The sequence below is a fragment of the Shewanella sp. 10N.7 genome, from assembly GCF_020806285.1.
Taxonomy (GTDB): domain Bacteria; phylum Pseudomonadota; class Gammaproteobacteria; order Enterobacterales; family Shewanellaceae; genus Shewanella; species Shewanella electrodiphila.
Map to the genome: position 1 here is coordinate 1 of NZ_JAJGZS010000013.1, position 57,671 is coordinate 57,671.

Here is a 57,671-nt window from a genome sequence, read left to right on the forward strand (position 1 = left end):
TGTTTAATCACAAGATTAGCCGCATCAATTTTAAATTCTGTTGAGTAAGTAGGTTTAGTTGTCATCATTTTTACACCAATTTATCTTAAGGGGAGTTTACCCCATATCGGTGTACAGATTCATTAAGCCACAATAATATGCCCATGTGCCCTTACAAGGATAGTAAAAAATAGGTCATCGTAAAGCGCCCCATATCTTTAAAATTAGTGCCTCTTATTTGAGAGCAGATAGCCCGTTGCTCACGTAACGGGCTATTTTATGTATGGAATTATGATATTTAAACTAAGATCTATGGGGAATTGTTAGTGTGCAAAAGATGAATTAACGAAGTTGTTAGTTGTACTTCTAGTCGAGTGTTGACATAAATCTTGTTGATTAGGTTGAAACAACTCAAATGACGAACTTAATTAGCTATCAACTCCAAAAGTTTATCAATTATTGGTTGGTTAGCTTTTGGGAAATCATAATTTTTAAGTTCCGAACAAGGAATCCATTTAATTTGTTGTCCTTCGATACCTTCTGCATTGCCTTGGAAGTCTTTTACTAGGTGTATGTCTAGCAATACATGCTTATCAGGATAATCATGTGATATTTCCATAAATGAAGTTGTAGCGTGAATATCTAAATTTACTTCTTCTTTAAGCTCTCTAATTAGAGCCTGGGAGACACTTTCTTTATTTTCCACCTTACCACCTGGAAATTCCCATTTTCCACCTTGGTGAAGGTGCTGGTGTCTTTTAGCAATTAATATCTCTTGCTCTGTATTAACTATAATGCCAACTGCAACATGGATTCTTTTCATTTTTTTCTTATTCAATGTTTGAAAAAATCGCCTTCATCGAAACCTTCACTATCGAGTGTTTCGTGATCAAATTCTGGCTTCACAGGTATGGCATGTTTTTCACTTGCCCAGTCACCCAGATCTATCATTTTGCAACGCTCACTACAAAAAGGTTTAAATTTTGCTTCAGGTGTCCAGTCAACATTTTCTTGGCAGGTTGGGCATTTTACAGATATAGGCATATAAATTACTCACTGTTGGTTACAGGGAGATAGTAAAGATTTTAGTGACAAGTAGCTAGTTTGAATTTAACTAAATTATCTGTGTGTTTTTGGTTATCAAAACCGACAAAGTGGATGGCGTATCTATTTTTATGGCCGCTAATTGTTGGATAACAACTTTGGCTGCAATCTATTTTTACTCTTATCAAAGATAAGGTTTGAACGCTGTTTCCTTGATAAAACCCCTGCTGCGCTTCAGAGGTGCGAAATTCAGCTGTACTTCTCGTTAGATCTAACAATAGCTTTATCGGTGTCAATATTGGTAAAAAATTTTCAACCCAACTGCGAAGATCTGCTTGTCTTTGTGGCCAATCCTTTGATAACCAAAAATGCAATTGTGGTAAATCAAAATTACAGCAGGCTCCTGGCATGCCAAATCGTTGTTTCAGTGCTGCAATAAACCTATCTTTTTTTAATTGACAACCAATTCGCTCATTGGTTTGAAGGGGGGCTTTTGATGCATTGAGTTGATCGATGATATGCTGGATTTGCTTTTTATCTACGTGAGGTAAAGCGTGCCACTTACTTAAAACAATGAGTTGCTTATCTATGTCTTTGAGAATATCTGTTCGATAATCACATCTGTCTGTTAATTCGGCAAGAGAAAATAATGGATAAAAACAATGGTGTTGATGATCTGATTCAGTGTGCATCGCTAACTGGTCAGCCAAATACTCTAAACGAAGGTAGCTTCTCGTTTTTTCGTTAAGCGGTTGCTCATAAATCAGTTCGTTATTCATTATTATTATCTATGCTGTTGATGCTTGCTCAAGGTAGCTTGAATGTAATAACTGAACAGTTTTTCGTACTTCTTCTAGTACAAGTGTATTGTCAATGACTGCATCAGCCTTTGATAGTCTTGATTTCCTAGATATTTGACGGTTTATGATTTTTTCAACTTGTGTTGAATTAACCCCATCTCGCTTAGCTGTTCTTGCTACCTGTTCATGTGGTGGAATATCCACCACTAAAGTCGTATTGACTAAACTATCTAACCCATTCTCAAATAGCAAGGGTACAACCATAATAACATAGGGAGATTTAGCATTTTTGACTGCTACTAACATTTGCTTTCTAATCAAAGGATGCAGTAAATTATTTAACCATTGCCTTTCTTGCTCATCGTCGAAAACTTTAGACCTTAATTTAGTTCTATCTAGATTTCCTGATGGATCTAAAATATCCATGCCATAGTGCGAAATAATCTGACTTAAACCTGTGGTACCTTGCTCAACGACTTCTCGGGCAATAATATCGGCATCAACAAGTTCCACTCCGAGTTCTGAGAATTGATTCGCTATTGTGGTTTTGCCTGAACCAATCCCCCCAGTTAAGCCTACTATGAAGTTTGCCATGTTAAATCAGAGTTCCCAAATACCAATTAATGATATCTTGACCCCAAATAAGTGCTATCCAACCAGCAATCGCGATATAGGGACCAAACGGAATGGGATTATCTCTACCGAGGTTTTTAGCCAGCATCATTGATATTCCCACAATTGCGCCAACTAAAGATGATAGCAAAATGATTAAAGGAAGAAATTGCCAGCCTAGCCACGCACCAAATACAGCGAGTAATTTGAAGTCACCGTATCCCATGCCTTCTTTTCCGGTCACTATTTTAAACAGCCAAAATACAGACCAAAGGCTTAAGTAACCGGCAGTCGCGCCAATAATGGCATCTGCTGGACTAGCATAAATTCCTTTTAGGTTAATAATCAGGCCTAGCCATAAAAGAGGTAAGGTTAATTGATCTGGTAATAACATTTCATCTAAATCAATGCCGGTGAGTGCAACTAATACAAAAGTAAGTATTGAAGCAAACAGGAACTGCCATGTTGGTCCGAAATGCCAAGCTAATGTTGCAATGAGCAAACCTGTGATTAATTCAAAAACTGGATATCTAGCACTAATTTTTATTTTGCAGTTAGCACATTTACCGCCCAGCGCTAGCCAGCCTAAAATTGGTAAGTTATGCCAAGGCTTAATATCTGCTTTACATTTAGGGCAAGCGGAACCAGGAACAACTAGATTATATTTCTTTGGAAAATCATCGATGGGTTTATTTAACCTTTTCTCACCCACTTCTTTGACTATATCTGGGTGATACTCAGTGAGATAATAATTGCACTCACTTTGCCATTCACGTTTCATCATCACAGGAAAGCGATGAATGACTACATTTAAAAAGCTGCCAATAGTAGCTGCAAAAATGAAGCTTATTGAGATAAAGAGCCAAGTGTATTGGCTCATAGTACTTATAAAGCTGTTAATAAAATCATTCATTATTCTTTTTCTTAATTAATTATCTGTTAACCGACAACATTGCCCATTTCAAAAATTGGTAAATACATCCCGATAATTAATCCACCCACAATGGTACCAATTACGACCATCATAATCGGCTCAATCAGGCTTGATAAACCATCGACAGCATCATCAACCTGCATTTCATAAATATTGGCAACTTTATTAAGCATGTCATCTAGTCCGCCCGATTCTTCGCCAATCATTACCATTTGAATCAGCATATCTGGAAATAAGCCTGTTGTGCGCATAGCTACATTCATCTGCATGCCTGACATGACTTCTTGTCGTACTTTTAATAATGCTTTCTTATATACTGCGTTGCCAGACGCACCTGCTGCAGATTCTAAACCATCAATCAAAGGAACACCGGCCGAGAAGGTGGTTGCCAGAGTACGCGCAAATCTTGACATGGCAGCTTTATGCAAAATATTGCCAATCGCTGGTATTTTCAGAAGAGCTTCATCGACTCTATCTCTAAAAGCTTGTGAATTTCGGTGTGCTCGCTTAAACAAAAATATTCCGATTACTATTGCTATTGCAAAATAATACCAAGAACTTTGTAGCCATTCCGAAATGCCAATAATCAATTGTGTAAATGCAGGTAATTCAGCGCCAAACCCCCTAAAAATTTCTTCAAATTGCGGAACAACAAATAATAAAAGTAATACAGTTACAGCAATAGCAACTATGACAACTGCAGCTGGGTAAAACATGGCTTTTTTAATTTTGGATTTCAGTTGTTCAGCTTTTTCGCGATAAGTCGCGATTCGATCAAATACAGCATCCAAAGAACCAGAATGTTCACCAGCAGCTACTAGATCCACGTATAAATCATCAAAATATTGCCTGTGGGGCCTTAAGGCATCAGATAACGGGATACCAGATTGAATATCTGAAAGAATTGTACTCAGTAACTCTCTTACCTTTGCTTTTTCGTGGCCTTTTCCTAAGAGTTCTATTGTTGTTACTAAAGGTACGCCAGCAGCCAGCATCGTCGATATTTGACGTGTAATCATTGCAATATCCATTGCAGTGATTTTCTTTTCAGATTTAAAGAGAGGTGTTGCTTTTTTACGTACACCCTTCGGAGTCACGCCTTGTGCTTTTAATACACTACGTATCTCGGCAATAGTCGTACCTCTTAGCTCACCTGAAGTACGCTGGCCATCACGATTAACTCCCTTCCATTGAAATGTAAACACTTTAGGTTGGTGTTTAGTATCTTTTTTAGACTTTTTGTTTATTGATGACTTTCTTCTAGCCGTTGCTGTTGCCATAAAGCAAATCCTTTTTTATTTTAATTCGCAATCAATGCTTAACGTAAAATTACAGCCTGTTAATTGAAACTGGTAACTCGATTGACCTCAGCAATACTGGTAATGCCTTTAGTAACTTTAAGGAGGCCTGATAAGCGTAGATTTCTCATACCACTATTTGTTGCTTGTTTGGCAATTTGTAATGAATTACCGCCTTCCATAATCGTTCTAGCAATCTCATCTGTCATTTTCATTACTTCGTAAATACCGACCCGCCCTTTATAACCACCAGAACAATGATCGCAGCCAATAGGTTTAAACACCGTAAAACCAGCAGAAATTAAATCATCAGAGAAACCTAGGCGTTGTAGTTCTTCTTTAGGTACGTCTTCTGGCGATTTACATTCAGGACATAAGCGACGTGCTAGACGTTGTGCAATAATCAAGTTGACTGAACTTGCTATGTTATAACCTGGTACGCCCATATTAATTAAGCGGGTTAATGTTTCTGCTGCCGAGTTAGTATGTAAGGTGGATAGTACTAAATGACCTGTTTGTGCAGCTTTAATGGCGATTTCAGCGGTTTCTAAATCACGGATCTCTCCGACCATCACCACATCGGGATCTTGACGTAAGAATGAACGAAGCGCCGACGCAAAAGTTAAGCCAGCTTTTAAATTAATATGAACCTGGTTAACCCCTTCAAGGTTAATTTCGACTGGATCTTCAGCGGTAGAAATATTGCGCTCTTCCGTGTTAAGAATATTAAGTCCCGTATATAACGAAACTGTTTTACCTGAGCCAGTAGGTCCAGTAACTAGAATCATCCCTTGAGGTTTGGCGAGCATTTGTTCATAGAGTTCACGTTGGTCATCTTCATAACCGAGCTTTTCGATGCCGAGTTGCGCTGAAGATGAATCGAGGATACGCATTACGATTTTTTCGCCCCAAATGGTGGGCAAAGTACTGACACGAAAATCAATAGACTTTGTACGTGACAGTTTCATCTTAATGCGGCCATCTTGGGGGACGCGGCGCTCGGCGATATCGAGCTTTGACATCACTTTTAAACGGGCCGATATGCGGTTTGATAGATTGACCGGCGGCTCAGAAACTTCGTGTAATATTCCATCTATTCGAAAGCGAATGCGATAACGCTTCTCGTAAGGCTCAAAATGCAGATCAGAAGCTCCTTTACGTATGGCGTCTGTTAGTATTTTATTGATATATATGACTATTGGTGCGTCATCACTACTCTCGGCTTGTTCTTCTTCCTGTCTGTCAGTATCAGCAACTTCAATGCCAGCCAGCGCTTCTTCATCCATGCCATCAAGACCGAGTCCAGAAATGTCTTCTTCCAGAACTTTTTCAAGTATTGAATTTAGCTTGTCGTCTTCTACTATAATTGCTTCTGCGTGGAGGCCAAGGCTGAATTGAAAGTCTTCTAATGCTGCAATATTTGTTGGATCAGATGTGGCAATGTAAAGGCGGTTGCCACGCTTGAATAGAGGGAGGCACTTATGGTTAGCAATTAGCTTTTTATTGAGAATTTCTTCAGGAATATTCGCAATATCAAATTCGGATAAATCTAATAGAGGGCTGCCATATTCTTCATAACACATTTCAGCTATTTCTCTAGCTGAAAGTGCTTTCATAGAAATTATTGTACTAACTAGCGTTTTTTTCGTTTTTCGAGACTGTAAAATTGCATTAGACATTGATTGTTCGTCTAATAAATTTTTTCTTACAAAAATGTTTGAAAGCCCTAAATTGAGACTTGTTGCTGCCATAAGAGCTCCAAATTATCACTATTTACTAAATCTTAACTTCTTTTAGTTAAGATGTCATTCAATAGAAATTATCATATAAAACAAACTCAATAAATTTCGCAAACTTATAAGTTTTCATTTGATATTATTGTTCAAAAATTTATATGTAGTGAATGTGTTGCTTTATGTATAGTGTCAGTAAATCATTCGATTTATATGACTTTAAGTACTACTTCAAGCAAGATCCATATTTGGTTTATTTTGCTGAAAAATTAGCACTTCTAAAATTTTTATAAATCGTAAAAATTCAATTTTAGTAATTAAATGGTATTAATTCAATGCAACTAAGAGATGTTAGTCTAATTCAATTCATTACGTTTGTTACTACGATTTTACTTGGGTCTGTTTTAGCAAATAGGTTTACAGATTTAACAGGTTTAGGTGCGATTTATGATAGTAAACGAATTTTAGTTTTATGCTTTATTGGTTTTTCTACTTTTTTACTTTGCATGGTAAAGAAACTTTACATTGAATTACCTACGGTAAAGCAATCTTTGATCATTACTGCAACTCTATCTTGCGCAATTATTTCAGCTATTTTAAGTGACCACCCATACTGGGGCTTGGTAGAAATTTCTAATATTTTAATGTTACTTATTGCTTGTTCAATTTTCTATAATTGGGTGCAGATTGTAACTAGACACGAACTCACTTGTTTGTTGTTTTTTTCCGCAGTTTTATTTTCCGCTTTCCATTTCACCAGTTATTTGCTTTATTTGTTATTTTCATACTTTGAGGGTAATTCTCTCGGTAACGTAACTTTAGTTTCTGGTTATGATAACATTCGCTTTTTCAATCAGTTACAGGTGGTTGTTTATCCTTTTTTATCTTTGGTTGTATTTATAGAATCGTTAAAAAAGTATAAAAAAATTGCACTGCTCTTAGCATCGCTTCATTGCTTGGTGTTGTTACAAACAGAAGCTAGAGGCGCAATTTTAGCCTTAGTTTTTTCTTCAATCCTAGTTGGCTTTTATTTGTGCAGTAAGCACAAATCACAGTTCGGTTGTTTTATTATCAAGTCTTTCTCATTTGGTTTTATTTTATGGGGGGTGTTGATTGCTCTAATTCCATTTTTACTGTTTAGTGACTCGGACATGGCTTTGAGAACATCAAGCTCTGGTCGATTAGAGCTATGGGCTTACGCAATAAATAATATAATTGAGCGACCTTGGGCTGGCTTTGGCCCTATGAGTTTCGCTTGGGCTGCAGATAGGCCTCTTCCCAATGCTCATCTGCATAATTCAATATTGCAATTGTTATATGAATATGGAATACCAATTTGTATCATGATTTTAGGTATTTTCTTCATGTATCTGAAACACTTATTAGGTCAACTCGCAATCCCAGATGAAAAACTAGAAAGTATTACTTTCTCAATTGTTGCAGTAAGTGTTTATTCTTTATTTAGTGGCGTGTTAGTAATGCCATTTACTCAGTTACTATTGAGTCTCGTTATAGCTTTGAGTTTAAGTAACAAACAAAATAGAAAGAAACACTTAATTGGAGTTAAGGGGAAAATTGTAATTATTTTAGTAACAATTTTCTGTTTAAGCATGGTGCTGGGAAGTTATGAGCATAATGCGTTGAAAAATACGCAACATCCAAGGGTTTGGCTTAATGGGGCAATTGAGTTTTAAGTATCAAAACTTTATGGCGAAAAAAAACCTAGGCGATGCCTAGGTTTTTGTAGAAAAATTTAGGTTTTAACTACAGCTTCCAGGCTTGAACTTGGCATCTAAACCGCCACCAACAGCACATGACCAAACACCTTCAGTCGTTCTGTTTAAAGTTAAAGTTTTACCATTTGCTTTATCAGCATTAGAGTTTTTAATTGAGCAAGCGATGCTCGTTCCTGTAACTGTAAGTGCGCAATAACGGCCACCACCTGCAGTTTGACCGATATAACCAGCATCAGCTGCGGTTAATGAAGGAGTTTTACCTTCATTTTTGACAACTTCAAATTGAGACTTTAATGAACTTAGCTCTGAGTAAGCAGAGCCTACCTGAGATTTTACAGTATAATCTTGATAAGCAGGCAATGCGATTGCTGCAAGAATACCGATGATCGCTACTACGATCATTAATTCAATAAGAGTAAAACCCTTAGCGTTTTTGATTTGGTTAATGCTTTTCATTTTTTATCTCTCTCTTTTTTGGTGCTTTAGTGTTGCTTCGGGTTTGTTCTTATCCTTGAAACTTAACATTATTAAAGGCCCTTAATATTGTTAACTGGTGTCCTATCACCACAATCCTTCTAGCATTAATAAACTAGTGTATTTTTTATTAACTTTTTAAAACTGTTAATGCTTTTAAAAGTGTGACTCACCAAATATTGCTATACAACGATGAATGTAATTTGGTGGGTCAACCTATTACTTCATTCTTTCAAGTTTACAGTTACAGGATAGAGTAGAGATTAAATAATCGCCACTTTATCTACTAACGGCAACAAACAATATAACTTTACTGAAATATTGTTAAAGGAGTGTTTCAGTCAAGGTGACCTCAATCAATTACTATTAAAAACTAACAAATGTTACGCTCGTAACGCTTTGAAAAGTAATTTGTAAAAAAGTTTAGCTTGAAATTATACTCGCCTGTAGTGAACGTTATTATAAAGTTATCAAAAAAGGAATACCTTGCAGGCTTAAAGTGTAAAAAAAGCCAAAAAAATGTAATTTAAGCCCTTGTTGGCACTGGTTTCGCAACAAAATGATGACATTTTTTGAGGTGTCGTGGATTAATTGACTGAAGTTTTTGAAAGTCAAAAATATGGCTTATTCAGAAAATAAAATTAGTAGAAAAATGTACTATATCTTTAGTGCTTAAATATATGGTAAGACCACTTGAGATGATTTGAAAACTTCAGAAAGTTAAGCGAATGCAATATTGAGAGTTTAGATTTGTATTTTGATGCTCAGCAAGAATCGTTTATCAATATAAGCTATTCTTGAGTATGTAACCTTAAATAAGCAAGCTAATTCAAGCAGGCTTAGCTAAGTAACCCTAAGTTGGTTAATCATCTCACTGGATGGGTATTATTTTACTTTCTAATTAGCTTTGAGATGAAGTATTAAAAAAGCACTCTTGAGTAGAGTGCTTTTTGTTGGATAACTTATAGTATTAGGCAGACTCAATACCGTTATTAGTGTTATGAAGTATTAGAATGTAAGCCTCTATCGTTTAGTTCTAACGTCTAGCTGCCAAATGCTAATAACTGAGTGCTAAAAACTAGCCTTTTAACCTTAACGATAAATCCAAGGCTTTGACATGTTTTGTTAGCGCGCCAACAGAAATATAGTCCACACCTGTTTTCGCAAAGTCTGCAATGGTATCGATGGTGACATTACCCGACACTTCAAGCTTTGCTCCTTTCCCTTGCGCTTTAAAGTCGTGGTTAAGTGCCACTGCTTCTATCATCATAGTGACATCAAAATTATCTAGCATGATAATATCTGAACCTGCCTCAAATGCTTCAGTTAGTTCGGCGATTGATTCTACTTCTACTTCTACTGGTTTTTCATTATCTAGCTTTCGAGCCGCTTTAACCGCTAAATCAATGTTGCCGCAGGCCATGATATGGTTTTCTTTGATTAAGAATGCATCAAATAAACCAATGCGGTGATTCTTGCCGCCGCCGCAAGTGACTGCATATTTTTGTGCTGTACGCAGGCCTGGGATGGTTTTTCGAGTGTCTAGTAGTCGGGTGTGGGTACCCGCTAACTTGTCAACATAGTGTTTGGTTAAGCTGGCAACACCCGATAAGGTTTGGATGAAGTTCATTGCCGTGCGCTCGCCAGTTAAAATAGCTCGAGCTGGCCCTGATAATTCACATAGCACTTGGTTGGCTACTAATAAGTCACCGTCATCAACATGCCAATGCAGCGCCACATCACCACCGAGTTGATTAAAGACTTGTTCTGCCCATGCTTTTCCGCAAAAAACGCCCTCTTCTCGAGTGATTAATACAGCTTCTGCGTATTTATCAGCTGGAATAAGTTGTGCGGTTATATCGGCAGCTAAAATATCTTTGGGTGTATGGGAAGGGGTATGACCTAAGTCTTCATCAAGCGCTGTTTTTACGGCTTGTCGGATATCGTTTTCAATCATGTGCTTAGTCCTTGCTATTACAGCGACATCAAGCTGGAGTATGTCAAATTCAGCCAGCTGATAATAAAACAGGTATGCAGGCAACTTTACCACAGTTGTTATTTTAAAATATAGCATTGAGCTGTTACATTGAGCTTGTTTAATTAACGACAAAGTTCTTTTATTATCTTCTCTCTACTCGGCATTAAGTGACTTAACTGTAATATGAAAAACATGATTCAAGCTGGGTGGCATCAAGCTGCCCGTATATGTAAGTCGCCATACTTTAATCAACGACCTTTAAATGAAGTGAGTGGCTTGGTGATTCATAACATCAGTTTACCTGCGGGTTGTTATGGTTTACCTCATATCGACGGTTTATTTCAGGGATGTATAGATACCAATGCTGATCCTAGTTTTAGCGAATTAGTGGGACTTGAAGTCTCTGCTCATTTTTTAATTCGCCGTGATGGGGAAGTTGTGCAATATGTAAGCTGTGATGACAGGGCTTGGCATGCAGGGGTTTCTAGCTTTAATGGCCGTGAAAACTATAATGATTTTACCATTGGTATAGAGCTTGAAGGGACTGATACAGAACCGTATACCAATGAGCAATATCAAGTTTTAGTGCAATTAACCTTGGAGTTGTTTAATGAATATCCTATGCTTAATCAAAGTAAAATTGTAGGACATTGCGACATAGCACCTGGACGTAAAACAGACCCAGGGGAGAGCTTTGATTGGCAACGCTATTTGGGAATGCTATCGGGTTAAGTGTGAGTCTCAATTAATGCACATTCTCGATTGCAGTTGATTCATATACCAACATCAACCAGATTTTTTAAGCTTTCACTTCTAAAGCTGTAAACAGGAGTCACATGGCACTATTTTCTTTATTAATTGCGATCATGGTCGAAAGGCTTAAGCTTTTACCTGCCAATTGGCAGTTTGATTCAATGCTAGCCAAGTATCAGCAATTGTTTTGGAAAGATAACAAGTTTGATTCACCGCTTGCTGTTTCTGCAGTGGTGTTAATTCCTGCCATTATTGTTTTTCTTATATTATTTCTCATAGACGGTGTGTTTTATGACTTGGTTACCCTGTTGTTATGGGTTGCAATTGCTATTTTTTGTTTAAGTCATCAATCTCTTCGTAGTAGTTTTAAAAAGTACATGTTGGCGGCCTGCCGTGGAGATGTACAAGCTTGTTACCATTACGCTGAGCACCTAGATTGTACTGAATGTTTAGATGCCATTGATGAAAAAGATTTAGGCCAGCAAATCGGTAAAACGGTTGCTTGGGTTAATTACCGCTATTACGGCGCAGTGGCATTATTTCTGATTTTCTTTGGCCCTGTTGGCGCAGTACTTTATTGTTCAGTTCGTTTTTATGAGCAATATAATCAACAGAATAAACTCGATATGCCATTTATCAGTCAATTACTCTTTTTGCTTGATTGGATCCCGAGTCGGGTGTTCAGTTTTGGTTTTGTGTTGAGTGGGCATTTTGCATCTGGGATTTCAGAATGGCGCAAGCAAGTATTTAACGCTAACAATTCAGCTAAAAATATTGTCACTTATACCGCGCTCGCCGCTGAAACACTTCCTGAGTCAACTTCAGCTCCTGTTTGTGTACAACCAACACTGGCATTACTGGCACTCAGTAAACGTAACTTTATTTTGCTGCTTACCGTACTATCGGTGCTAACGATTTTTGGATTAGTGAGTTAGGTTGACGCGAGATTGCTAATCTTTATAAATACGAATGATTAATATTAATTAATGTATAACTAATATTAAATTGAAATAGAAAAACAGTTTTTATTTTTTAACCATTCAATTGCTGCATTTACTGCTAATGTTTAACAGAAATTGTGGCTGATGTAATCACTTTAAATAGGTTTACTTGATTCGCAGCCCTTCCGTGGTCGCGTTTAGTAAATGGTCAGACCCCTTTGAAGGTTTTTTTCGTTATGCTCTTATTCTATTACGAAGTCGAGCGTTTAAAACCTTCACTTAACATCCATTCAACACTAGCCTAACTAGACATCAAATGTTTGATTTGATAAAGTGCGCTATCTCATATAAATTGGTAAGACCAATTGACAACGGAGCTGAGGGCCAAATGGCTTATAGCAAAATAACCCAGCCTAAAATTTCAGATGTGATCATGGAGCAATTAGAGCGCATGATCCTTGAAGGTAGTTTACAGCCTGGCCAGAAGTTACCGCCTGAGCGTGAACTGGCTTTGCAGTTTGAAGTGTCTCGTCCTTCATTACGCGAAGCGATCCAGAAGCTAGAAGCCAAAGGGCTTTTAATGCGTCGCCAAGGTGGTGGCACCTATGTAAAAGAACAACTATGGCAAAGCCTCGCCGATCCTATTGTTGAGTTGATGCACAATGATTCAGAAAGTCAGTATGACTTACTGGAATTTCGTCATGCAACAGAAGGAATGATGGCTTATTTTGCCGCACTTCGTGGAAATGACGCTGATATGCAAAGCATTAAGCGTTCTATCAACGAAGTGGAAGCTGCAGCTAATGTTGAAGCACAAGCAGATGCGATTGTACGTTTTTATCGTGCAGTTGCCGAAGCTTCACATAATGTGGCGATGTTACACCTAGTACTTAGTTTAACCCCTGTGCTGCACAAGAACGTAGCACAGAACTTAGAGCTTCTAAGCCGCCGCGAAGAAGCATCTACAATGGCGAATGAGCACAGACGAGCATTACTCGCTGCTATCGTTCGTCGCGACCCTGATGCGGCTCGTGAAGCCTCGAACGAACATTTAAGTTACATCGAGGAAGTCATGTTGTCTGTGAGGGAAGAAGACAGTCGGTTGCAGCGTAGCTTGCGCCGTTTAAAGAGCGGTGTTTGATACAAATTATAGTGATAATCATTATAAATTGACCGAAACACATTAATTATCAGTATCTAGAGAAGGACAGCGACATGTCTGAAGATATGCTACAAGACTTAGATCCATTAGAAACTCAAGAATGGGTAGATTCACTGCAAGCCGTTTTAGAGCAAGAAGGCCCTGAACGTGCGCATTTTCTACTTGAACAATTAATCGATAAAGCTCGCCGCAATGGTACCCATCTACCATATAAAGCGACGACAGCTTATTTGAATACGATTCCTTCAGGCCAAGAGCCGCATATGCCTGGCGATCAGGAAATGGAACGTCGCATTCGTGCAATCGTTCGTTGGAATGCACTTGCAATGGTATTACGTGGTTCTAAAAAAGATTTAGAACTAGGTGGTCACATTTCAAGTTTTGCCTCTAGTGCGACTATTTATGACGTGTGTTTTAACCACTTCTTCCGTGCTCCAAATGAAAAAGACGGTGGCGATTTAGTTTATTACCAAGGTCATATCGCACCGGGTATTTATTCTCGTTCGTTCCTTGAAGGGCGTATTAGCGAAGACCAAATGAATGGTTTCCGTCAAGAAGTTGATGGCAAAGGTTTATCTTCATACCCGCATCCTAAGTTAATGCCTGACTACTGGCAGTTCCCGACGGTATCGATGGGTCTTGGTCCGATTCAAGCAATCTATCAAGCACGTTTCCTTAAGTATCTTACTGACCGTGGCTTAAAAGATTGCTCTGAGCAAACTGTTTACTGTTTCTTGGGTGATGGTGAGTGTGATGAGCCTGAAACATTAGGTGCTATCGGTCTTGCTGCCCGTGAAGAATTAGATAACTTAGTCTTTATCGTTAACTGTAACTTACAACGTCTTGATGGCCCTGTTCGTGGTAATGGTAAGATCATTCAAGAGCTAGAAGGCGAGTTCCGCGGCGCAGGCTGGGAAGCAGTTAAAGTGATTTGGGGTCGCTACTGGGATCCATTACTTGCACGTGACACTAGCGGTAAATTATTGCAGTTGATGGAAGAAACCGTTGATGGTGAATACCAGAACTGTAAAGCGAAAGGTGGCGCGTACACTCGTGAGCACTTCTTTGGCAAATACCCAGAAACAGCGGAAATGGTTGCTAACATGTCAGATGATGACATTTGGCGTCTAAACCGTGGTGGTCATGATCCAGTTAAGATTTATGCTGCACTACAGCACGCTAAAAACACCAAAGGTCGTCCTACAGTAATCCTTGCTAAAACAGTAAAAGGTTACGGAATGGGTGATGCGGGTGAAGGTAAAAACATCGCACATAACGTGAAGAAAATGGGCGTAGAATCGCTTAAGTACTTCCGCGATCGTTTCAATATCCCAATTAGCGATGATCAGTTAGAAGATATTCCTTACTATCATCCTGGTGCTGACTCAGAAGAAGTTAAGTACCTTAAAGCGCGCCGTGAAACTTTACATGGTGCTATGCCAAAACGTCTTGAGAAATTCTCACAAGATATCGAAGTACCATCATTGAAGATTTTCGACTCAGTACTTAAAGGTTCTAACGGTCGTCAAATCTCAAGCACAATGTCATTTGTACGTATTTTAACTGCATTGTTAAAAGACAAAAAAATCGGCAAACAAATCGTACCGATTATTCCTGATGAAGCACGTACCTTTGGCATGGAAGGTTTATTCCGCCAAGTGGGTATTTATGCTCATGAAGGACAAAAGTACGAACCACAAGATTCAGATCAAGTTGCTTACTACCGTGAAGATAAAACCGGCCAAGTATTGCAAGAAGGGATTAACGAGTTAGGTGCAATGTCATCTTGGGTTGCTGCGGCAACAAGTTACTCAGTTAACGATACCCCAATGATCCCATTCTACATCTACTACTCAATGTTTGGTTTCCAACGTATTGGCGACATGGCATGGGCAGCAGGTGATATGCGAGCTCGTGGTTTCATGGTGGGTGGTACATCTGGTCGTACTACATTGAATGGTGAAGGTCTTCAGCATCAAGATGGTCACAGCCATGTATTAGCTAACACTATCCCTAACTGTATTTCTTATGATCCGACTTACGGTTATGAGATCGCAGTGATTGTTCAAGATGGTATTCGTCGCATGTATGGTGAGCAGGAAGATGTTTTCTACTACCTAACAACGATGAACGAAAACTACGAACAACTTGCTATGCCAGAAGGCAGCGAAGAAGGCATTGTTAAAGGTATCTACAAGTTAGAAACCCTTCAAGGTAGTGGTAAAGGTTCTGTCCAGTTAATGGGTAGCGGTACTATCTTAGAGCAAGTGCGCAAAGCAGCTGTCGCCTTATCAAAAGATTTTGGTATTACTGCAGATGTATTCAGCGTGACTAGCTTTAACGAGTTAACTCGTGATGGCCAAGCAGCTGAGCGTTATAACATGCTCCATCCGACTGAAGCGCCAAAAGTACCTTATATTTCTGAAGTGCTATCAAAAGATGCGCCAGCAATTGTTGCTACAGATTATATGAAGGTTTACGGCGAGCAATTACGTGCTTACATTCCTACAGATTACAAAGTGCTAGGTACTGACGGTTTCGGTCGCAGTGATAGCCGTGACAACTTACGTCACCACTTTGAAGTAGATGCTAAGTTCATCGTTGTTGCTTCATTAAAAGCCCTTGTTGACCGTAACGAAATACCAGTTGATGTGCTCACTAAAGCCATCAAAGAATATGGTATCGACGTTGATAAGATTAATCCACAGTACGCATAGAGAGAAACAAAATGGCTGAATTAAAAGAAGTTTTGGTTCCTGATATCGGTGGTGATGAAGTTCAGGTTATTGAAGTCTGTGTTGCAGTTGGTGATGACATCGCTGCAGAAGATTCAATTCTTACGGTTGAAAGCGATAAAGCGACAATGGATATTCCAGCACCATTTGCAGGTACCGTTGCAGAGCTAAAAGTAGCTGTAGGTGACACGATTTCAGAAGGTAAACTGATTGCAATGCTTAATGCTGCATCAGAATCGGCACCTGCGGAAGCTGCAGCGCCGGCTCCTGTTGCGACTCCAGCACCTGCACCAGAAGCGACAGCTCCTGCCGCACCTGTGAGTGCAACGCCCGTAGCTGGTGGTACAGAAATCATTGAAGTCTCAGTGCCTGATATTGGTGATGCTGAGAACGTCGATATTATCGAAGTACTCGTTAGCGTTGGCGAAACCATTGAAGCTGATACTGGCTTAATTACCCTTGAAACAGACAAAGCGACAATGGAAGTGCCTGCGCCTTCTGCTGGTGTTGTCAAAGAGCTTAAAGTCGTTGTTGGCGACAAAGTCTCTCAAGGTTCATTAGTACTGATGTTAGAAGTAGGCGCGACGGCTGCTGCACCAGCAGCAACACCTGCTGCAAGTGCACCAGCTCCTGCGGCTCCTGCAACTAGTACTGTTGAAGTGAAAGAAGTGGCAGTACCAGATATTGGTGATGCTGCTGATGTCGATGTGATTGAAGTTTTGGTTGCCGTTGGTGATGTGCTTGAAGTCGATACGGGATTAATTACCCTTGAGACAGATAAAGCAACCATGGAAGTACCAGCGCCATTTGCGGGTAAGCTTGTTAGTTTAACGGTAAATGTAGGCGATAAAGTGTCTCAAGGTAGCATTATTGCTACCGTTGAAACCATATCGACTGCTGCGCCAGTTGCTAGCGCACCCGCTCCAGCAGCTAGTGCACCAGCACCGGTTGCAGCGGCTCCTGCGCCAGTAAAAGCTGCGCCAGTGCCACATCATCCAAGTGCGGGCAGTCAGCCTAAAACAGGTGCAGTACATGCATCACCAGCTGTTCGCCGCTTAGCGCGTGAATTTGGTGCTGACCTGACTTTAGTTAAAGGTACAGGCCGTAAAGGACGTATTCTTAAAGAAGACGTTCAAGCATTCATTAAGTATGAACTTAGTCGTCCTAAAGCGTCTGCTGCTACAGCTGTTGCTGGTGGCGCAGGTGGCTTAAATGTGATTGCTGCACCTAAAGTTGATTTTAGTAAGTTTGGTGAAGTGGAAGAAATTCCATTAAGCCGTATCCAGAAGATTTCTGGGCCTAACTTACATCGTAACTGGGTCACTATTCCACATGTGACCCAATTTGATGAAGCTGATATCACTGAGTTAGAAGCATTCCGTAAAGAGCAGAATACACTTGCTGCGAAAAAGAAAGCAGATTACAAGATAACTCCGCTGGTCTTTATGATGAAAGCAGTAGCAAAAGCATTGGCTGAATTCCCAGTGTTTAACTCAAGTTTAAGTGCAGATGGTGAGTCATTAATCCAGAAGAAATACTTCCACATTGGTGTTGCAGTTGATACACCAAATGGCTTGATGGTTCCTGTTGTGCGTGACGTTGATAAGAAAGGCATTGTTGAGCTTTCACGTGAGCTAATGGACATTTCTGTCCGCGCTCGTGATGGCAAGCTTAAGTCTGCAGATATGCAAGGTAGCTGTTTTACTATCTCAAGTTTAGGTGGCATCGGTGGTACTGCGTTTACCCCAATCGTTAACTATCCTGATGTGGCTATCTTAGGTGTGTCTAAGTCGGAAATGAAGCCTAAATGGAATGGCAGTGACTTTGAGCCTAAGCTCATGTTGCCTCTGTCATTGTCATATGACCATCGTGTAATTGATGGTGCAATGGCTGCGCGTTTCAGCGTGACATTATCAAGCATTCTTAGCGACATCCGTACGTTAATTTTGTAAAGAAAAAGGCTGCTCACTGTGAGCAGCCTTTTTTATCTCGTCACAGGATTGTGATCAGTATCAAACAAAGGGTAAAATGCAGCCACCTTACAAGATTTGCCCACATTTTGCAGTTTGGACGGTTTTTCCGCCAACAAGAGAAAAATAGAGGAAAACATGAGTAACGAAATCAAAACTCAGGTAGTAGTACTTGGTTCAGGCCCTGCAGGCTATTCAGCAGCATTCCGAGCTGCAGATTTAGGTTTAGAAACGGTTATTGTTGAACGTTTTAGCACGTTAGGCGGTGTTTGTTTGAATGTGGGTTGTATCCCATCTAAAGCACTTTTACACGTAGCTAAAGTGATCGAAGAAGCGAAAGAAGTTGCGCATCACGGTGTTGTATTCGGTGAGCCAACTATTGATTTAGAAAAACTTCGCGGCTTTAAAGAAAAAGTAGTAGGTCAGTTAACTGGCGGATTAGGCGGAATGTCTAAAATGCGTAAAGTTGATGTGGTTAATGGCTACGGTAAGTTCACTTCGCCAAACACTATTGAAGTACAAGGTGAAGACGGCGTTAAAGTGATCCACTTTGAACACGCGATTATCGCTGCTGGTTCTCGTCCAATTGAGCTACCGTTTATTCCACATGAAGACCCACGTATTTGGGATTCGACTGACGCACTAGAGCTTAAAGAAGTGCCTGGTAAATTGTTAGTTATGGGTGGCGGTATTATTGGCCTAGAAATGGGCACAGTTTACTCATCAATCGGTAGTGAAATTGACGTGGTTGAAATGTTTGACCAAGTTATTCCAGCTGCAGACAAAGATATCGTTCGTATCTTTACTAAGAAAATCAAGAAGAAATTCAACTTGATGCTTGAAACTAAAGTGACAGCGGTTGAAGCAAAAGAAGACGGTATTTACGTCACAATGGAAGGCAAGAAAGCACCAGCTGAACCTATCCGTTACGACGCTGTTCTAGTGGCTATTGGTCGTACACCAAACGGCAAATCTATCGATGCTGAAAAAGCTGGCGTTAATGTAGATGAGCGTGGCTTTATCAATGTTGATAAGCAGTTACGTACTAACGTACCTAACATCTTCGCTATTGGTGATATCGTTGGTCAACCGATGCTTGCTCACAAAGGTGTGCATGAAGGTCATGTTGCCGCTGAAGTTATTTCAGGTCTTAAGCACTTCTTCGACCCTAAAGTGATCCCATCAATTGCTTATACTGACCCAGAAGTAGCGTGGGTTGGTCTAACTGAAAAAGAAGCAAAAGAGCAGGGCGTTGCATACGAAACCGCTAGTTTCCCTTGGGCTGCAAGTGGCCGCGCAATTGCTTCAGATGCAAGTGACGGTATGACTAAGTTAATTTTCGACAAAGAAACTCATCGTGTTATCGGTGGTGCTGTTGTTGGTGTTAATGGTGGTGAGCTATTAGGTGAAATTGGCCTAGCAATTGAAATGGGTTGTGATGCTGAAGATTTAGCACTAACGATTCATGCTCATCCAACATTACATGAGTCTGTTGGACTTGCTGCGGAAGTTTACGAAGGTTCAATTACTGATTTGCCAAATCCAAAGGCAAAGAAGAAAAAGTAAGCGGTAACAACTGTAGCATTTTGTAATAAAGCACCTTTCGGGGTGCTTTTTTTTGGTCTAAGTTTACATGTAAGTGATATATTTAAAGAATGTATCAATAGTGATATTTTATCTGTTCAGTTACCGTCAGGCATGAAGCCTATTTTTTCTTGCAAGGAAACGCCCAAACAAAACGATTCGTCATAAGAGTACTCTCATAAAAATGATAAAACGCGTGAACCAGTTTTTTACTATCGTGTTTCTGGCTATTGTTTTTTGCACGCAAGCCGCTGCGGTAAACCTTGTACAGCGACTTTTTGATGCCAAAGATGGACTCGTTGATTACACCATTAATGATATTACGTTTGATGATTACGGTTATGTGTGGCTAGCGACTCAGCAAGGTCTTTATAGAGTCAGCAGTTCAGCTGTACGTCGAATAGACCAGCCAGGTAGTGCAGATGCGTTAAGTTACGAAAATATCAAATCATTAATCAAAGTGGGCAAGACTCATCTGTTACTCAAAAGTGATTTATCACTCACCCTTTATGATATTTCAACAAATCAATTTTATAATTTGCTAATAGACCCTGTTGATAACTTTGATAACGACCCTATTACCAGTCACACCATACTCGCGAATGATAATGTGATGCTATTAACAGAGTCGGGACGTGTGATGACGCTTGATAGCAGCACATTGCAGTTAGATTACGGCCTTGTATTGGATGATACTTTATCCTGGAATAGCATCAACCCTTTACAAGATAATCACATTATATACTCCAGTACCAATAGGATTGAGCTTAGGAATGCCCTGGGCGAGTTACAATCTAGCATTGATTGGAATGTACCAAATACATCGATTCGTGGTTTATTTATCGACAGTAAAGATAATATCTGGGCGTATACAAACAAAGGCTTGTATAGCGTCGATATAAGCAATCAAGTCATTAGTAAAATCAACATTACTCCACTTAATATCCGCCAAATAGTTGAAGATAAACTCGGTCATTTATGGATGTCGACTACTTCAGGTCTCCTTTCTTGGCAGCCTGATAGTCAAGTGATTAAATCTTATAAAGATGAATTAAAACGTGATTCTGACATTGACTATGTTGATGATATTGCTATCGATAAACATGGGTTCATCTGGGTGGGCGGCTCGGGTGAGGGTTTGGGATTATTAGCGCTTAAACCAGATTTTTTATTAGATTATTTCAATAAAGCGTCTCAGTATAAATTGGTCAATGAAATGGTTTGGAGCATTTATGCCGAGGGTGAAAAACTCTGGCTAGGTGGGGACGGAGGACTCAATATTGTTGATAAAAAAACGCTAGACTCCAGCTTGCATTTGCCTAATGAATTTGAAACCAGTGATTCAGTTTATAGTTTGGTACCTTTAGACAGTCAGCACCTTGTATTAGCGACAACCAATGGACTTTTTGTTTATGACAAACAGTCTAATCAAGAAGTCGACTTTTCAGAGTTTGCACCTGATAGTAATAACTTAAGGGGAAAGGAACTATTCGCTTCATATAATGACCCACAGTTTAATGGCCGGATCTGGTGGGGGACATTTAATGAAATTCATTATTGGCAACCTGGCTTGGCAAAGATAGAACAAATTCCATTATTTAGAGATGATGAGAGGCATTCAAGAACTAGCGTCTCAAGTATATACCGTGATCTAAGCAATAAGCTTTGGGTCGGCGGTAACAAGTACCTAGGCTATCTTGATGAGCAGAACAAGCTAGTGTCTTTGTCTGATATCATTGTCAGTCAATACCCCAATGTCGGCATCAATAATATATTCCAAGTTGATGATAATCATTTATGGCTTGGTACTTATCAAGAAGGGTTATTGTTACTTAACTTGCAAACGTATGCCGTTTCTTCTGTAAACAACTCATTAGATGTCGATTGTGATACGATTTATTTTCTCGAAAGAACAGCACGTTATAATCTTATTGGTTGTGAAAACAGCTTAATTCGTCAAGATATAAAAAGTGAAGCAATAGAAGTATTTTCTGTTCACGATGGTTTTACTGCATCAGAATTTAATGAAGCAGCCGCGTTTTATGATCCCAAGGCAGGCCTGTATATCGGCAGCCCTGACGGGGCTATGCTAGTCGATGTAGAGAAGTTAGAACATCGCAGCCGTAGTCAACAAATCTCTCTAGAATCAATTTCAGTTTATTACGAAGCAGAAACCGAACTATATCTGCTCGCTGATTCATTTCAAACTGTTCGCCCAGATGCCAAGTTGATTAGTTTCCAAATGACCACGTTTGATTATATTGATACGGCACCAATTAGTATTAAATATCGTTTACGATTAGATGGTTCGAACAAGAAATCGAATTACATTCTGTTGGAAGGCCAAACTCAAATTAATATTGCTGATTTAAGAGCTGGGGCTTATACCCTGGAATTACTTCATAAACAGCAAGGGGTTTGGTCAAGTGAACCGTTCCAATTTCAATTTACAGTTGATGAATATTGGTGGGCATCACAATGGTTTAAAATGCTGGTGTTGTTCACTATATTATTTATCGCATTTACATCGGTATGGTTACGTCAAAAGCAAGTTCGAAGAGTCATTGGTATTAATAGCGCGTTAAGAGAAAGCGAAGATAAGCTACGCCAGTCTTTAAGAGGCAGTGATTCGGATTTATGGGAGTGGGATAATAAATCAAACCGTATTCATTTTGAGAATCAATCAGGTATTTTAGGTGAAAGACGGCAGTTTTCTTATTTAATTTCTGACTTACCCATTATCGAAGAAGATAAAGACACAGTGAACCAACAATGGATTGGTTTACTTAAAGGTGAACACAATTCAGTGGATGTTGAGTTTCGCTACTATCGAGGTGAGGAGAAGATCGGTTGGCTGCGTATTCGCGGTCGAATGATGTCACGCGATGCTGAATCTGGGCAATTAACTAAGGTTGCTGGGATATATACCGAAATTTCGGAGCAGCGAGAATTGCAAAACGAAATAGACCTATTCGCCAAAGCGTTTGAGAACACGTCAGAAGGTATGTTGATTCTTGATCATGACAAAAAAATAAAAGTGCTCAATAGTGCGGCAAATACGTTATTAACTAGTAGTCATAATCAGTTAATCGGGGCATTTTTTGAGTCATTGATACCCTCACAAAACGAATCTGAAATTATTGATAACTTACTGAAAAGTGAGCGTTCATGGAATGGTGAGCTGACTTTTATTGGCGAGTCTAAGCAGTATTTCCCTGTGTGGGCCAATATTTCTGTCATGCTAGATAAGCAAGGTAATACCCAGCATTATGTGGTGGTTTTCTCTGATATCACTGTCCGTAAACAAAACGAGTTAAACCTTCGTCATTTAGCCAACAACGATATGCTGACTGGTTTAGCAAACCGTTCTATGTTTAACAGTCGATTGAGTGCTATCACTCAGCAAGCTCAGCGAACAAATGAAAAATTAGCATTATTGTTTTTAGATTTAGATCGCTTTAAGCATGTGAATGACTCATACGGACATAGTATGGGTGATGCTTTGCTGGTGGAAGCCGCGAAACGATTGCAGGGCAGTGTGGGTGACAATCATTTTGTGTGTCGTTTTGGCGGTGATGAATTTGTGATTTTATTGAGAGATGCCGATGATGTTGATCAAATAAACTTGATCGCTGAAAAGATCCTTCAAGAAATTGGCGCCCCCTTTAAATTATTTGGTCGAGAGTTCTTTGTTTCGACCAGTATTGGGATCAGCATGTGGCCTGAAGACACACTCGATCCTGAAACCCTGATTAAAAATGCTGATTTGGCCATGTATCACGCTAAAGATGAGGGACGAGGCAATTTCCAATATTATTCAGCAGAGCGAAACGCCGAAGCGCAATATCATTTAAGAATTGAATCAGAATTACGTAAGGCATTGGAAAATAATGATCTAGCGCTTTTCTACCAACCACAAATAGATATTCTTCAAGGAGATAAATTTATTGGGATGGAAGCGCTCATTCGTTGGCAACATCCTGAAGATGGATTTATTCGCCCAGATGTCTTTATCAAAGTGGCTGAATCATGTGGATTGATCATTGATATTGATCTTTGGGTGCTAAGACAGGCTTGTACAGACGGCGCACGTTGGTATGCATTGTATGACCAACCTTTTCAATTATCGGTCAATGTATCCGCCGTTCAGTTCAGACAAATTGATTTTATTGACAGTTTGAAAGTGATATTAGAAGACACGGGGATGCCACCTCACTGCTTGGCGATAGAAATCACTGAAGGCGTGCTGATGAAAGAATTACAGGTGGCTGTCTCACATTTAACCAAGCTAAAACAGCTAGGCATTGAAGTGGCAATTGATGATTTTGGTACAGGTTATTCATCTTTGGCTTATTTACGAAATTTTGAAGTGAACACACTTAAGATTGATCGTTCTTTCTTGATCGATATTGCGACAAACGAAGCTGACCAAGCCATTGTAAGCAGTATTATAGAGCTCGCGCGAAATTTAAAGTTACATGTAGTCGCAGAAGGTATTGAGTCATATGAGCAAATGGAGCAAGTATTTAGCCGAGGCTGTTACATCATTCAAGGTTATTACTTTGCTAAGCCCATGCCGCAAGAACAGCTAGATGCCTTTATTGGTATAACAGAAACAAGCTCAACTGGGATAGACGTAATTGATACTGAATAACATTGAAATTCAAACTCGAAAACGACTTAATGAAAATACTAACTGTTAATTTAGTGTTTAAAAGGTTTTATTAATGTTGGGGTTTCTTTGTTAGAATGGCGCCGATAATAACTTAAAGAAAGGGATCCTTTATATGGGGCGCAAAATCACACAGCTAATGTTACTGAGTATAGTACTGAGTATGGTCATAAGTATGGCTTATGCTCAAGAACGACCTTCAGTCGGATTAGTATTAAGTGGTGGTGGAGCAAAAGGGTCTGCTCATATTGGCGTGCTTAAAGTACTAGAGAAAAATCGCATTCCGGTGGATTATGTCACGGGTACCAGTATTGGCTCCTATGTCGGTGGTATGTATGCACTGGGTTATACCGCCACTGAAATTGAAGACATCATGCTTAACTCTCCATGGGCAGAAGGTTATTCAGATACCATTCCCCGTGAAGACCTTTCATTTCGAGACAAACAACACCGCGATAAATTCAATATCCCCATTAACGTAGGTTATAAAGATGGCGGCCTTGCTGCGCCCAGTGGCTTGTTACGAGGCCAGACCATGTCGCAGTTATTGCGTGACTCAACCGATTTGGTTGAACAGTTTGGCGACTTCGACGACTTAGCTATTCCGTTTCGCGCCGTGGCCACAGACTTAACGACCAGCCATGCTGTGATATTAGCAAAAGGCAGTATTGTCAAAGCCATGCAAGCTTCAGCGACCGTTCCTGGAGCACTTCAACCTGCTGAGATAGATGGTAAATTATTGGTTGATGGTGGTATATCCAACAATATGCCTATCGATGTGATTAAAGCGATGGGCGCCGATGTTGTGATAGCGATTGATATTGGCTCACCACTGGCCTCTAAAGAAGAACTGGATAGCACGATAGCGGTACTTGAACAGCTATCGACTATTCTGACCATGGCCACGACTCAACATCAGAAGACATTACTGGTTGAAGGTGATGTGCTTATTCGTCCTGCCATTGATGATATGAGCACCACTGATTTTGAAATTATGCCTCAGGCATTAGAAGCGGGCCGAATAGCTGGTGAAGCAGCATTGCCAATGCTGGCTCATTTAGGCGTCAGTGAGAAAGAGTATCAGCAGTATCAAGCTGATAAAAAACAAATCAAAAACCGACTAGTGAATCAAGTTAACCGTCCTGCTACGCAAATCGTATTCGTCAATGATTCCAAGGTTAGCGAGCGATTGTTACGTGAGGAGTTGAACCTTAAAGAAGGTGAGGTTATCACCAAAGAAGCATTAGAGGCTGGAGTAAAGCGGCTATATTCATTGAATAAGTTCGAGCGTGTTGATGCTGAATTTGAAGACACTGAAGAAGGACGCATATTAACCATTAATACACATGCTAAATCTTGGGGACCGAATTATTTTGATGTTGGCTTTAATTGGGAAGATGACTTTACGTTAGACTCAGCGATAACCTTAAGCTTAGCCTACACCATGGGTGAACTGACTAATAATGGTGGAGAATGGCGCAATGAAGTGCAGTTAGGGTACGAGAAACGTATTAGTACTGAATTTTATCAGCCATTCAGTAAAGACCAAGATTACTACGGCCGTGTTCATTATGAATATGAAATCAAAGATTGGGATTTCTACGATGGCAATGAACGAGAGTATGAACTAAAAAACGCCTTACATCAGTTTGCGGTTGGCGTAGGTTACAATTATTCCCATGCAGGCTTAATTGAATTAGGTGCCGTGGGAGAAGCCGGTACTTTATCAAACCGTGCAGTGACGCAAATCGATTTGGATTACAAGTCGAAAGGGGGTTACTTCATGGCAACCTTCGATACGCTAAATAGCATTAGTTTCCCAACCGAAGGACAGCGTCTCACATTTAAAGCATCAGTTCGTGATGAGGAATATAAAGGTGCCATAATCGAAGATTCCGGTGAGTTATCATGGTACTACGAAGCAGATTGGAAAGGTGCGTTAAAGCTAGGTAATCACGCTATTGTGGGCAAAATAGAGCTTGCAACCGTTGATGTAGACAGAGAGTTTACTTTACATGTCTCTGAGCTTGGCGGCTTCTTAAACTTATCGGGGTATCACAAAGGCGCATTAGCTGGGGCACATAAAGCATTTGGTGCGTTAATTTATCAATATGACTTAGGCCGTGATGTATTACTGTCAGATGTTCCTTTATACCTTGGTACCAGTTTCGAAGGCGGTAATGTCTGGGTTAATAGAGATAATGTAGATTTAGATGATCTGATTTATGCTGGCAGTTTATATCTTGGTACAGACACTAGCTGGGGGCCTGCAGCCTTGGGCGTGGGCTTTACTGACACGGGTGAACAAGCATTCTATCTATTCATCGGTAAAAACTTCTAACCGTTAAATAGCATCATAAAAAAAGCTGCCATAGGGCAGCTTTTTTTATGATGTAAATACCAGTATCACCCGAGTACCTCAGTTAATAAGCCGAGATGCTCGAGTTGATGATGACCAATTTGCCAGCGAGATTGCTGGGCAAGTTCAGCTGCCGGTATAGCCACCGTTTGCATTGAAGCGGCTCTTGCGGCGATTAAGCCATTGAATGAGTCTTCTATCGCCAAACAATTCGCCGGAGAAATCCCCAGTGCATTCGCGCAGTTAAGATATACCTCTGGATGCGGCTTACCGTATTGCAGGTTTTCAGCAGACTCTATCGCCATGAAGTAATTTTTAATGCCTAATTTTTTCATGACAGCTTCAATTAAATCGGATGACGAAGATGTCGCCAGCCCAATCTTAAGCTGCTTTTGCTGGCATAACTTTAAGGCTTCAACGACACCTCGCATCGGTTCGCCTTCATTTTCGATAAAGGCGACGACCTTATCAATAATCTGCTGAGCGACGTGCTGATTGTCATAGTTAGGCCAAGGATGTCTTTGATACCAGTAATTAACGACAGCATCGATTCTCAAGCCCGTTGTTACCTCTGCATCTACCAAATTAATTGGCACACCAAATTGATTCATTACTGCGACTTCAGCTTGTTGCCATGCAGGTTCAGTGTCGATAATTATGCCATCCATATCAAAAATAACGGCCTCTATTGGAGTGGAACTCATGACGAACCCTTTTGTTAATTGAATAAACATTCAATAAGCTTGAATAAGTACTCTTTAGAGTGTGATAACTCTATATCTGTACAAAGACTATGCAGAATAGCAAAAAAAATAGCAAAAAATCATCTATGTTATTCAATTGCTTTGTAGGATTAATTTAAATCCTGTGAGACTATTAAGGTGATGAATTAAATCATTTTTTTTGTTGTTTAAAACTATTGTCTAATTTTATTTGTTTAAAGTGGCTGTTAAATTGTGCTGCGAGCTAAAAATTAGCATCGATTTCGTCTCCATTAGAGTGTGATCTAATTCATACTTTTGCAAACCTGTAGTATACTACGGGTCGGATTTCAAGCCCGAACCTGTGGAATGGTCATTTTTTATGTTTTTCATAGACAATGACGTTCAGTTTCGCTGTTAGGCGCCAAACAAAGAGGAATGTTGCCGTGCTAGAAGCATATCGTAAACACGTCGCAGAACGTGCTGCAGAGGGTGTTGTCCCTAAGCCATTAGATGCACAACAAGTGGCTGAATTAGTGAAGTTAGTTGAGACTCCGCCTGCTGGTGAAGAGGCCGTAATTCTTGACTTATTAGAGAATCGTATTCCCCCTGGTGTTGATGAAGCTGCGTATGTTAAAGCGGCATTCTTAGATGCAGTTGCAAAAGGCACTGTATCGTCACCAATTCTATCTACTGAGCGTGCTACTGAACTACTTGGTACTATGCAAGGTGGTTACAACATTGAGCCGCTTATCGCTCAATTAGATAATGATGCACTTGCGCCAATCGCAGTGACTGCATTATCAAATACCCTATTAATGTTTGATGCTTACCACGACGTGGTAGAAAAAATGCAAGCAGGCAACGCATTTGCTAAGCAAATCGTTACTTCTTGGGCTGAAGCTGAATGGTTCTTAAACCGTCCAAAACTTGCAGACAAAGTATCACTTACCGTATTTAAAGTATCAGGCGAGACAAACACAGATGACTTGTCTCCTGCTCCTGATGCTTGGTCACGTCCAGATATCCCGTTACATGCTTTAGCGATGCTAAAGAATGCGCGTGAAGGCATCGTACCTGATGCTGCTGGCACAGTGGGTCCAATCAAAGAAATTGAAGCACTTAAAACCAAAGGCAACCCACTCGTTTACGTGGGTGATGTTGTTGGTACGGGTTCTTCACGTAAATCAGCGACTAACTCAGTATTATGGTTCATGGGTGATGATATCCCTTATGTACCAAACAAACGTGCTGGTGGTTTCTGTTTAGGTGGCAAAATCGCACCCATTTTCTTTAACACTATGGAAGATGCTGGCGCATTACCAATCGAGCTAGACGTAAGCAAAATGGAAATGGGCGATGTTATCGACATTTATCCATATGAAGGCGTTGTTAAGCGTGGTGGCACTGATGAAGTTATCTCTACGTTTGAGCTGAAAACCGACGTACTACTTGATGAAGTTCGTGCAGGTGGCCGTATTCCACTGATCATTGGTCGTGGCTTAACAGACCGTGCTCGTGAAACTTTAGGTCTTGCTGTTTCTGAAGTATTTGTTCGCCCACAAGATGTTGCTGCGTCTAGCAAAGGTTATACCCTTGCACAAAAGATGGTCGGTAAAGCATGTGGCGTAACAGGCGTTCGTCCAGGTCAGTATTGTGAGCCTAAGATGACCTCTGTTGGTTCTCAAGATACCACAGGTCCTATGACGCGTGATGAACTTAAAGATTTAGCATGTTTAGGCTTCAGCGCCGATTTAACTATGCAGTCTTTCTGTCACACCGCTGCATATCCAAAACCAATTGATGTGAACACGCATCAAACATTGCCTGATTTCATCATGAATCGTGGCGGTGTTGCACTTCGTCCAGGTGACGGGGTTATTCACTCTTGGTTAAACCGTATGCTACTGCCTGATACTGTAGGTACTGGTGGTGATTCACATACGCGTTTCCCAATTGGTATTTCTTTCCCAGCGGGTTCTGGCTTAGTGGCTTTCGCTGCTGCAACAGGTGTAATGCCACTTGATATGCCTGAATCAATTTTGGTTCGCTTTAAAGGTGAGATGCAACCAGGTATCACATTACGTGACCTTGTACATGCTATCCCGCATAAAGCAATTGAAATGGGTTTATTAACGGTTGAGAAAAAAGGCAAAATTAATGCTTTCTCTGGCCGAGTATTAGAAATTGAAGGTCTAGAGCACCTTAAAGTTGAGCAAGCATTCGAATTGTCTGATGCTTCTGCTGAACGTAGTGCTGCTGGTTGTACTATTAAGCTAGACAAAGATCCTATCATTGAATACTTAAACTCTAACATCGTGATGTTGAAGTGGATGATCTCTGAAGGTTACGGCGATCGTCGTACGATTGAGCGTCGTATCAAAGGTATGGAAGAGTTCATCGCGAACCCTGAGCTAATGAGCGCTGATAGTGATGCAGAATATGCAGAAGTTATCGAAATCGATTTAGCTGACATCAAAGAGCCTATCCTTTGTGCACCAAACGATCCAGATGATGCAGTATTATTATCATCTGTTGTTGATACCAAAATTGACGAAGTCTTCGTTGGTTCTTGTATGACTAACATCGGTCATTTCCGTGCTACTGGTAAGATGCTTGATAAGTTTGCAACAACGCTACCAACTCGCCTGTGGATTGCTCCACCAACGAAGATGGATAAAGACCAATTAACTGAAGAAGGTTATTACGCCATCTTTGGTCGTGTTGGTGCGCGTATCGAGATCCCAGGTTGTTCATTATGTATGGGTAACCAAGCACGTGTTGCTGAGAACTCAACAGTTGTGTCAACTTCAACACGTAACTTCCCGAACCGTTTAGGTACTGGTGCTAACGTATACTTAGCTTCTGCTGAGTTAGCTGCCGTAGCTGCACTATTGGGTCGTTTACCTTCTCCAGCAGAGTATCAAGAATACGCGAAAGAGTTAGATGCAACAGCAGCTGACACTTACCGTTACTTGAACTTTAATGAGATTGAGTCTTACACCAAGAAAGCTGACAGCGTGATTTTCCAAGCTGCAGTTTAAGCGTGACTTAGTTACTCGTTAATCAAAAATGCCAGCTAATTAGCTGGCATTTTTTTATTACCCCTTAAGCTTTGAGTGGAATTATTTCAAACTAGTATCTATTGCTGGTTTGTTTATTTTGACTTTAATTATTCGATTCGTGGCACTTTGGTGAATAAGTAAGTCGCCATCCCTTGTTGGGCGCATGTGTCGCACGATACCAGCATAAAAACCGCCTGATGGAATTTCCCAGCTTTGAAAAGTTTCACTTTTAGTATCGAAGCGTACTAGCGGATCAGGACGCATACCAGACTCATTAAACCATATCGCGCCATCGACCACGGCAATAGCATAAGGATGAGAGCGAGAACCACTCGGTGTAGGCCACTCATCGATTTTACCTGTTTGAGGATTATAACGACCTAAACGCCCACGACTTGAATTGACATACCAAATCATTCCGTTGGAGGCGATATCAAGTCGTCGCACTTTTGTGTCTTTATGGGGTAGTTCAATTTCACCTAAGGACATGGTTACAGGATCCACTTTGATTAAACAGTTGTGACCATTACAGGCAACCCAGGGATGACCCGACGCATCGATTTTTATCCCATAAGGGCGAGAACCCGCCGTGGGTAAACTAACCAGTTTTATATCGCCAGTTTGTGGATCAAGTCTGCCAATTTGATTGGCATGTTGGAGTGTAAACCAGAGTATGCCGTTTGCATCAAAAACAGCGGTATGCGGATCCCGAGCGCTCGAATCTGGCATATCGTAGACGACTATCTTTCCTGTTTGCGGATTTAGTTTGCCAATTGTGGCGTTCTTATTGCCGGTATACCAGACATTGTCATTGACATCGATAGTCACTGAATGTGGCATTGAACCGGGAGGAAGAGGGTATTCACGCATCTCATTTGTAACTGGATTAATCTGACCAATCAAATTTCCCCATTGACCTGCCCACCAAATAGAACCGTCAGCTGCAGCAACAGGGTCACGCGAACGCTGCCCTAGTGTTGGCACCACCCACTCCTGAAAGCTGATGTTAACTTCACCCTTTATGATTGTCGGTATGCGATTTGTATTGGGTGGATAGTTTTTTTCAAGGTAATTGATGATGCTATCCCTTTGTTCAGGAGCGCCTGATAGGTCAATCATCGATTCGGTAAGCGCTTGCCAATCTTCACGGCTATATCCCAAGCTTTGGCTTATTCGACTGATTGTGTGACAGGCTACGCAATGGGTTTCGACTAGTTCCAGAGCTTCTCCTTGTGGAAGCTCTGCACTCTTTGCCGCTATTGAAAAAGACGATAAGAAAGTCGCTGCTGCAATAAGCTTTAAAAGCATTTTTTCTTGAGTGATATGTTGGTTGAACATGACGGCTCCAGTGCTGAAAAAGTTAATCGATGGCGTTGATGTGAAGCTAACAAGTTGATGAAAGCATCAATATTGGTAATAAATAACCTAATCGTAAAATATTATTTGATCAACGTTTCGAAATGCATTAAATCGTGTTTAGGGGGATTATGCTGCCGAGAAAAATCATTGCAACTAGTGTTCTATGACGCGCCTCGAGTGCAATGGGGAATATAGCAGCCCTTTCGGGCTTTCTCATACCGCTTATTGAAGTGTTAATTCTTTATTGCTATATGTGATTTATTAACGCCTCTGATTCGCCATTTTTTGTAAATGGACTTACTGATATCACGATTGCATCCATGCCAAGTTCACACAAATGATTTTAGTGATTCTAGATACTTTAAGTAGGATTATTGTAACTGCAGGTAACTTTTAGTTTTTGAGATGTTTCTGGGCAAAACCTGTTTAGATATTCAGCCTTAGCATATTGAAGTTAATAACATAAAAAATGTGTTCAAAAGTTGAGATATTAGTTCATTTATATCAATAATTTATGTGATAACCTTCAGCTATCTTAGTAAACAATGGAAGTTTTATGAATATTTTCGAAATGATGCGAACAGGAGAACTTCACCCCATTTGGTTTGGTATTTTTATTCAAGGTGTCTCACTTGGAGTTTTGTGTATTCTTTTGGCTAAAAGTAAGAATCTAAATTCAAAAATTGCATCTATTATAGGTTTTATACCGATGATTAATTATTTAGCAGTATTGTATTATGTGGGAGTACCTAAGCTTGAAATACGTCAGTCAACTCAGTAACTCATTGCTGGCAAAATGGAGATAAAACGTTTACGTTCACCGACTTTGTACTTCATGTTTATCAACTAGGTTTATGGAAGACCAATACTTCAATCTAATCCATTGCATGCCGCAGAGATGTTCAGGATGAACGGAATGTCGCGATCACATGGTCAATGATGTTCCCTACATCATAATGGCAGCAGGGGTGCTCCAAGAGGGGGTGAGCAGTTTCCCCCTTCTTAGTCTACTCTTTACAAAAGATGGGGCGAAGCGCCACGACCTTTGATCTAATTTTAACGAAACTTAAAAATTAATGGGTAATTCGAAAATTACAAATATTATGAATACTTAATATTCATATCAATTAATGGTTCACGAGAACCTTTCTCTGCACGCAAACGGGCTAAATAACGTTCCCAGATCTCTACTTGATGGGTGCCAAATTCATGTAATAATTTCCATGAGAATAAGCCTGTGTCATGGCCGTCATCAAAAATGATTTTTACCGCATAGTTGCCTACTGGTTCAATGCCCTTGATGTTTACGGCTTTTTTGTGGGTGACTAAAATCGGATTACCATGGCGCTGCACTTCTGCAGACGGAGAGTTAACTCTTAGCATTTCACAAGTGATGTTAAAGACATCACCGTTATCAAAAGTAACCTCAAGTAACTTTGATTTACGCTTTAACTTTAGATTAGTAACAACTGGGCTTTTGTCTTGCTGGCTCATGAAATAGCTCTCTTTTAAGATGCTGTCAGCAACAGTTAAGTTAGCTTGCTGGCAATGATAGACAATAAAAAAGGTGATAGGCCATTGTGGCACTAATCACCTTTATTTTGCTAATCCTGTCGATGCTAAATTAGTTTTAGATCACAGAACGTTTTAGCTTACTGAAAAAGTAAATTCAAGCAGTGCTTAAAGAATAAAGCGGCTTAAGTCTTCATCTTCAACCAAGGTATCTAGATGATCTGTTACATAAGCTTCGTCAATCACAAAGGTGCTGCCAGACTTCTCTGATGCATCGTATGAGATTTCTTCCATCAGCTTTTCCATTACAGTATGAAGACGACGTGCACCGATGTTTTCAGTGGTTTCGTTAACCTGCCAAGCGGCATGGGCAATTTTTTCAATACCTGATTCAGCAAACTCAACTTTAACGCCTTCAGTACCCATCAGTGCAACGTATTGCTCGGTTAATGAAGCATGTGGCTCAGTTAAGATACGTTTAAAGTCATCAGCTGTTAATGCGCTAAGCTCAACACGAATAGGTAAACGACCTTGAAGCTCTGGGATCAAGTCAGATGGTTTTGACATCTGGAAAGCACCAGAAGCAATAAACAAGATATGATCAGTTTTCACCATGCCGTGTTTAGTGGTAACGGTACAGCCTTCAATTAATGGCAGTAAGTCACGTTGCACACCTTCACGTGATACATCAGGACCTGAACTTTCGCCGCGCTTACAAATTTTGTCGATTTCATCTAAGAATACAATACCGTTTTGTTCAACCAAATCGATAGCTTGTTCTTTCATGTCTTCTTGGTTGACTAGTTTGGCGGCTTCTTCTTCGATAAGTAGCTTAAAGGCTTCTTTAATTTTCACCTTCTTGCGGTTTTCTTTAGTCTGGCCCATATTTTGGAACATACTTTGAAGCTGGTTAGTCATTTCTTCCATGCCAGGAGGAGACATAATTTCAACGCCAACTTGTGGTGCTGCTAAATCAATATCAATCTCTTTATCGTCTAGCTGGCCTTCACGTAATTTTTTACGGAAAATTTGACGAGTATTTGAGTCATCTTTTTGCTCAGTATTCCAGTCATCTTTTGGCTTTGGTAGCAAGACATCTAGGATACGTTCTTCAGCAAGTTCTTCTGCGCGGTGACGGCCTTTTTTCATTTGCTGTTCGCGTGTCATCTTGATGGCTGAATCCGTTAAGTCACGGATGATTTGTTCAACTTCTTTACCGACATAACCCACTTCAGTAAATTTAGTGGCTTCAACTTTAATGAAAGGCGCGTTAGCAAGTTTTGCTAAACGACGTGCAATTTCAGTTTTACCGACACCAGTTGGGCCAATCATTAAGATGTTTTTTGGCGTCACTTCTTGACGAAATGATGCTTCAAGTTGCATGCGTCTCCAGCGGTTACGCAAAGCAACAGCAACTGAACGTTTGGCATTTTGTTGACCAATGATGTGCGAGTCTAATTCGTGGACAATCTCGCGAGGGGTCATTTCAGACATAAATAATTCCTTACGTTCAATTTAGTAGTCGATTTGCTCAACCGTTTTGTGTTGGTTGGTATATACGCAAATATCACCAGCAATGGTGAGTGACTTTTCAGCAATTTCTCGCGCTGACAAGTCAGTGTTTTGTAGTAATGCTAAAGCAGATGCATGGGCGAAATTACCGCCTGAACCAATAGCAATTAAGTCATGCTCAGGTTGCACTACATCACCGTTACCAGTAATGATTAATGATTCTTTAGTATCTGCAACAATTAGCATGGCTTCTAGGTTGCGAAGCATTTTGTCGGTACGCCAATCTTTAGCCAGTTCGACTGCTGATTTTAATAAGTGGCCTTGATGCATTTCGAGCTTGGTTTCAAAGCGCTCAAAAAGAGTAAATGCATCAGCTGTCCCGCCAGCAAAGCCAGCGATTACTTTATTTTGGTATAAGCGACGCACTTTACGTGCATTGCCTTTCATGACGGTATTGCCGAGGGAAACTTGGCCATCACCAGCGATGACAACTTGATTATTGCGGCGAATAGAAACGATAGTAGTCACGGTAAATCCTCTTAACGACGGCAGCAGTAAAATTGAGTCTGCTGCTGGTTGATAAAACAGATATGGGGATGGTTAGAATAAATTCAAGGCGATTAAAGGGATTGATTCAGTTATATTGTCTTTTGATTACATAATTATAATCTGCAAAATCGCTTGATGGTTTTCAGGTAACTAATTTGCCAAGCATATGAAATTGTTTGGCGAAATATAGAGTAAAAGACTAAGGAAAGTTGTATCTATGTCAAAAAAAGGAATATTGGCACTATCTGTAGTGATAGGCCTAGCTGGTATATTTTTTTATTTCAATCATCAGACTCAAGCCCCCTCAGTAAAAAGTCCCGAGTTAACTGCCCCTGTATTATCAGTATTTCCGCATGATATTGTCATGGATCCACAACGATTACTTGATGACCCTACTTTAAGTACTGTTGAAGTATTGGCTTCACTAAATGAGATTAAAGCTCAGTGTCGTAAAATGAATGGCGATTTTAGCGCTCAAATTGGGCAAATACATCAAATTATAATCACGGCTTTAGAGCAATCCCTTAAGGATGGTAAAACAGTTAGGGAGTTACTGGCTTATGAAGGGCAATATACAACTCATTATAATGGCTTTGACGATTTACTGCTGAAAGCTCAAGTTAATTTAGCCAGAGAAAAACTAACGATTACTAGTGATGTGTCTGTTCTTGCTAATTGGCAAGATTTAGACGTTATAAATGGCTTTAATCAGGATGTTATTACATCAATTGTAACTTCAATGGGCGGAATGACGTCTGCACGGCCAGCAATGACAATGAAGTTTGAGATTAAGCCTGACATCACTGCTGATGATTTAGCTTTGCTATTAAGCAATCAAGATAACTTTAATACCTATTTAGACACCTTTATTCAGATTGAAAATACTGCCGCGATTTCGCCATCAATGCTTTTTGTTGCTATAGCAACACAGATGTCTATTGAAGATTTTACGCTTGAAGCAAACGCCAAAACGTTTACCGTTAATGATGTGGCTTTGGCGATAAGAAACCAACTACCTAGTGAGTACATTGAAGTATTACTCAATAATACGACGGCATATGATGAGTTCCCTGCTTTCATTCAAGACCGAGATGGAGCAGGTATTGACGATAGGGGCGGTACTTATTACAACTTGGCTGATGTTGCTGTGAGTGAGTTTGATTTAGCCACACTAAAGTTGTTAGCTAATAAAGGTGTTAAGCCTACCAATGAGCCTGGTATCTTTACCGCAATGGATATTGCGTTATTAAACCTTCCAGAGAACCAAGAGGAGCTTAATGGAGGTACCTCTTTAAATCAGTATATTGACACTCTTACTTACCTCAAAAAGCAGGGGTATAAAGCGCATGGCGTGGCAATGGAACGTGCTAATCAAGAGAATGAAGTTCACTTTAGACCTCCTTATTTAGTCGGCTTCAGATTTACTACACCCATTAAAGGTCTAGGATTAGAGGAAGTCATCAATGACATTGAATTAATCGATGATAGTACCTCAATTGTACCTGCCGCAGTTGATGACTCATTAGTCTCACAAGCGATTATCGCGGCGGATGAAAGGAAGCAACTGCTAGCTGCCCAACGTGCACCTTGCGGTCGTATTGAGCAAGATTTACATGATGCACAGCAGTTTGCTACACCACATAGTATGGTTGAAATCGTTAAGTCATTAATGAAGCAAGAAGTTGATGTTGGTGCTGAATTACATCGTATTGATCCCGCATTAATTACAGTGTGGCACCAACAGCTGTTGTATCAAAACCAGCGTAATGAGGCTGCAAGTGTTGAAAATGAGTTTAAGCATTTAATAAAGCAGAACAGAGTGGATGAGGCTGTTATATATGCGTCCACTTACACGCTAACTCAATCAGAAACTACGCCATGTGGTTAAAGATGAAAGTTTGACAATCGTTTGGCTGTCTCGAATGCTGCCGAAGAAACCAAGTGGTTTATCGATGTTTGGTGGATTGCCATTAAATAAATGGCAGTCTTTACAAGATGAAAAGTTTGATTTTGCGCTCGAAGACACGTGGGGAAATGATCTGTTTACTGTGGCGGCTCAAAAATCAGTAGAGCATGTTGATTGGTTATTAAAATATGGCCTCAAGCCGAATATGGACATGTTAGGATTAGATCCGTTTGACCTTGCCCTTGAAGATAGTTATAAGCAGCGGAAGTTAACTCAAGCCACTATTAGACTTAGCCAGTTTGTCGATAAAATAGAGCTGAGTCATTTAGCTCGAATTGCCCGTTTGAAAGTGTTTTTCCCTGAGGAATATCAGGCATTAACTGATATTAATAAGCAGTTTATGGTGACTGATGAGATTGAAATGAATCAATATCGGCAGGTGAAAATGTACTTCTAGAAAAAAAGCGACTGAATACAGTCGCTTTTTTTATGGGATGAATATTTGAAATTAATATTCCCACAACCAGATCTGGCAGCCATTTATGCCTGCGCGTTGCAGTTTATGCCTTGCACGTTCAGCGGCGCGTTTTGACTCAAATGGGCCAAGAATGACTTTATGCCAAACGCCTGTAGTACCTTGAGTCGCTCTTACTTGGGCTTCAAGACCTTGAAAAGCAATCATGGCTTTCATTTCTTCAGCGGGTTCGAGCTTTCTGAATGAAGCGCACTGCATTTGATATGGGCCTTTAGACTTGAGTGCGTCTTCAGGTACGTCGATATCAATGCTTTTGTTTGCTAATTCTTCTAAGTAAGTCCACTCTTCTGTTGGTTTTGGTGGAAGGGCATTAGGATCTTTCTTAGCAGGTTTAGATACCGGCTTTTCAACTGTTTTAGTCGCTGGAGTCACCTGTTCAGTGGCATTGTCTGAACTACCATTGATAGACCATAAAAAGTAACCAAAGCCAACAACCAGTGCAATAACAATAAAGGTCGGCAAATATGGAATAGAACGCTGTTGCTGCGCTTTTTTTCCTCTAGATGCCGGACGCTTTTTAGGACTAGGCTTTTTATTAGCATAATCTCTGCTCATGTTACATACGCTCTAGCGTTTCGATACCTAACAGAGATAACCCTGTTTTTAGTGTCTTAGCGGTAAGTTGCGATAATAGTAAACGGCTTTGCTTTTGCTCTTCAGTTTCAGCAGCAAGAACTGGGCAAGCTTCATAGAAACTTGAGAACTCACTGGCTAGCTCATAGACATAAGCACACATCACGTGAGGTAAGCCCTTTTCGGTCATGCGGGTTAACACTTCACCAAACTGAGCAAGCTTAGTGCCAAGCTCTTTTTCTTTATCGTGTTCAAGTACGATTTTAGCTTGGCTCAAGTCTATGTTTTCAGCTCGTTTGAAAATACCAGCGACACGAGTGTAGGCATAAAGTAAGTAAGGCGCGGTATTGCCTTCAAAGCTGAGCATTTGTTCAAAGCTAAAGATGTAGTCACTGCTGCGGTTCTTAGAAAGGTCAGCGTATTTCACTGAGCTAATACCAACTACGCGGGCGATTTCTAATAGTGTGGCTTCATCCATATCTGGATTCTTGCTACGGACTAGTTCGATTGCACGGGTATTGGCTTCATCAAGTAGGTCAACAAGCTTAACAACACCACCACTACGAGTTTTAAATGGACGGCCATCAGGGCCATTCATAGTACCAAAACCTGTATGCTCTAATGATAAACCATCACGAACAAATCCAGCGGTTTTAGCAAGCTTGAACACTTGTTGGAAATGCAGTGCTTGGCGTAAATCGACAAAATATAAAGCGCGATCGGCTTTTAATACATTTGAGCGGTAACGCATAGCGGCTAAGTCAGAGGTGGCGTATAAGTAACCGCCATCTGCTTTTTGAATAATGACAGGTAACGGTTCACCTTCTTTAGTGCGGAATTCTTCTTGGAATACCACTTTGGCGCCATTACTTTCGCTGAGTAAGCCTTTAGCATCGAGGTCGTTAACCACTTGCTCAAGGTCTGCGTTGTATGCACTTTCACCGTGTACGTCAGCGCGAGTTAAGCTCACCCCTAAACGCTCATATACCTCATGACAATGATGCAGTGAGATATCGTTAAATTCTTGCCATAACTTATTGCAGTACTCATCACCTGATTGTAATGAAACAACGAGGTTACGCGCACGAGTGGCGAACTCTTCTGACTCATCAAAGCGGACTTTAGCAGCACGGTAAAAAGTTTCTAGGTCTGAAAGTTCAAGTTCAGCTTGCTCACCGTTGGCTGCACGTAATTCTTCCATATAGGCTAATAACATGCCGAATTGGGTGCCCCAATCGCCAACATGGTTTTGACGTATCACGTCATGACCTAAAAATTCCAGCGCACGAACGACACTGTCACCAATGATGGTTGAGCGTAAGTGGCCTACGTGCATTTCTTTGGCAAGATTTGGTGAAGAGTAATCTACAACGATGGTTTGTTTAGTCGGCAATGTCACGCCTAAAGTATCATCGTTAAGTGCATTTTGTAGTTGATTGGCCAGTGCGTTTTCATCAATAAAGAAGTTAATAAACCCTGGGCCTGCGATTTCAACTTTAGCGACATGGCTAGAAGCAGGTAAATTGTCGATGATTAATTGGGCAATATCGCGGGGATTCTTTTTAGCGACTTTTGTCAGCATCATCGCCAAGTTAGTGGCTAAATCTCCATGAGTTTTATCTTTAGTTCGCTCCACCTGAATACGAGCCTGAAAATCAGCTGGGACAAGGCCTTGTTGCTTGAAAGATTCGATGGTTTGTTCTAGTAAAGATGCAATATGTGATTTCATGGGCGTTTATTAGCACTGACTTAAAGTGAAAGACTGGGGTAACCGACTATTTTAGCCGCTATTGCTATGTAATTGCTATCTCGAAGAGTCAATTATTCGAGATTTTTTTGATTTGAAATAAATAGCAGCATAATCGACTGATTTTGCATTACGAGCTATGTTGCAAAAAGGCCGATGTTGGCAAAACGAGCGAAGCTGCCATAAGAGGTATGCTGCAACAATATTACATCAAATCTTGTGGATCTCTGTCGATGCTCCAGCGGCAGCGTTTGCTTTCTGTGAGCGCTTCGATTTGCGGTAAAATTTGCTCAAACTCCTGCTGCAAACGTTGACGGTTTTTAGCTTGAAACAATAATTGACGGCGATATTTTCCCGCTTTGCGATCAAGCGGTGCTGGCATGGGCCCAATGACTTCAAAATCTTTATCTTGGGGTAATAAATTCGCCACTTGTTGCAAAAAGTTGTCGGCATCTTCAGCTAAGTGGGCATCAGCGCGAAGCAGTACCATGTGCCAAGCTGGTGGAAGTAACGCTTGTTGGCGCTCTTCTAGCTGAGCTCGGGCAAATTTCCCATAACCGTTTTTGAGTAAGTCATGCAAAATAGGGTTTTCGCTTTGGTGGGTTTGCAGTAATACTTTTCCGGGTTTGTCTGCACGACCTGCACGGCCTGATACTTGAGTATAGAGCTGAGCAAAACGCTCCGGCGCTCTAAAATCGGCACTAAACAATGCCCCATCAACATCCATTAATCCGACCAATGTGACATCAGGAAAGTGATGTCCTTTGGCTAACATTTGGGTGCCGACTAATATTTTATACTCGCCTTTTAAAATGCTATTAAGCTGCTTTTCTAATGAGCCTTTTTTACGGGTGGTATCACGATCTATTCGCACCACTGGGTATTGCGGAAACTCTTGCTCAAGAGCTTGTGCCAGTTGCTCCGTGCCTGTTCCGTGCCCCATTAACATTGTACTGCCACACTCATGACACTGGTGTGGGATAGCATATTGATTACCGCAATGGTGACAGCAAATCTCATTTAAACCCTGATGCACAGTAAAGAAAGCGTCACAACGATCGCACTCGTGTAAATGGCCACATTCATGACATAAAAGTGCAGGGGAAAATCCGCGGCGATTTAGAAACAGTAAGACTTGATTGCCTGCATCAAGGTGCATACGCATCTCGTTAATCATCGAGGCTGACATGCCTGACTTTAGCGGTTGGGAGCGGATATCAATGATACCTTGCTTAACCTTTTGAGCTGCGCCTGCTCGTTCTGCGAGTTCTAGGTGGGTGTATCGCCCTGAAATGGCATTTTGTAAGGTTTCTAGCGATGGGGTCGCCGAGCCAAGTATCACTTGTACTTTTTCTAAGTGACCACGCATAACCGCGAGGTCACGGGCATGATAACGCACACCTTCTTGTTGTTTGAAGCTGCTGTCATGTTCTTCATCGAGAATAATCAGCCCAGGATACGCCATTGGCGTAAATAACGCTGAGCGAGTACCAATGATAATTGCGGCTTCACCACAGCGAGCCTGTCGCCAAGCTTCGAGGCGTTGGTTATCAGTTAGCGCCGAGTGAATAACGGCAATAGTGACATCAAAACGACGCTTAAAACGGTTAATCGTTTGCGGGGTTAAGCCGATTTCAGGCACTAAAATAAGTGCCTGTTTACCTTGTTTTAAAATGGTTTCTAAAATCGACAAATAGACTTCTGTTTTACCTGAACCAGTGATACCTTCAAGTAAGCTGCAATGAAACCCTTTTTGTTGATTTAACACTGAAACAGCAACGGCTTGTTGCTTGTTGAGCTTTAAGGGCGTTTCAGTCATATTAAGTTGTTCACGCCAACTTAAATCGGTTTCATTAACGACGAGCTGACGCTCAACCCAGCCTTTATCTTCAAGGGCTTTTAGAGCCACTTTACTGAGTTCTTGGGTGGTGAAGTCATCTTGGCTAATGGATGATTGCTGGAGTAATTCAAACAGCTTTTTTTGTGCTGGTGCACGTTTTAACACGCTAATGTCGACAGCCTTACCTGCATCATTAAGACTAAAAAAAGTGACGGTTTGTGGTTGAGCACTTAAGCCTTTACGTAATGCAACGGGCAGTGCCTGACTGAGCATTTGCCCTTGGCTTGCAAAGTAATATCGTGCAGCCCACAAGGTCAACTTATAAAGCGATTCAGGCAGTAAGGGGGTTGTGTCCAGTAGCTCAGAAAAAGGTTTAATCTTATTGGCTGGTACGTCGCACTCTTGTTTAATCGCAGTGATTAAGCCTACAAGTTGTTGCCTACCAAAAGGAACTTTTACCCGCAGTCCAAGCTGTATTTGTGATACGTTGGATTCAGGAACTTGGTAACTAAAGGTTTGCCGCATTGGAACGGGCAGAGCAACCTCAACAAACACAGGCATAATTCATCATCATTAAGAATTGAGAAGGTCTAGTTTACTAGAGCCTGAATATAAATAAATAGGATAAGAGAAAATTGATGTCAAAAGGAATATTCAATAAAGCTGTATTGGCTCTATCACTTTTTTTATTTTCAGTTGTGGCTCAAGCTGCAATGAGCCACATCAGTATCAACAGTCGTCAATTTGAAGTCGGCCAGCATCCAAAAATCAAACTGAATATTGTCGCGGGTAGAAATGACTTCTCTCGAATTAGCTTTCACCTTCGCCAAACTAATGGTTCAAAAGAGGTGATGGAAGAGCTGATGGTTCAGCCTATCAGTGGCTATATGTTATTTGCGATTGGTGTGGATGAAGTGACCGACCCCAATGCTAAGCTTATTGTCAGTGAGTATAAGGGCAATAGCTGGCGCCAATATGCTGTATTGCCGGTATTTGATTCGCCTTTTATTAAAATTACCGACAAGACTGAAGTTAGAATTGATACGCGTAATCAACCTAAAAAAGTCGCTCCAATGCCTTATTCGGGTGATAAGATTGCTCAGTCTACAGCCGTTAATAAACCACAAGCTGAATCCCATAACATAGTGAAAAAATCTATACCCGTTGATGCAGTGAGTAGATCGGATTCAACTCCTACTGTTAGTGCGGACTGTATGATTGAGCGTGCGCCTTCTGATACCTTGTGGCGCATTGCATCTCGTTATCAAAAGCAATGGAATACCAATGTATATGGTGCGATGTTGGCAATTTATGATGCCAACCCCAATGGTTTTTCAAAGCAGAAGATTCATTTGATTAGACAAGATGTGACGCTGAATTGCCCGTCACAAACTGAATTAAATCAATATGTAAACAAGTCAGAAGATAAGGCTGCCTTTGAGGCCTTACAGCAGCAACATAGAGCAAATTAATTTTCACTTGTTTGACTTGGACAGATACTGTACTATTGCGCGCCTTAACGCTATTGTTATGAACGCATGTGGTGCTCAACTTCGGGTTGGGAGAGCGACATGGCCTGCTATTGAAGGTAATCCAAATGAAATCAGGTATCCACCCAGACTACGCTGAAGTAACTGCAACTTGTACTTGTGGTAACGTAATTAAAGTAAACTCTACTGTAGGTAAAAACTTACATTTAGACGTATGTGGTGCATGTCACCCGTTCTACACTGGTACTCAGAAAGTTGTTGACACCGGTGGTCGTATCGACAAATTCAACAAGCGCTTTGGTGCACTTGGTAAGAAGTAATTGCGACTGCAATTATTTTAAGAAAAAGACGCCTTCGGCGTCTTTTTTTGTTTTAAGATCAAATTCCTTTCAAAAAAATTAATTTTTTAGTTATAAATTATGTTGTGCCGCTTAGGTTAATAATATTGTTATTTAGGCAAACTATTTGTAACTTTATGAAGCTATTTCCGCTTTTTTATGTCAAATCTTGTTATTTTTCTACAATTTTAAGTCTTTGATTCTTATTGTGATGATTAATTTAAGCTTGAAAAATTATGACTTGATTAAATTCTGCTGATTAAAGATAACTTTTGTTAAATTTTCATTTATACTGCCTGCCAAAGCGCTTAATAGCTCCTTGTGATACTTTCTTAGTATTTTGCTTATTGGGTGTTTTGACTGAATTTAACTTTATTTCGCAGTATAAATTGCCTCATTCAGGAACATAAAATGTCTGACTTTCGCCAGCAAGCTCTCGATTATCATGAATTTCCAATTGCAGGTAAAACTGCAGTTAGTCTTACTAAACCCGCTCAAACGAGTCATGACCTGTCGCTGGCCTATAGTCCAGGTGTTGCTGAGCCAGTAAGAGAGATAGCGGCGAACCCTGATGATGCTTACCGATATACCAATAAAGGTAATACTGTTGCAGTTATCTCTAACGGTACCGCTATTTTGGGGCTGGGTAACTTAGGTCCGCTAGCATCAAAGCCTGTTATGGAAGGTAAAGCATTATTGTTCAAACGTTTTGCCAATATCGACTCGACAGATATTGAAGTGAAGCACAGAACCACTGCTGATTTCATTAACACGGTTGAATCGATTGCTGATACGTTTGGCGGGATTAACCTTGAAGATATCAAGGCCCCTGAATGTTTTGAAATTGAGCGTGAACTTATTGCCCGTTGTAATGTGCCTGTTTTTCATGATGATCAGCATGGTACTGCGATTGTGACAACTGCAGGTATGATCAATGCGTTAGAAATTCAAGGCAAGAAAATCGAAGATGCCGTCTTTGTTTGTCTTGGTGCTGGCGCTGCAGCGATTGCGTGTATGACCATGATGGTAAAATGTGGTGCGCAACGCGAAAATGTTTATATGCTTGATAGACAAGGTGTGATTCATACCCGTCGTGAAGACATTAATGAATATAAAGCATTGTTTGCTAATAATACGGATAAACGCACTCTACAAGATGTGATTAAAGATGCAGACGCATTTTTAGGTTTATCGGGTGCAGACTTATTAACCGCTGATGATATTGCTTTGATGGCGCCTAATCCGGTTATTTTTGCATGTTCAAACCCTGACCCTGAAATTAAGCCTGAATTAGCACACGCGACTCGCAGTGACTTGATCATGGGCACTGGCCGCAGTGATTACCCTAACCAAGTGAACAATGTGTTGTGTTTTCCTTTCATCTTTAGAGGTGCATTAGATGTACGCGCATCTGAAATAAACGATGAAATGAAAATTGCTGCGGTTAAGGCGTTAGCAGCGATTGCTAAAGAGCCTGTTCCTGCTGAAGTGTTAGCAGCTTACCCTGATGTTAATTCAATGAGTTTTGGCCCTGAATATGTGCTACCAAAACCAATGGACCCACGTTTATTGAAAAATATTGCCAGTGCAGTGTCTCAAGCTGCAATCGATTCAGGTGTCGCAGTGCTCAATACTGTTCCTACTGAATATAAGCTATAAGTAATAGCACGGCACAGTGAGAGAAAAGGGCGTTAGCCCTTTTTTTGTATCTACAATTAATCTAAAACAGATAGAGTTTGCGTTTTACTAGCTGCTACTGAATAATCAATCTCAGTTAAGTGGATGTTATCGCTAACCAATCGTTAAATATGATAGATCGAATTGCGCTTATAGCAGGACGCCGATAAATGAAGTTAACCAAAATTTTGACTACAAAGTTAACCAGTTTTTGGCTGTTATCATTGACTGCGGTTGGTGCTATTTTCTTTATTGGTGCATTAGTTAGCTTTGTTCAACTGACATACAAATTTCAACAGCAAAAAGTGACCCAGTTAGAGACGATGCTGGTACAACATTACCAACCCGATAGTCATTGGGATTTACACGCTTGGCTACCTCCGATTTTAATTGCTTACAACGCAAACAGTTTCAAGCTAACTCAAGGCGATGACATCGTATTTGAGTATTACTCGCCAACACCGCAAAACAATCCCACCATATACAAGCACATTATTGATCCCAAAGCGGATACAGCAATGGAACTTAAGTTGCCGCAACCGTATTTATTGCATCAATTAGGTTGGTATGAACTCTTAATTATGCTTGTATCACTTGTGGCAATCGGGCTTTTTGTTCGTTATGGATTGAGATGGTTTACACATGAATTGGATGGTATTGAGCAGATAGCGCAGCGCAGTAAACTGGTTCTAGATGGTAAACATGCCGAGGCGTTAAGTGCGGCGGGTAATGGCCGACCGAGATTAATTAATCGTGCAATGACCAAATTGTTAGAGCAATTACAAGATGCGCAAAAAGAGCGTGGACGCTTTGATCAGTTTATTCGCTCAAAAACCTTTTTAGACCCTAGCACCCGCATTGGCAATCGCATTTTTTTTGAAAATAGGCTTGAAGCCTTAACCCATCACAACTGTATGATTGCCCATGGTGCTGTGATGCTAATTAACTTTGATGACTTAGACCTATTGCAACAGCAAGAGGGGGATGAAGTTATCAATGAACAATTGAATGATTTAGTTCAAGCCATCAGTACATTACTGCAACCTTATGAGGATGTTGTTTTCGCTCGTTATGACTTTAATCAGTTCGCAATAGTCGTGCCTCAAGCCTCGTTAGCTGAAGCTGATACCTTAGCGAACAAACTGCTAAAATTAGGTATTAGCCAACTAAAAAACCAATCTGATACACAAGATAATTATGTTCATTTAGGTGCTGCATTTTATAAAGCTGGCGACATGCAGGAACAGGTGCTTGAAGAAGTCGATATGGCGCTTAAAGCTGCGCAACTACAACGGACCAATAATTGGTTTATGTACGATAAAGGCGCAGTGGATAAAGAGATTGCCAAGGGCTCTGTTCGCTGGAGAAGTTTTTTAGAAAACACTTTAGTTAACCGCCGCTTTGTAGCGATAACTGAGAATGTTATCGACAGTGATGGCCATGCTTGTCATAAAGAAGTATTTAGCCGAGCGATTGATAATCAAGGTAACGAAATTAGGGCGACATTGTTTATCCCTATGGCCAATAAGTGTGGCTTAATGCCGCAAATTGAAAGGCAGTTGATTGAAACCGTGCTATTTGAGCTTATGGCACACAACAAAGACAGCTTTAGTATCAATTTGAGTTATGACTCGTTAACCAGTCGAGCTTTCATTCGTTGGTTAAGAACCACGTTAATGGAACAGCGACATCTTGCCTCGCGGCTGATATTTGAGGTATCAGAAGATATTGTGGTTAAGCATCAACAAGATTTGATGGAAAATTTGAATTTGCTTCGCAAAATAGGAGCGAGGCTATGTGTTGATCATGTTGGGCTGCAAGTGGTTGGCACGCATTACATTCAAGAGTGTCACTTTGACTTAGTCAAATTACACCGCTCTATAATTCATCAAATCCATCTGAAATCCGAAAACCAACTATTTATTAGAAGCCTCATTGGGGGGCTATATCGCGCTGAAGTGCAGGTTTTTGCTGAAGGTGTGAGCCGTTTTGAAGACTGGCAAACCTTGAAGATTTTAGGTGTAAGTGCAGCTCAAGGCGATTACTTTAACCAATAAACCTCCTATCCTGCTTACCTTTAAATGCCAATCTAATACTGGATTGGTACAAGATTTGTATTAATCATCTACCGCGTCAATTTATACAACTTATTAACCTAATAGTGTGTCAGGTTGTGACCTTGTTGTGGCTTTGGATCTTGAGAATTAACAAATAACATTCTATCTTAAGTGTATACACTTTCATTGCTGTTATTTTTCTATAAAATTAAGTGATTAGCGGTTAATATGTCATACGATATTTTTTTGACATGCTTTTTAATGCTAACTGTTCTTTCTGTTACACACTTGTTGGTGTATCTGGTTTAAGTGAAAGCGTCATCGTTACATTTTTATAGCGGATATTTTTTATTTTTATATCGTATCTTCGCTGATTATCAAGGCACAGGTTTTTGAATGAAAAATGGTTTTTTAAGTAAGTTGACATTCTGGCGCCAAACTCAAGCATCTACTGAACTTGGGTTGTATATCAGTGCGGACTCGATCTGTGTATATCAAGGCGAAATTAAAACTGAAGATGAGCAAGATTCTGATCTAGAAACTCAAAATCAAACAAAGTCGGATATATCAGGGATTACTAAAAAAATAGCCTTTAATGGTGAGAATTGGACAGAAGCATTTGCCGAGATAAAAGATATTTTCGGTCATGCAAAGCTGAAAATTGTATTGGGTGAATCGTTTTATCAATTGATTGTGGCAGATAAACCCAATGTAGAAGCCAATGAATTAAGCCAGGCATTATTATGGTCGATAAAAGATTTAGCGACAGAGCCTGTGACTAATATTCAATTGGATTACTTTGAATCATCGCTGACAACCACTGGCAAAATTAATGTCGTTGTCGCAAATAAATTGCAATTGTCGACATTGGCTCAAGCTTGCGAACAACATGGGTTTACCATTGAAGGTATTAGCATTGAAGAACTAGCAATGCCGTTGCTGTTTGATGATGCTTCAACCCATATGGTGGTAAGTCACGTACCTGAACATGATTTATTGCTAACAGTGGTTAGAGAAGGTGAATTATTCATGCAGCGTCGAGTGAGAGGTTTTGCTCAAATCGATAAAGCCACTGCCGCCGACTTACAATATGGTTTAGCTGATAATTTAAGTCTCGAAATTCAACGTTCAATGGACTATTTCGAAAGCCAATTAAGGCAAGCGCCTGTTGGTTCTATTGATTTATTAATCGGCGGTGAATCTCAAGCATTGGTGCCATTAGTGGCGCAGAATTTTAATCAAAAAGTCAGTACCACTGACCATGAGTCGGTGACTGAGCATCTAGCCATGATGGCTTTCAAAGCGTTAACGCGAGGTGCTGCGTGATAAAAACCACAATTAACTTATATAGCGCTGACTTACTGCCTGCAAAATTAAGGCTGTCATTTCAACGAATGATGATGATGGTGGCGGGATTACTTGTTGTCAGCTTTGTGAGTTGGATGCTTGGCTATTGGTTGGTTTCGAATGTGGAAGCTGACAGGGCTAAGGTATCAACAGAAAAACAGCAGTTAGATACGCAAAAGCAGCAACTAGAATTACAAGTTTCTGCGCGTGTTCCAGAGCCTGAACTAGTTGCAAGAGTCGAACTAGAGCAGCAGCGTTTAGAATTGAAAAAACTATTATCTACTGAAATAAACCAAAGAGATAATGTCATCAGTCGCGGCTATTCAAGTTTGTTGACTGATTTGGCGAGTGTTTCAGATGGCTCTGTATGGCTTAGCCACATAGCAGTAAACGAACAGCGATTTGAGTTTGAAGGCTTTGGTTCTAAACCCCAAAGTATCCCTAAGTGGGTTGAGGCTTTAAAGCATACAGAAACGCTCAAAGGTTATGCTTTTTCGACCATGACGATGAACCGTGGTGAATCGCAACCGTTAGCCTTTAAATTATCTAGCACTCCTGAAGTGGAGGCTAAACAATGAAACAATTTTGGCAACAATTAGAATCCAAGTTCGATGTGCTAAGCCAGCGAGAGCGTGTACTCATTACTGTTGCAGCGCTAGTACTTATTGGCATGGTCGTTTATCTACCCGTTGAGAGCGTATTTAAAGAAAGGCAAAAACTTTCAAGACAGCTTGTTCAAATTGAAGCGGAAAATGACGTTTCAAGACAACAGATTGATTTATATCAGCAACGTTTAGCGATGGATCCTAATACTGATTTCCGTAATCGTTTAAGCCATATTGAACAACAAACTCAATTAATTGATGCTGATTTAGATGCACAAATGGTTTCAATGGTTCCAGCGAGTTATATGCCGACAGTACTCACAAATCTGTTAGGGCATGTTCAAGGGGTAAAATTACAATCGTTTGCTTCTATCGCACCGACACCTCTACTACAGGTGGGTGAAGAACACAAAATGAACCTTTACAGTCACGGTATTAAATTGACCTTAGAAGGCAGCTATTTTTCAATTCTAAAATTTGTTGAAGCAATTGAAGATATGCCAGATAAGTTATATTGGAAACGCCTTAATTACCACGTTGACGAACATCCAAATGCGACGGTTGAAATTGAACTTTATACCTTGAGTATTAATAAGGAGTTTATCAGTGTTGCAGAATAAACCGATGTTTATACTCCTTGTATTAAGCCTAACTGCGGTGAGTCAGGTTGCTGATGCCAAAGTGTTAAGGGATCCGACCTTACCTGGGCAAGGGTATGTCACCGTTTCCAGTAATAGCGAACGGGCAGATTCATTAGTGCTTAATAGCATTGTAAATAGTGCCAAGCCACATGCCGTCATTAATAATAAGATTGTATTTGTTGGTGACCGCATTGATGGGATAAGAATTGAATATATCGGAAAGAGTTATGTCAATTTATCTGACGGAAGAAAACTTAAACTATTTCAATCGATAACAGAGCGATAGGACAAAAATAATAATGAATTTAATCAAATATGTGACCCCTCTGCTATCTCTTTGTTTACTTGGTTGCCAAACTACAGATAGACCAGATCCTACGACGGCTAAATCTGAATTAAGTCAATCATTGGCTGAAGCAGAAACAGCAAAAAATATCATTCCTCCACCTGCGCAAATGCCTGAAGATGTTCAGCGTGAGCTCAATGGTTCAAGCTTATTAGGCAGCACAAGTCCAACATTGCCAAAAGAGCGTCGTTTTGACGTTTCAGCGAACGATGTTGAGGCAAAAGTGTTTTTCCCAAGTTTAGTTCAGGGCACGCCGTTAAGTGTTGCAGTCCATCCTGATGTGACTGGCACCATTTCAATTTCTCTTAATGGTGTAACACTCTCTGAAGTGATTAAAGTTGTTGAAGATATTTATGGATATGAGGTTAGCCGAGAAGGGCGCATTTTACGTATTTTCCCATCAGGGATGCGCACAGAAACTTACCCTCTAAATTACTTGTATATGGAGCGTGAAGGACTATCGTTGACTTCGGTCAGCTCAGGGCGTATCTCTGACGGTAATGACAACTCAAATTCGAACTCGAATAACAATTCCTCAAATAGCAGCAGCTCAAATAGCAGTAGCTCAAATAGCAGTAGCAATAATGACAATAATGATAATACCAATGGCACTTTTATTCGCTCAACAACCAAAACCAACTTTTGGGGTGAGCTAGAAAAAACCTTAGTGTCTATTATTGGTAATACTGGTGGTGGACGCCAAGTGGTTGTTACCCCGCAAGCGGGCTTAGTCACTGTTAGGGCCTATCCTGATGAGTTACGTCAAGTAAGTACCTTTTTAACCAAGGCTGAAACACATCTTCAGCGCCAAGTTATTTTAGAAGCTAAAATCTTAGAAGTGACTCTATCTGATGGCTATCAGCAAGGTATTCAATGGGATAACGTCTTAGGCCATGCTGGCAGCACTGATATTAACTTTGGTACTTCTCCTGGTTCGGGTTTAAGCGATTCAATTACGAATGTAATTGGTGGTGTGACGTCAATTAGTTTAACAGGCACCGATTTCAGCACCATGATTAGCTTACTAGACACCCAAGGTGATGTTGACGTACTTTCGAGCCCTCGTGTTACCGCATCTAATAACCAAAAAGCGGTTATTAAAGTGGGTAACGATGAGTATTTTGTCACAGACGTATCGTCAACTACTGTAGCTGGCACGACTCCAGTCACCACTCCTCAAGTGGAATTAACCCCTTTCTTTTCAGGTATTGCATTAGATGTGACGCCGCAAATTGATGCCGACGGCAATGTATTACTTCATGTGCACCCATCAGTGATTGATGTATCAGAACAAATTAAAGAAATTAAAGTCAGTGGCTCTAGCCTTGAATTACCGTTGGCACAAAGCGAAATTCGTGAGTCTGATACCGTGATTAAAGCGTCTTCAGGTGATGTTGTGGTGATCGGTGGCTTAATGAAGAGTGAAAATATTGAAGTGGTATCAAAAGTCCCATTGTTAGGTGACATTCCATTTATGGGAGAAGCCTTTACCAATCGCAGTAAATCGACGGTTAAAACAGAACTTATCATCATGCTAAAGCCGACAGTGGTAGGTGCTGATACCTGGAGTAATGAATTACAACGCTCTAAAGATTTACTAGACCGTTGGTACCCCGAGCAGGAGTAACGGTTAGTACCGTTAAGGATTGCCATGTACCAACAGCATTTTGGTCTAAATCAATTACCGTTTACATTAACCCCAAATACGCAGTTCTTTTTTGGGTTAACGCCTCATGTTGAGGCATTACAGGTTTTGCAAACAGCAATCGAAAATGGCGAAGGCTTTATAAAAGTAACCGGTGAAGTAGGGACAGGAAAAACCCTTATCTGCCGTAAGCTACTGAATGAGTTACCCGAAAATTATCAATGTGCTTATGTTCCTAATCCATATCTAAATCCTGATGAATTACGTTGGGCATTAGCGACAGAGTTAGGAATTTTGTTACAAGATAATATTAACCAGCAGCAATTAACTGGATTAATTCAAAACCGTTTACTAGAGCTTAATCGCCAAGAGCTAAAAGTCATTTTGGTGTTGGATGAGGCCCAAGCTCTACCCAATGAGAGTTTAGAAACATTAAGACTGTTTACTAACCTAGAAACTGAAAGCACTAAATTGATTCAAGTGGTGTTGTTTGGTCAACCTGAATTAGATAATAGGTTGCAAGACAGTCAATTACGTCAATTAAAACAGCGGATTACTTTTAGCTATAGCTTACGCCCTTTGTTGTGGGATGAGATCCAAGCTTATGTTGATTATCGCCTGTCTATTGCAGGCTATCGTGGCAAAGCACTGTTTAGCGATAAAGATATCAAGTTGATTTCAAGTGCCGCGCGAGGCATCCCACGCTTGGTGAATGTGATCGTTAATAAAGCCTTATTACTTTGTTTTGCTGAAGGCGGTAATAAAGTACTCACTAAGCATTGTAAAGCAGCCATTGTCGATACAGAGGATGCAGAGCCACTGCCGACATCAGTGCAAAATAGAGGGTGGTTATACATTTTATTAATCATAGGCGCTTCACTGGTCATGTTATGGGTTACTAATGCAGACTGGTTATCGACGTTAAGAGAGTCAATATGAGCGTTATTAATAAAGTTTTAAAAGACCTTGATAAACAAAAGCAACACTCGGCATCAACGACGGGAGAAACGTCCGATTCTGGCTTTGTGAAACCAGAGGTGCAGTTTACTAGCCAAATAGAAGCTAATGCTTCTGATGAGCAGTCATCCCGAAAAGGGATGTATATGTCGATTGTTATGTTCATTGCTGTATTCCTGATTGGGTTTATGTTTTATCGTCAAGGCGTACAGCTAAAAAACTTACAACCACTGGCTGAAGCAACACAAGTAAAAGAAGTTGAGCAACCGCTCACAGCAGGTTTAGTCGATGAAGGTACACTCACGAGTGACGACCCAACAGACCCAATAACAGACAATGAAAGCCATAGCGTTGAAATTAATAAAACAGCTAATAGCTTAGCTAAATCTGACAATGACTTTAACGGAGAGTCTGAGGTGAGCGCAGATGTAGCTGAAACTGATTTAGCAATAACTCAGGATTTGCAAACTGTAGCGGTAGAAGCTGAACCACAGGCGAATAAACCCGTGGTAAAAGTTGATTCCAAAATGGCTTCAATTATTGAAACAAACTTATTCATACCATCTTCACAGAAAAAAGATAACGGTTCGGTGAAAGTCAGGTTTGCGCAGAATACACGTACCTCAACAATCGTTGAAGATGTAAAGGCAGATGTAGGGAGTAACAGCCGCGCTGCTAAGTCCTCTAAAGCAGAACAAGCTATTGTCTCTAACACGAATGCTGCAACAACAAGCAGTAATAAAGGTGTCATGGCAGTAAAGGAAGTGGTACTGACAGATGCTGAGTTAGCGCAAAAGAAATTTGAAATTGCTGAGGTCGCTGAGCAGCAACAGAAAATAGATAAAGCGGTAAAGTATTACTATGAAGCACTAATACTTGAGCCTTCAATGCATCAGGCCAGAAAGCAATTAGCGTCTTTGTATTATGCGTTGAATAACTTAGGCCGAGCTGAACAAATTTTAGCTCAAGGGGTGCAACAATTTCCTGAGGAAATTGAATTGGCCATTTTAAAAGCCAAGGTTGAAAATGCTTCATTTAGCCCTATGAAAGCACTAGATACACTAGAAGCTATCAGTGATAACAGCGACTGGGCTAGAGATAAATGGATTTTACAAAGTGATATTGCCCAAAAGAATAGCCGTTATGAACTGGCTGAGTCAGCATATCGCTCGCTGATAACCATTGAGCCGTCTCAAGCACGCTGGTGGATGGGATTGGCCTACGCGCTAGATTCGCAGCAGCAATATTCGCAAGCTGCAGATGCATATACAAAAGCTTTGTCTTATCGAGGACTGTCAACTGGCGCTATGACTTATATAGAACAACGATTAATTCAACTTGGAGGTAGCCAATGAAACCAAAATTGAAAATGCGTTTAGGCGATCTTCTCGTTCAAGAACACATTATTACTGACGATCAGTTAACCCAAGCCCTTTCTGAGCAGCGTAATTCAGGTAAAAAGCTTGGTCGTACCTTGATTGATTTGAATTGTATTACTGAAGATCAGTTACTGAAGTTCTTATCTCAGCAGTTAAACTTACCTTATTTAGATATTAGTCGACTGTCGATACCGACTGAAGTCGTTAACCTTATTCCTGAAGTACAAGCTCGTCGTTATCGTGCTTTAGTGGTTGAAGCCACCGCTGATACGGTTACATTGGCGATGAGTGATCCTGCTGACTTACAAGCCATCGATAACTTAGAAGTCTTTGTCGCGCCTAAAAAAATTACCATTGCGGTTACCCCTGAACAGCAACTATTAGATGCGTTCGATAATTTGTATCGCCGTACGGGTGAAATTGCCAAAATTGCGGGTGAATTAGAAGAAGAGTACGCCGCTGATGACATGTTTGATTTGGCGAGTATTACTGACAGTGATAGCGACAATGAAACGACAGTCGTTAAGCTACTGCAATCTATTTTTGAAGATGCAGTGCAAATGCGCGCCTCAGATATTCACATTGAGCCTGGTGAAAAAGTGCTGCGGATCCGTCAACGTATTGATGGTCAGCTGCATGAGAACACCCTTGATGAAGTCAATATTGCCTCGGCGTTAGTATTAAGATTAAAGCTGATGGCTGGGTTGGATATTTCAGAAAAACGTATGCCGCAAGATGGTCGTTTTCATATTGAAATTAAAGGTCATAAGATCGATATTCGTATGTCGACGATGCCGATATATCATGGTGAATCGGTGGTAATGCGTTTACTCGATCAATCCGCGGGTTTATTGACATTGAATGAAACAGGTATGCCAGATCATATCCTGCAGCGAATTCGTAAACAAATTAAGCGCCCTCACGGTATGTTGCTAGTGACAGGACCTACAGGTAGCGGTAAAACCACGACTTTGTACGGTATTTTGAGCGAGCTCAATAAGCCAGACACCAAGATTATTACGGTTGAAGATCCGGTCGAGTATCAACTGCCACGTATTAACCAAGTGCAAGTTAACCATAAAATTGGTTTAAATTTCTCGAATGTACTGCGAACCACCTTACGTCAAGATCCCGACATCATCATGGTAGGTGAGATGCGTGACCAAGAAACAGTTGAAATTGGTCTTCGAGGCGCATTAACGGGTCACTTTGTATTATCGACTCTGCATACCAATGACGCCATTACCAGTGCATTGCGTTTACTTGATATGGGCGCAGCGAGTTATCTTGTCGCAAGCGCGCTACGGGTGATTATTGCCCAGCGATTAGTTCGACGGGTATGTCCGAACTGCATGACAAGTCACCAACCCAATTCAGCTGAATTGGCTTGGATTAATTCTGTCGCCAAAAAAGACTTCACTGCTGCAACCTACAAAATAGGCACTGGTTGTCAAAGTTGTAATGGCTCTGGTTATCGTGGCCGTATTGGTATTTTTGAAATTTTAGAGCTTGATGAAGCCATGGTTGATGCCATGCGTACGGGTAATCCACAAGATTTTGCTCATGCGGCGAAACAAAGCCCGACGTTTGTGCCATTAGCTGATTCAGCATTTGAGTATTTATACAATGGTATGACTACCATTGAAGAAGTGGCTAAACTAGTTGAAGACGTCAGCGAAATACCTGGTGCAGAAGCGATGTCCAGTAATAGTGGAACTGAGGTGTAATCATGCCGACTTACCAGTATCGAGGACGAAATAATCAAGGCGCATCAGTTGAAGCGTTTATTGATTCAGCTAATGAAAGTAGTGCGGCTGATGCGTTAATGTCTCGCGGCATCATTCCTCTCGAACTGCGTGAAGTGAAACAATCTCAACCTTTTAAGCTTGGCAGTATTTTCGCGAGTAAAGTGTCGCTAGAAGAGTTACAAATTTTCACTCGACAAATGTACTCATTGACTCGCTCTGGTATTCCAATTTTGCGTGCTATTGCAGGCCTTGCAGAAACAACGCATTCACAAAGAATGAAAGATGCGTTGAATGATATATCTGAACAATTGACATCGGGCCGCCCTCTGTCGGCTGCAATGAACCAGCATCAAGATGTGTTTGATTCATTGTTTATTTCAATGGTTCATGTGGGTGAGAATACCGGTAAGTTGGAAGATGCTTTTATCCAGCTCTCTGGTTATATAGAGCGTGAACAAGAAACCCGCCGACGGATTAAGTCTGCCATGCGCTACCCAATATTCGTACTCATCGCCATTACGATTGCGATGGTGATATTGAATATCATGGTGATCCCTAAGTTTGCCGATATGTTTTCTCGCTTCGGTGCTGATTTGCCATGGGCAACTAAATTGTTAATGACGACATCGAGCTTATTTGTCAATTATTGGCATGTCATGCTAGTCGCACTCGTAGGAGCAATTGTTGGCATACGATATTGGCATCATACCGAAAAGGGTGAACGTCAATGGGATAAGTGGAAGCTACATATCCCAGCAGTGGGTTCGATTATAGAACGCTCGACACTCTCACGTTATTGCCGCAGTTTTTCGATGATGTTGGGTGCAGGTGTACCCATGACTCAAGCGTTAAGTCTAGTTGCAGATGCCGTGGATAATAGTTATATGCATGATCGGATTGTCGCGATGAGGCGAGGAATAGAGTCGGGTGAGTCAATGCTTAGGGTGTCAAACCAAAGCGGTCTGTTTACTCCATTAGTGCTGCAAATGGTGGCAGTGGGTGAAGAGACAGGCCAGATCGATCAATTACTTAATGATGCAGCAGATTTCTATGAAGGCGAAGTGGATTACGACCTTAAAAATTTAACCGCCAAACTAGAGCCTATTTTAATCGGATTTGTGGCTTGTATTGTGCTCATTCTAGCCTTGGGGATTTACTTGCCAATGTGGGATATGCTCAATGTGGTTAAAGGGTAACGAGCATGCTGAACTTTGAAAGTAAGCTGTTGTCCACATTGCAGTTAGCAATTAACAAATCTGAGTTGATTGCATAATGCGAAAACAACAGAAGTCAGAAAACGATCTACTGAAGACGTATGCACGTATTATTACGCTGACATTAGTCTTGGTGGTAATGGCTGTGATTAGCACTAAGCATT

The 57,671-nt window shown here is 40.6% G+C and carries 44 protein-coding genes (1 of these 44 running past the window's edge); 27 read left to right on the forward strand and 17 right to left on the reverse strand.

The genetic code is table 11. The annotated features are described in order from the left end of the window. Positions 1–403 precede the first annotated feature (403 nt). From mutT to pilB, 7 genes are read right to left on the reverse strand one after another with little or no spacing between them, the layout of a single operon-like run. Positions 404–802, reverse strand: coding sequence for an 8-oxo-dGTP diphosphatase MutT (gene mutT / locus LMH66_RS09850; RefSeq protein ID WP_229369839.1), 399 nt, complete (start codon positions 800–802; stop codon positions 404–406). 11 nt (positions 803–813) lie between these two features. Continuing rightward, positions 814–1,023: a DNA gyrase inhibitor YacG gene (gene yacG, locus LMH66_RS09855; protein ID WP_229369651.1), complete on the reverse strand. Its 210-nt coding sequence runs from the start codon at positions 1,021–1,023 to the stop codon at positions 814–816. Between the two features lie 41 nt (positions 1,024–1,064). Further along, a complete protein-coding gene (zapD, locus tag LMH66_RS09860; protein WP_229369652.1) occupies positions 1,065–1,802 on the reverse strand; it encodes a cell division protein ZapD in 738 nt (245 codons plus the stop codon). A gap of 9 nt (positions 1,803–1,811) precedes the next feature. Next, a complete protein-coding gene (gene coaE, locus LMH66_RS09865; protein WP_229369654.1) occupies positions 1,812–2,417 on the reverse strand; it encodes a dephospho-CoA kinase in 606 nt (201 codons plus the stop codon). A gap of 1 nt (position 2,418) precedes the next feature. Next, positions 2,419–3,348, reverse strand: coding sequence for an A24 family peptidase (locus LMH66_RS09870; protein WP_324295170.1), 930 nt, complete (start codon positions 3,346–3,348; stop codon positions 2,419–2,421). 26 nt (positions 3,349–3,374) lie between these two features. Beyond that, a complete protein-coding gene (locus tag LMH66_RS09875; protein WP_229369656.1) occupies positions 3,375–4,649 on the reverse strand; it encodes a type II secretion system F family protein in 1,275 nt (424 codons plus the stop codon). Positions 4,650–4,708: 59 nt separating this feature from the next. Continuing rightward, positions 4,709–6,418: a type IV-A pilus assembly ATPase PilB gene (pilB, locus tag LMH66_RS09880; protein ID WP_229369658.1), complete on the reverse strand. Its 1,710-nt coding sequence runs from the start codon at positions 6,416–6,418 to the stop codon at positions 4,709–4,711. 317 nt (positions 6,419–6,735) lie between these two features. Here pilB and LMH66_RS09885 point away from each other — a divergent pair, with 317 nt between their 5' ends. Next, positions 6,736–8,094: an O-antigen ligase family protein gene (locus LMH66_RS09885; protein WP_229369660.1), complete on the forward strand. Its 1,359-nt coding sequence runs from the start codon at positions 6,736–6,738 to the stop codon at positions 8,092–8,094. Between the two features lie 66 nt (positions 8,095–8,160). On the opposite strand, the gene LMH66_RS09890 is transcribed toward LMH66_RS09885, so the two are convergent. After that, positions 8,161–8,592, reverse strand: coding sequence for a pilin (locus LMH66_RS09890; protein WP_267869133.1), 432 nt, complete (start codon positions 8,590–8,592; stop codon positions 8,161–8,163). 1,096 nt (positions 8,593–9,688) lie between these two features. After that, a complete protein-coding gene (nadC, locus tag LMH66_RS09895; protein WP_229369663.1) occupies positions 9,689–10,567 on the reverse strand; it encodes a carboxylating nicotinate-nucleotide diphosphorylase in 879 nt (292 codons plus the stop codon). A 204-nt stretch (positions 10,568–10,771) separates the two neighbouring features. Here nadC and ampD point away from each other — a divergent pair, with 204 nt between their 5' ends. The 8 genes from ampD (at position 10,772) to LMH66_RS09935 (ending at position 26,746) form a co-directional block, all read left to right on the forward strand. Further along, complete coding sequence (gene ampD, locus LMH66_RS09900) at positions 10,772–11,320, forward strand: 1,6-anhydro-N-acetylmuramyl-L-alanine amidase AmpD (protein ID WP_229369668.1); 549 nt, start codon at positions 10,772–10,774, stop codon at positions 11,318–11,320. Between the two features lie 104 nt (positions 11,321–11,424). After that, on the forward strand, positions 11,425–12,276 hold the full coding sequence (gene ampE / locus LMH66_RS09905) for a beta-lactamase regulator AmpE (RefSeq protein WP_102527413.1): 852 nt from the start codon (positions 11,425–11,427) through the stop codon (positions 12,274–12,276). Between the two features lie 394 nt (positions 12,277–12,670). Continuing rightward, positions 12,671–13,423 (forward strand): pyruvate dehydrogenase complex transcriptional repressor PdhR, encoded by a 753-nt coding sequence (gene pdhR, locus LMH66_RS09910; RefSeq protein WP_102527414.1) that lies wholly within the window; start codon positions 12,671–12,673, stop codon positions 13,421–13,423. A 74-nt stretch (positions 13,424–13,497) separates the two neighbouring features. Continuing rightward, entirely contained in the window at positions 13,498–16,161 is a 2,664-nt protein-coding gene (gene aceE / locus LMH66_RS09915; protein WP_229369670.1) for a pyruvate dehydrogenase (acetyl-transferring), homodimeric type, read from the forward strand. A gap of 11 nt (positions 16,162–16,172) precedes the next feature. Further along, the gene (gene aceF, locus LMH66_RS09920; protein ID WP_229369673.1) at positions 16,173–18,131 is read left to right on the forward strand and encodes a dihydrolipoyllysine-residue acetyltransferase; all 1,959 of its coding nucleotides are present in this window, start codon (positions 16,173–16,175) and stop codon (positions 18,129–18,131) included. A 156-nt stretch (positions 18,132–18,287) separates the two neighbouring features. Next, the gene (gene lpdA / locus LMH66_RS09925; protein WP_229369676.1) at positions 18,288–19,715 is read left to right on the forward strand and encodes a dihydrolipoyl dehydrogenase; all 1,428 of its coding nucleotides are present in this window, start codon (positions 18,288–18,290) and stop codon (positions 19,713–19,715) included. Between the two features lie 214 nt (positions 19,716–19,929). After that, a complete protein-coding gene (locus LMH66_RS20485; RefSeq protein WP_229369679.1) occupies positions 19,930–24,387 on the forward strand; it encodes an EAL domain-containing protein in 4,458 nt (1,485 codons plus the stop codon). Between the two features lie 145 nt (positions 24,388–24,532). After that, a complete protein-coding gene (locus LMH66_RS09935; RefSeq protein WP_420709415.1) occupies positions 24,533–26,746 on the forward strand; it encodes a patatin-like phospholipase family protein in 2,214 nt (737 codons plus the stop codon). A 65-nt stretch (positions 26,747–26,811) separates the two neighbouring features. On the opposite strand, the gene hxpB is transcribed toward LMH66_RS09935, so the two are convergent. Further along, positions 26,812–27,468 (reverse strand): hexitol phosphatase HxpB, encoded by a 657-nt coding sequence (hxpB, locus tag LMH66_RS09940; RefSeq protein ID WP_229369688.1) that lies wholly within the window; start codon positions 27,466–27,468, stop codon positions 26,812–26,814. Positions 27,469–27,911: 443 nt separating this feature from the next. Between hxpB and acnB the strand changes: the two genes are divergently transcribed. Next, positions 27,912–30,509: a bifunctional aconitate hydratase 2/2-methylisocitrate dehydratase gene (acnB, locus tag LMH66_RS09945; protein ID WP_229369690.1), complete on the forward strand. Its 2,598-nt coding sequence runs from the start codon at positions 27,912–27,914 to the stop codon at positions 30,507–30,509. A gap of 81 nt (positions 30,510–30,590) precedes the next feature. Here acnB and LMH66_RS09950 read toward each other — a convergent pair whose 3' ends face one another. Then, positions 30,591–31,868, reverse strand: a complete 1,278-nt coding sequence (locus tag LMH66_RS09950) for a cytochrome C (RefSeq protein WP_229369693.1) — start codon at positions 31,866–31,868, stop codon at positions 30,591–30,593. A gap of 577 nt (positions 31,869–32,445) precedes the next feature. On the opposite strand from LMH66_RS09950, the gene LMH66_RS09955 reads away from it, so the two are divergent. After that, positions 32,446–32,670 (forward strand): hypothetical protein, encoded by a 225-nt coding sequence (locus tag LMH66_RS09955; protein ID WP_229369694.1) that lies wholly within the window; start codon positions 32,446–32,448, stop codon positions 32,668–32,670. A 320-nt stretch (positions 32,671–32,990) separates the two neighbouring features. Here LMH66_RS09955 and LMH66_RS09960 read toward each other — a convergent pair whose 3' ends face one another. The 3 genes from LMH66_RS09960 to hslV form a co-directional block, all read right to left on the reverse strand. Continuing rightward, complete coding sequence (locus LMH66_RS09960) at positions 32,991–33,383, reverse strand: gamma-butyrobetaine hydroxylase-like domain-containing protein (RefSeq protein ID WP_102527495.1); 393 nt, start codon at positions 33,381–33,383, stop codon at positions 32,991–32,993. A 186-nt stretch (positions 33,384–33,569) separates the two neighbouring features. Continuing rightward, complete coding sequence (gene hslU / locus LMH66_RS09965; protein ID WP_102527421.1) at positions 33,570–34,895, reverse strand: ATP-dependent protease ATPase subunit HslU; 1,326 nt, start codon at positions 34,893–34,895, stop codon at positions 33,570–33,572. A 21-nt stretch (positions 34,896–34,916) separates the two neighbouring features. After that, complete coding sequence (gene hslV / locus LMH66_RS09970; RefSeq protein ID WP_229369696.1) at positions 34,917–35,441, reverse strand: ATP-dependent protease subunit HslV; 525 nt, start codon at positions 35,439–35,441, stop codon at positions 34,917–34,919. Positions 35,442–35,679: 238 nt separating this feature from the next. On the opposite strand from hslV, the gene LMH66_RS09975 reads away from it, so the two are divergent. Together LMH66_RS09975 and LMH66_RS09980 are read left to right on the forward strand one after the other, a co-directional pair. After that, positions 35,680–37,350, forward strand: a complete 1,671-nt coding sequence (locus LMH66_RS09975) for a hypothetical protein (protein ID WP_229369697.1) — start codon at positions 35,680–35,682, stop codon at positions 37,348–37,350. A 34-nt stretch (positions 37,351–37,384) separates the two neighbouring features. After that, the gene (locus LMH66_RS09980) at positions 37,385–37,825 is read left to right on the forward strand and encodes a hypothetical protein (protein ID WP_229369699.1); all 441 of its coding nucleotides are present in this window, start codon (positions 37,385–37,387) and stop codon (positions 37,823–37,825) included. Positions 37,826–37,876: 51 nt separating this feature from the next. Here LMH66_RS09980 and LMH66_RS09985 read toward each other — a convergent pair whose 3' ends face one another. The 3 genes from LMH66_RS09985 to priA form a co-directional block, all read right to left on the reverse strand. Continuing rightward, entirely contained in the window at positions 37,877–38,458 is a 582-nt protein-coding gene (locus LMH66_RS09985; RefSeq protein ID WP_102527423.1) for an SPOR domain-containing protein, read from the reverse strand. 1 nt (position 38,459) lies between these two features. Then, complete coding sequence (argS, locus tag LMH66_RS09990; RefSeq protein ID WP_229369701.1) at positions 38,460–40,205, reverse strand: arginine--tRNA ligase; 1,746 nt, start codon at positions 40,203–40,205, stop codon at positions 38,460–38,462. 223 nt (positions 40,206–40,428) lie between these two features. Further along, the gene (priA, locus tag LMH66_RS09995) at positions 40,429–42,624 is read right to left on the reverse strand and encodes a primosomal protein N' (protein ID WP_229369702.1); all 2,196 of its coding nucleotides are present in this window, start codon (positions 42,622–42,624) and stop codon (positions 40,429–40,431) included. Between the two features lie 77 nt (positions 42,625–42,701). On the opposite strand from priA, the gene LMH66_RS10000 reads away from it, so the two are divergent. The 14 genes from LMH66_RS10000 to LMH66_RS10065 form a co-directional block, all read left to right on the forward strand. Then, positions 42,702–43,535: a FimV/HubP family polar landmark protein gene (locus LMH66_RS10000; RefSeq protein WP_229369704.1), complete on the forward strand. Its 834-nt coding sequence runs from the start codon at positions 42,702–42,704 to the stop codon at positions 43,533–43,535. Positions 43,536–43,660: 125 nt separating this feature from the next. Then, a complete protein-coding gene (gene rpmE, locus LMH66_RS10005) occupies positions 43,661–43,873 on the forward strand; it encodes a 50S ribosomal protein L31 (protein WP_102527427.1) in 213 nt (70 codons plus the stop codon). 429 nt (positions 43,874–44,302) lie between these two features. Continuing rightward, complete coding sequence (locus LMH66_RS10010) at positions 44,303–45,550, forward strand: malic enzyme-like NAD(P)-binding protein (RefSeq protein ID WP_102527428.1); 1,248 nt, start codon at positions 44,303–44,305, stop codon at positions 45,548–45,550. Positions 45,551–45,738: 188 nt separating this feature from the next. Further along, complete coding sequence (csrD, locus tag LMH66_RS10015; protein WP_229369706.1) at positions 45,739–47,625, forward strand: RNase E specificity factor CsrD; 1,887 nt, start codon at positions 45,739–45,741, stop codon at positions 47,623–47,625. A 396-nt stretch (positions 47,626–48,021) separates the two neighbouring features. Continuing rightward, positions 48,022–48,951: an MSHA biogenesis protein MshI gene (locus LMH66_RS10020; protein WP_229369707.1), complete on the forward strand. Its 930-nt coding sequence runs from the start codon at positions 48,022–48,024 to the stop codon at positions 48,949–48,951. Further along, positions 48,948–49,550, forward strand: a complete 603-nt coding sequence (locus LMH66_RS10025; RefSeq protein ID WP_229369717.1) for a PilN domain-containing protein — start codon at positions 48,948–48,950, stop codon at positions 49,548–49,550. The genes LMH66_RS10020 and LMH66_RS10025 overlap by 4 nt, the downstream gene beginning before the upstream one ends. Further along, complete coding sequence (locus LMH66_RS10030) at positions 49,547–50,197, forward strand: MSHA biogenesis protein MshJ (RefSeq protein ID WP_102527432.1); 651 nt, start codon at positions 49,547–49,549, stop codon at positions 50,195–50,197. Before LMH66_RS10025 ends, LMH66_RS10030 begins: the two co-directional genes overlap by 4 nt. Beyond that, complete coding sequence (locus LMH66_RS10035) at positions 50,184–50,504, forward strand: MSHA biogenesis protein MshK (protein ID WP_420709414.1); 321 nt, start codon at positions 50,184–50,186, stop codon at positions 50,502–50,504. The genes LMH66_RS10030 and LMH66_RS10035 overlap by 14 nt, the downstream gene beginning before the upstream one ends. 13 nt (positions 50,505–50,517) lie before the next feature. Then, the gene (gene mshL, locus LMH66_RS10040) at positions 50,518–52,191 is read left to right on the forward strand and encodes a pilus (MSHA type) biogenesis protein MshL (RefSeq protein WP_229369720.1); all 1,674 of its coding nucleotides are present in this window, start codon (positions 50,518–50,520) and stop codon (positions 52,189–52,191) included. Between the two features lie 24 nt (positions 52,192–52,215). Beyond that, positions 52,216–53,148, forward strand: coding sequence for an ExeA family protein (locus tag LMH66_RS10045; RefSeq protein WP_229369723.1), 933 nt, complete (start codon positions 52,216–52,218; stop codon positions 53,146–53,148). After that, positions 53,145–54,521, forward strand: coding sequence for a tetratricopeptide repeat protein (locus LMH66_RS10050; RefSeq protein ID WP_229369725.1), 1,377 nt, complete (start codon positions 53,145–53,147; stop codon positions 54,519–54,521). Before LMH66_RS10045 ends, LMH66_RS10050 begins: the two co-directional genes overlap by 4 nt. Beyond that, positions 54,518–56,272, forward strand: a complete 1,755-nt coding sequence (locus tag LMH66_RS10055; RefSeq protein WP_229369741.1) for a GspE/PulE family protein — start codon at positions 54,518–54,520, stop codon at positions 56,270–56,272. Before LMH66_RS10050 ends, LMH66_RS10055 begins: the two co-directional genes overlap by 4 nt. A 2-nt stretch (positions 56,273–56,274) precedes the next feature. Beyond that, a complete protein-coding gene (locus LMH66_RS10060) occupies positions 56,275–57,489 on the forward strand; it encodes a type II secretion system F family protein (RefSeq protein ID WP_229369743.1) in 1,215 nt (404 codons plus the stop codon). A 76-nt stretch (positions 57,490–57,565) separates the two neighbouring features. Next, on the forward strand, positions 57,566–57,671 hold the beginning of the coding sequence (locus LMH66_RS10065) for an MSHA biogenesis protein MshF (RefSeq protein WP_229369745.1). 419 nt of this gene lie beyond the right edge of the window; only the first 106 of its 525 coding nucleotides appear in the window; its start codon is at positions 57,566–57,568; its stop codon lies beyond the right edge, outside the window.

Bases quoted from the DNA above. Each gene is read 5' to 3' on its own strand.
- mutT (WP_229369839.1), bottom strand. From the start codon at position 802: ATGAAAAGAATCCATGTTGCAGTTGGCATTATAGTTAATACAGAGCAA.
- yacG (WP_229369651.1), bottom strand. From the start codon at position 1,023: ATGCCTATATCTGTAAAATGCCCAACCTGCCAAGAAAATGTTGACTGG.
- zapD (WP_229369652.1), bottom strand. From the start codon at position 1,802: ATGAATAACGAACTGATTTATGAGCAACCGCTTAACGAAAAAACGAGA.
- coaE (WP_229369654.1), bottom strand. From the start codon at position 2,417: ATGGCAAACTTCATAGTAGGCTTAACTGGGGGGATTGGTTCAGGCAAA.
- LMH66_RS09870 (WP_324295170.1), bottom strand. From the start codon at position 3,348: ATGAATGATTTTATTAACAGCTTTATAAGTACTATGAGCCAATACACT.
- LMH66_RS09875 (WP_229369656.1), bottom strand. From the start codon at position 4,649: ATGGCAACAGCAACGGCTAGAAGAAAGTCATCAATAAACAAAAAGTCT.
- pilB (WP_229369658.1), bottom strand. From the start codon at position 6,418: ATGGCAGCAACAAGTCTCAATTTAGGGCTTTCAAACATTTTTGTAAGA.
- LMH66_RS09885 (WP_229369660.1), top strand. From the start codon at position 6,736: ATGCAACTAAGAGATGTTAGTCTAATTCAATTCATTACGTTTGTTACT.
- LMH66_RS09890 (WP_267869133.1), bottom strand. From the start codon at position 8,592: ATGAAAAGCATTAACCAAATCAAAAACGCTAAGGGTTTTACTCTTATT.
- nadC (WP_229369663.1), bottom strand. From the start codon at position 10,567: ATGATTGAAAACGATATCCGACAAGCCGTAAAAACAGCGCTTGATGAA.
- ampD (WP_229369668.1), top strand. From the start codon at position 10,772: ATGAAAAACATGATTCAAGCTGGGTGGCATCAAGCTGCCCGTATATGT.
- ampE (WP_102527413.1), top strand. From the start codon at position 11,425: ATGGCACTATTTTCTTTATTAATTGCGATCATGGTCGAAAGGCTTAAG.
- pdhR (WP_102527414.1), top strand. From the start codon at position 12,671: ATGGCTTATAGCAAAATAACCCAGCCTAAAATTTCAGATGTGATCATG.
- aceE (WP_229369670.1), top strand. From the start codon at position 13,498: ATGTCTGAAGATATGCTACAAGACTTAGATCCATTAGAAACTCAAGAA.
- aceF (WP_229369673.1), top strand. From the start codon at position 16,173: ATGGCTGAATTAAAAGAAGTTTTGGTTCCTGATATCGGTGGTGATGAA.
- lpdA (WP_229369676.1), top strand. From the start codon at position 18,288: ATGAGTAACGAAATCAAAACTCAGGTAGTAGTACTTGGTTCAGGCCCT.
- hxpB (WP_229369688.1), bottom strand. From the start codon at position 27,468: ATGAGTTCCACTCCAATAGAGGCCGTTATTTTTGATATGGATGGCATA.
- LMH66_RS09950 (WP_229369693.1), bottom strand. From the start codon at position 31,868: ATGTTCAACCAACATATCACTCAAGAAAAAATGCTTTTAAAGCTTATT.
- LMH66_RS09955 (WP_229369694.1), top strand. From the start codon at position 32,446: ATGAATATTTTCGAAATGATGCGAACAGGAGAACTTCACCCCATTTGG.
- LMH66_RS09960 (WP_102527495.1), bottom strand. From the start codon at position 33,383: ATGAGCCAGCAAGACAAAAGCCCAGTTGTTACTAATCTAAAGTTAAAG.
- hslU (WP_102527421.1), bottom strand. From the start codon at position 34,895: ATGTCTGAAATGACCCCTCGCGAGATTGTCCACGAATTAGACTCGCAC.
- LMH66_RS09975 (WP_229369697.1), top strand. From the start codon at position 35,680: ATGTCAAAAAAAGGAATATTGGCACTATCTGTAGTGATAGGCCTAGCT.
- LMH66_RS09980 (WP_229369699.1), top strand. From the start codon at position 37,385: ATGCTGCCGAAGAAACCAAGTGGTTTATCGATGTTTGGTGGATTGCCA.
- LMH66_RS09985 (WP_102527423.1), bottom strand. From the start codon at position 38,458: ATGAGCAGAGATTATGCTAATAAAAAGCCTAGTCCTAAAAAGCGTCCG.
- argS (WP_229369701.1), bottom strand. From the start codon at position 40,205: ATGAAATCACATATTGCATCTTTACTAGAACAAACCATCGAATCTTTC.
- priA (WP_229369702.1), bottom strand. From the start codon at position 42,624: ATGCCTGTGTTTGTTGAGGTTGCTCTGCCCGTTCCAATGCGGCAAACC.
- LMH66_RS10000 (WP_229369704.1), top strand. From the start codon at position 42,702: ATGTCAAAAGGAATATTCAATAAAGCTGTATTGGCTCTATCACTTTTT.
- rpmE (WP_102527427.1), top strand. From the start codon at position 43,661: ATGAAATCAGGTATCCACCCAGACTACGCTGAAGTAACTGCAACTTGT.
- LMH66_RS10010 (WP_102527428.1), top strand. From the start codon at position 44,303: ATGTCTGACTTTCGCCAGCAAGCTCTCGATTATCATGAATTTCCAATT.
- csrD (WP_229369706.1), top strand. From the start codon at position 45,739: ATGAAGTTAACCAAAATTTTGACTACAAAGTTAACCAGTTTTTGGCTG.
- LMH66_RS10020 (WP_229369707.1), top strand. From the start codon at position 48,022: ATGAAAAATGGTTTTTTAAGTAAGTTGACATTCTGGCGCCAAACTCAA.
- LMH66_RS10030 (WP_102527432.1), top strand. From the start codon at position 49,547: ATGAAACAATTTTGGCAACAATTAGAATCCAAGTTCGATGTGCTAAGC.
- mshL (WP_229369720.1), top strand. From the start codon at position 50,518: ATGAATTTAATCAAATATGTGACCCCTCTGCTATCTCTTTGTTTACTT.
- LMH66_RS10045 (WP_229369723.1), top strand. From the start codon at position 52,216: ATGTACCAACAGCATTTTGGTCTAAATCAATTACCGTTTACATTAACC.
- LMH66_RS10050 (WP_229369725.1), top strand. From the start codon at position 53,145: ATGAGCGTTATTAATAAAGTTTTAAAAGACCTTGATAAACAAAAGCAA.
- LMH66_RS10055 (WP_229369741.1), top strand. From the start codon at position 54,518: ATGAAACCAAAATTGAAAATGCGTTTAGGCGATCTTCTCGTTCAAGAA.
- LMH66_RS10060 (WP_229369743.1), top strand. From the start codon at position 56,275: ATGCCGACTTACCAGTATCGAGGACGAAATAATCAAGGCGCATCAGTT.